Origin of the sequence: Cellulophaga algicola DSM 14237 (genome assembly GCF_000186265.1) — a bacterium.
GTDB lineage: Bacteria > Bacteroidota > Bacteroidia > Flavobacteriales > Flavobacteriaceae > Cellulophaga > Cellulophaga algicola.
On sequence record NC_014934.1, the window covers coordinates 3,746,952 to 3,804,622 of the forward strand.

The following is a 57,671-nucleotide window of genomic DNA, read 5'->3' on the forward strand; positions in this document are numbered from 1 at the left end:
CGCGCCTAAACTTTTTGACCTTACCGGCTTGCAAGTCTATTGTAATACTAAATTTGGATTTTCGGCAGATGAAACCTTAAAAATGGTTCAGAAGTTATACGAACAAAAAGTGGTTACTTATCCTAGGGTTGATACTACATTTTTACCGAATGATGTGTATCCTAAAGTACCAGGAATTTTGAAAAAACTAACAAAATATCAAAACCTTACGACCGCTGTTTTAGCAGGGAAAATAAAAAAGTCATCTAAAGTATTTAATGATAAAAAAGTAACCGATCACCATGCTATTATTCCAACGGGAGTACAAATGAATTTGCAGCTTAACCAACAAAAGGTGTATGATATTATTACCAAACGTTTTATAGGTGTTTTTTATCCGGATTGTTTGGTAGCCAATACTACCGTAGTAGGAAAAACCGATACGGTAACATTTAAAACTACTGGAAAAAAAATTTTAGAAAAGGGGTGGAGGGTTGTTTTTGAAAATCCGGAAGTAAAAACTACGCCTGAGAAAGGGCTATTACCTTCTTTTGTAAAAGGGGAGAAAGGGCCGCATGAGCCTTCATTTTTAGAAAAAGAAACTAAGCCACCAAATCAATTTACGGAAGCTACCTTATTACGCGCCATGGAAACAGCGGGTAAGCAAGTAGATGATGATGAGATGAGAGAATTGATGAAGGAAAACGGTATCGGCAGACCTTCTACTAGGGCAAACATTATGGAAACCCTATTTAGGCGAAAATATATTGAACGTAATAAAAAACAACTATTACCTACGCAAACAGGGATACAACTTATTGGTACCATAAAAAATAAATTGTTAACCTCTGCCGAGCTTACTGGGTTGTGGGAAAAACAACTGAAGGAGATTGAAAATGGTAATTTTCATGCAGGTGTTTTTATCAATAATATGAAACAAATGATAGACGATTTGGTGTATGAGGTGCGTCTTGAAAAAAGACATATTAAAATTTCTCATGCTGCCGCCAATGTAGCAGCACCAAAACCAAAATTAATAAAAGAAAAGAAAACAGCATTAGTAGATGGGAAACCTTGCCCTAAATGCAAACAAGGAACACTTTTAAAAGGAAAATCGGCCTACGGATGCAGCGAATATAAGGTAGGGTGTACCTTAGTGCTTCCCTTTGTTTTTCAAGGAAAAAAAATATCTGACAAACAATATGCACGTTTATTAGAAAAGGGCTGTACGGTAAACCTTAAAGGTTTTAAAACAACGCATGGCACTACAGAAGGTTTATTGCGTTTTAATGAACAGTTTGAAATGTTGTTAGAAGAAAAGAAGGCTGCCAATAAACCAGCACCAAAAACAAACTCTATACCTGAACCAATTCCTTGTCCTTTATGTAAAAAAGGTACAGTCCTAAAAGGAAAAACAGCATATGGGTGTAGTAACTATCAAAACGGGTGCAAGTTTAGGTATCCTTTTTCTATGCTACGAGAAAAAGCCAAGGGTACTCCCTTGACCAAAGCATTGGTTATAGAGTTACTCAACCAACAGGCTAGTTAGTAATCATCTTCACTAAAAAGTAGCGTATTGAAATGGTCTTATTACCTAATACTTCAGTAGATAAGTAAACAGGAACCATTAGGCTTTACTAAGTGCGCAACCTATAACGTACTGCATTTATACCTATGCCTTCGTTTTAGTAGACACCTATTTTAAGGCCGATTTTGCTTACCGAATTTATTCCCAGTTGGTAATTAATTCATTTAACCCAATTTTAATTCCGTCATAAAAGTTGCCGTTCTTAAATTCAGGTACTATGGTATTCGTAATTATTTCATTACAAATTCTATCCGTTAAAACCTCTCGGGTTCCAGATCCCGTTGCAATTCCTATTTGTCGGCAAGGCTTACATATAATTATTACCATACCATTATTTCTATCTGTACTGCCAACTCCCCAAGCTTGTCCTAAATCTGTTCCGTATTCTTGGATATTATCATAGGGTGTTAAGCGTTCTATAGTAACCACTACAATTTGTCGATTAGTTTCACTTTCATAATCATAAAGTAGTGTATACAATTCCGAACGTTGCGATTCCGTAAAAACTTGTCCGTAGTCATTTATAATTCCAATAGGCTCTGGAAAAGGGGATTTTTCTATTTCTGAAAAATCATATTCAGGAGTAGGATTTCCAGTTTCAGTTTCTTGAGCTGCGGCTTTATATGAAAATACATTTAAAGCTAGAAAAAGGAGTAGTAGTTTAGATGCTATTCTTATGTTCTGCATAAAATACAATGGTTTTTTTAATTAGTTAGTTAGTCGTAATATTCATTGCCATCAATAGCTACATAACCTTCATTATTTTTTTTATCTTTAAATCTAGCTAAATTATATGTAAAAGGGTTTATTTCTATATATTTAGTAGGCGTTATATTGTAATATCCATACAATCCGTTTCTCATTGTTTTTATGGGCCTTTTGGTAACGTCTATGGTATCAAAATATGCTATTCCAAATTCTTCAGACAGAATTCCAAAATAGTCCCCAAAATCTATGATAACATAGTCTTCTTTTGGGGCATTATCGTTGAAAGCTATTTTGCGTTTGTTATTTAAAAAATGAATATTCTTGATATTTTTTTTCTTTACAGAATCAATACTTTTGTACGTAGTAAAGTTATAGCTTGTAAACCCTACCGCTTTTTTTAAAATATAGTATTTTTCAGTTTCTTCAATTTTAAGGCCATAGGTTGTTACATTGCCACAATATTCATTGCTTATCATTTCCGCAGTAGGAGCATGCTCAAGTTTATTTAGTGCTGCATCATAATATGCAATGGCGGGAGTATTATTTAATACTTGAAAACCATTATTTATCTGAGCGATATACGTAATATCTCGTAATACGATATCTCCAGCTTCATTTCTAACAATCAATTCATTAATCTCTTTATTCACCTTGTAAGTAATTCCTTCAATAAAAAAATCCCAAGAGTTTTTTACAGGAAAGGAACTATAATAATGGTCTAACGCTTTAATATTTATAGAGGTCAGTAGTTAATTACTTATTAATTCAGCTTGATTGATTTTATCATTATTGACCATTTTAACAATAAGATTATTGAATATTGTAGCTTTACTTTGAGATCTGTTTATTCTAAAACAAAATTCATTGAAATATCTATTTAAATTATTGTCACTAACCCAAGAATAAGTTGTTCTTATCCAAGATTTAACCTGATGTATCATTGTATGAAGCGCTTTAAAATTTAACCCTCCATTACTTTCTATTTGTGTGATGTCGTAAGCCTTTGCAATAGGACTATAGCCTCTCCATTTATCTGTAGTAATCTTTGCGTTTCGGCTGATATGGTTGACAAAAATATATTGTAAGGATTGTGCTGAAAAATCATCTATTTTCATAGCATACATTCTTTTTACCTTTCCATCTTCTGTAAGCTGAACAGCTGTAACCGCCTTCTTTTTCTTAGCATTGTAGCTTCTGCCAACTTTTGTTTCTTCTCTGCCCCCTAAAACAAATTCATCTACATGAACAACTCCGTCCATAGGATTATTCCCACTCGAAGACATAGCTTCTCTGACCTTAAGCATAAAAAGTCTAGCTGTTTTTTCTGTTACTCCGTAACGTACTCCCATATAACTTGCAGATAAGCTTTTCGTGCTTGTAGCCATCTCAAAACAAATAAAAAATGCTTTGCGAACACCAAACTTTACCTTGTGAAATAATGTATCTGCTGTTGCGGATTCTGTATGTCTACAAATATTACATTGCCTAGAGAAATCAGCACGTGTTTGACAGGCTATATGATTGCATCTAGAACATTTAAAAGGGGTTTTAGACTTAATATTTGCTAAATATTCTTTGCAATCATTGTCCGTTTTGAAGCAATCAGAGAACTCTAGAAGATTTTGACCCTTGAAAATATCCATAATTTAATATATTTACTGAGTATCAAGATACGAAGTTAGCTACTGACCTCTAAATATTTATATGTCTAGGTAAGTCTATAGCTTCTCTAGCTTTCATTGATACTTCATCTTCACTCCAATAAAAATCGCCGTCTACATATGAAATCATGTCAATAGAAGAAGAACTAACTTCGCTATTTTCTAATTCGTCATACAAATGTATTTTTCCGCCAGCATCTCCAAACCGTGTGAATGGTAAATTAAAATTAAAATATTTGTTCCTAGAGGCATAGATACTATATTGACCATCAGGACTTCGGCTTCTGTAATATTCTCCCTCTGTAATAGTACTCAACCAGTATAGTACAATCCCTAAACAGACAAGAATTCCTAATATAACTTTATACATATTTTTCATGTTGTATGGTTCTAAGCCTTTAGTATAAAAATAGTTGTATTTAAGCATCTAATTTAGTGAATACTGATCAAATAGAAAATTTGCGATAATTTATGATCATAGGAGGGAAGTACAGTTTCTTTTTTAGGCTACTATTCCATTCTTTTTTCAAGATACTTAAAGGACAAATAATGCTTACAATTTTTTAGAGCATTTAATAATTCAGGAAAATCGTTGTCAGATATTATGGATTTTTATAAAATAACTATGGGGAAATGATATTTCAATTTAAATAAATAGAATACATCTTTTCTTAGGAATACTTTAATAACTTACGATATAGTACGAACTTAAAACCATCGTTTTTTGAAAGAAGAAATTAGTATTTCGCAACTGCAAGAAAAATTTCCTAATGGAACAATTCAAACTTATGAAAAAGGGCACACCATATGTTTTATTCATAAGAAGGTAAGAACGTTTAGGTGGCTTTTAGAAGGCAGCATAGCCTACTATATTTCTATAGACAACCCTGATAAAGATATATTAGTGTGTCAAAATTCTGAGCCGTTTTCTACACTAGGACTCAATGGGTTTACGACCCCGAAAAGATATGTTTATAAGGTATTAGTAGCTTCTCAAAAAGCAATGTTCTTTGAAATTCCTTTTGCAGAAATTGAAGCGTATTTGCAAGAAGGGCATCAAAATATACTTCTTAAAAATATTGGCACAAAATTATACCACCTTTTACACAGAGCACTATTAAAGCAATCTGAATTATTAAACCCGGTGCGGTTTCAACCTTTTGTAGAAGATCGTAAATTTCATATTTCACCTGTAGCAGAAAAAGAGGAGATTATTTCTCTTATGAGACGATCTCCGTTTTTAGATTATTTTGAGGAGAAACAATTGTCTACTATGGCAACATTTGTAGAACGTAGAGAATATGAAGCAGATGAAGTTTTATATGTTCAGGATGGTTCTAGTAATGGATTATTTATTTTGATTGATGGGGAAGTTACTATAAAGCGGATAGAGAATTCGATCGAAATTAAACAACGTTCCATCAAGAATTCAGGATTTGTATTTGGATGGTCTTGCCTCTTAAAACAAAAGGATAGCTGTTCGGCAATTACACGTACCAGAACTTCTGCCTATTTTATTCATGATCATGACTTAATGGAGTTGTTTAAAAAAGACGACCTTTTTGAAGGTCAGTTTTTTCAACGGTTAATCTGGTTTATGGGCAACCAATTAAACGCTGCATTCATAAGATATGTGGGTTTATTGGGTAAACATAATCTTCAGGCGGTATTTCAGCTCATTAAAAATAATGAATCACGCTTATCAGTTTCATCACCCTTACACCAAGTCTCTCATCTTTTAAAAAGTAACAATACAAAACAATTGGCTTATGATGCATTAACATCTTTGTTAGAGGATGGTAGTGCTTTGGAAAGGCATATTGCCTCTTTGAGTTTAGAATTGCTGACAGAGGATCAGAAAGAATGCCATTTTATAAGTGGATTGCAGAAAATATATTCGGATGTAGCAGAAAGGGATGCTACAGACCTTGATCTCAACCGTAAGATTTGTGCAAAATTAACCAATCAGGTTTTTGAAAATGTACCTTATAAGATTGAAGGTTGGGAGAACTTACCCGAGACTACAGGCCATATTTTTACCTATAACCATTTGATAAATGATACGCATTACACCTTAAATAACAGCTTTCAAATTACATTAGACTCCCATTTTATAAGTGCGAAGGTCTTATTTGAAAAATATGGAGAACCAGGCATTAGAACCGTCCGCATTGGCCGTGGGCAAGAATATGGGCACCAAAATTATTATGACAATTTAGGACATATTAATGTGTATACTAAAGATAGTGATCAGACGTCATCTGAAGATGTAGAACAGGCCCGAAATATATTTTATGAAGAAGCATCTAAACATTTAAGCAATAACTATAATCTAATTATTAGCCCTGAAGGAACATCCTATCGCACCGAAGAATCACCTGGTCCTTTTAAAATGGGAGCTTTTAAATTGGCTGCTGGCCAGAAAAAAGAACCGCTTATCGTACCTATTATTCTGGTGAATTTTGATGATAGAATAGGAAGGTCTTTGTTTTATTGCAAAATAGGAGCGCCCTTTTTATTAAGTGAAAAGATAACCTCAAAAAGTAACGATGCTATTTATGCTTTCGTACAAAAGTATCAAGCACAGTATAAAGTCGAGGTTCAAAAAGCTAGAGATAGGGCAGAAGAGTTGTTTATAACTACGGGAGGAACGGTGCATAAGGAAGAACCACCTGCTATGTGGTCTAATGAAATTAAAAGACTAAAAAGAAGGGTATCAAAATTAGAGACCCAAGAAAATCTTATCGCAATTTATGGAAGTTCTTCTGTGCGTTTGTGGGTGCATATGCAGAAAGATTTGCTGCCTTTTAATACCGTTAATCTTGGTTTTGGAGGCTCTACATTTGCATGGTGTATTCATTATTTTGATGAGATATTTGTTGCTGTAAAGCCATCCAAAATAGTACTTTATGCAGGAGAGAATGATTTGAATCAAGGCAGAACTCCGCAAGAAGTATTGGCAGACTGTCACGAATTAGTAGGCATGGTTAAAGCTAAATATCCGGAGGTAGCATTAGCTTTAATAAGTTTAAAGCCAAGTGTTGAGCGAGAGCAGATGATTCCGTTGATAATAGAAACCAATTTGTTGCTTTCAAAATATATAATTTCCGATTTAAATGCGCAGTATATAAATGTATTTAGCCATATGATTAGTAGCGATAACAGACCCATTCCTGAATTATATTTATCAGATGGGTTACATCTTAATAAAGAAGGGTATACCATCTGGAGCAGTGTTATTAAAAATGCTTTGCAGTCTGTATCTTTATTAGAATTGGATAATTAAGAGGAGGCCTTTATCAGTACTGTTTTTGACCCCTATAAAACAAGAGTATTCTTTTAAATTACGATTATTAATTATGCGGTTAATCAGGTTCCGCTTATCCATTGGTGTAATGCGTCCTAAAAGGCCATGAATTCTAATATTATTATAAAACTCAAGTATCTTTTTAATACAATTCCAGTTTCTCCAAAAGTGCTATAATCCACTCTGGTAAACACTTCTTTTTTGTAGTATGCCGTGATAGGCTTCTATATGTGCATTTTCTTCACGTGTAGCTACATGTGTAAACTCTAGTTGAATGCCTATTTCACGTACACTTTTAGCAATAAACAGACTTCCGTTATCACTTCTAATGACAACACTTTCACAGTATTGATAATCTAAAAATACTTCAGAAAGAAATGTTATAAGCTTGTCTTGTTTAATTGAAAAGCAAAATACGCTTTCAATATTTTACGGGTATGAACATCGATTATATATAGTAAATAAGCGTTTTTACCAGCCTTTGGTATCCAAACCATCTTTATGTCCATTTCTAAGCATTCAAAAGGTCTAGAAGTATTTACTTTTCTAAATTTCACGAATTTTTTTTCTGAACCACTTCTATTTATTTGTTTTTCTAGCTTCAATAAACGCTCTTCTTTCATTATTCGATATAGCTTCTTGTGATTAATTAGATAGCCCTCTCATTTCAAATAAGCAGTATCCACAAGCTATACATTCATGGGATAAACTTGCTTAACAGATGCAACTACTATGCTCTGACTTACCTGTCCTTTAGTTTGATGATAGGTAAACGGACTTGGTTTATTCCTTTTCCTCCTAAGACTAAGTCTACGGTAATAACTTCTGTGAACCATGCCTACCATATTGACAATCATAGTTTTGATAATCTTATATTTTTTTAAAAAGAACGGACTAAATTTTTTTGGATCGGACGTTCCAAACTTTTTTTTAGAAGTTCTCGCCAGACTTCTAATTCAATTTCCTTGTGACTAAGAAGCTTGCGAAGTATTCTATTCTCTTCTTCTAATTGTTTTAATTCTTTGCCATAAGTATCATAGGTGGCCTTTAAACCCGTTTTTTTCTTCCAACGGTATTAGCGTTCCTGTATTAACGGCGTATTAACGACAAGCTTCAACACTGCCGATTTCTTCTGAACAAGCTAAGATTCTAATTTTTCTGCTAAACTCTTTTTCTTGTATTTCATATCTCAAAGGTATTATTTGAAATTTAAAAGATCACTCCGAACTTATTACGGGCCAAATTACTATCCTTTTGTCTTTGGTTTAAAACTTATGTTGAAATAGAGCGCGAATGGACGTTTATCTCCTCTTTTAATTTATTTTTTGAATTTTTTAGGGCTATATATTTATGACTTTAGTGTTAAGAAATAGGATATTGAGTGTTAATAGGTTCTTAAATTTTTAAACATCTTAGATTGTGTTTTATGTCGCACGCATCATAATTAATGTCGCATTACCTGCTTTTAGGGCATTGATGCAACATTAATTACACTATGTGCATCATTTTTAGCTCTTATTTGTTTAACCTTTTTTTAACATTGTCTTTCAACTTAGCAGTGCACTAAAATAAATGTTTAACAATGCGTCTTTAAGAGAGCAGTTAATTTAAAGTTATGAAGTAAAAACAATGAAATGATGTATTAGTTAGATTTAAACCATGAGAAGTAGAACATCTTGGGATGAATTTAATAGGTTAAAACAAGTATCACCAAAACTTACAAATCAAGGTGACAAAAAAGATTTAAATGTATGAAAAAACGAATCCTTTACACAAAACAGCTCATTTTCGGTTTTAATTTAGGCAAGGAAATGAGGCTCTTTGTATTACTCATTTTTTTGTCCCATTTTACCGTATGGGCCAATAATAACCCTCAGCAAACCATTGCCGTTAAGGGTTCTGTAACCGAAGCAGAAACAGGTATGCCGGTAGTCGGTGCCAATATTGTAGAACAGGGCAGTGGAAATGGTGTAATGACCGATTTTGATGGTAATTTTACCATAAATGTTCCCGCAAACGCGACTTTAATCGTTAGCTATTTGGGATTAACCACCCAAAAAATTGAAGTTAATAGTAAAACGGAAATTAATGTCGTTATGGATGGCGATGTTCTAGGCTTGGATGAAGTGGTCATAGTCGGCTACGGTAAACAAAAGAAAGAGAGTGTGGTAGGCTCCATTGTACAGGTTTCAGGAGACAAGCTGTTGCAATCTGGTGGAGTAGCCACGGTAGGACAGGCGCTTACAGGACGTTTGCCTGGCGTTACTACTATTTCTTCTACGGGACGTCCTGGAGAAGAGGCTCCTGACATATTTATTCGTGGAAGGAGTAGCTGGAACGGTAGTGGGCAGCCACTTATTTTGGTAGATGGTATTGAGCGGAGTATGAACGATGTCAATTCCAATGATGTGGAGAGTATTTCTGTATTAAAAGATGCCTCAGCTACCGCTGTATTTGGTGTAAAAGGAGCCAATGGGGTTATCCTTATTACTACAAAACGAGGAAAACTTGGTAAGGCACAACTTTCTTTAACGGCTAGTTCAACTTTCAAAACGCCATCGAAATTACCTGAAAAATACGATTCGTATAATGGTATAACGGTTGCTAATGAGTCCATTGAGCGTTCTGTCCCGGCTAATGAGGGAGCCTGGAGCTATTATGTTCCCGAGTCAATTGCAGATAGGTATAGAAATCCTATCAATGATACTGATAAATATGTGTATCCTAATGTAGATTGGATAGACGTTACACAAAAGGATTTTGCCATGGATTACAAGGTGGATCTTTCTGTTAGTGGGGGTACCGAGTATGTAAAATACTTTGGAGCTATTAACTATAACCATGTAGGTGATATCTATGACGGAGAGGCCTTTGATAGTGGCAGAGGGTATACTACCAATTTTGATTATAACCGTTTTAACTTTAGGAGCAATATAGATTTTGACGTAACCAAATCTACCCGTCTTTCTGTAAACCTTTCTGGGTATTACGGAGTTCAAGGTGGTACTACTGTTGATAGATCTTTACTTAATAACAGTATTTATGAATTGGCACCAGATTTATTTTATCCCTTGTATCCTGATGGTTCTTATGGGCGCGCAGTAGTTAATAGATACGATATTCTTAACCCTGCGGTTTCATTAACAGCAAGAAGCGATATCAATGAACATAGAGTACAGGTGAATACCGATTTTGTCTTACAACAAAAATTAGATTTCGTTACAGAAGGTTTAAGTTTTAGAGGTTCATTTTCCTTTGATAACAACTTTAGAGGTAATGAAGGAATTAATGACCCTAAAATTGATGCAGATGACAATGTAGTCTTTAAGATTTATAATGATGATGGAACGTTTTATTACGTAACCCCTCCAGGTGAAAATCAATTTGATTATGTGGTTCAACCATGGTCTAGAGACGGTTTGAATATTAATGACGATAATTCTAGTCGACGTTTGTTCTACCAGCTTTCTTTTAATTATGATCGTATTTTTGGAGAGAAACATACCGTAGGCATGTTGGCTTTAATGAACAGAGAGGAGTATGCTATAGGAAATATGTTCCCAAGATACCGGGAAGATTGGGTGGCTCGAGCTACCTACAACTATGATAGCCGTTATTTTATTGATGTGAACGGAGCCTATAATGGATCTGAGAAATACGGACCTGGTTTTAGGTTTGATCTCTTTCCATCAGTAGCATTAGGCTGGATGGTAACTAATGAAAGTTTTATGAGTGGAACAGACAGTTGGTTGAACAAGCTTAAGATCCGTGGTTCTTACGGTATCGTAGGTGATGATTCCTCAGGTGGTAGATGGGGCTATATCTCCCAGTGGGGCAGTGGCGGAAGTGCTTATTTGAACAACAGTAACAAATGGGATAGATCTCCTTACACCTTTTATAAAGAAGCTACAATTGGAAATCCGAATCTACAATGGGAGACCTCGCAGAAAGCGAATATCGGTTTTGAATTAGCTGTACTTCAAAATATGTTCACCCTGGACGTGGATTTCTTTCAGGAAGATCGTGATAATATTGTTATTCCTGCCACTGATCGAAGTGTTCCTAGTTTTTTTGGTTTTCAACCGCCTGATGCCAACCTAGGTAAAACATCTGTAAAAGGTATGGAGTTAGTATTCAATTATAAGCAACAGCTTACAGAGAATTGGAGTATTAATGGAGATTTTGCCTACACCTTTACCAAGGATGAGATAATTTACAAGGAAGATCCTGAGCTTAGACCAGACTATCAAAAAGAGGCTGGATATGCTATAGGGCAACCACGTGAAATAATAAGAGGAGATTTGATGATGAACTGGGATGATGTATATGGTTCCTATCCTCGCGAAAGTAACCAAGGTGCACGTAGACCTGGTTTCTATGATGAACAGGATTGGAACATGGATGGGTTTGTAAGTGGAGAGTATGATCAAGTACCTTTTGGGTATACAGAACGGCCTCAGAATACTTTTAACTTAACCTTGGGGACTAACTATAAGAAATTTAGTTTCACGGTTCAATTATATGGGGTTAGTAATGCAACCAAACAATATCAAGACAGGACATTTGTTGGAGAATCTCACTTGTATTTTGATTTCCTTTCGGACTACTGGAGCAAAGAGAACCCAGATGGAGAACATGTACTTAGTGGATTTAATAACACACAACACAGTACAGATTCTTACAGACAATGGTATGATGCCTCTTTTGTAAAATTACAAAATATGGAATTTGCATACACTTTTGCTTCCAAAGGAGATAGTAGTTACAGGGTATACCTAAACGGAAACAATTTGGCCTTCTGGTCAAAGCTTCCGGATGATAGGCAGAGCAATGATGACGGTGAGTTTAGAGGAGGTTATCCTTCCTTTAGGAGAATTAATCTAGGGGTAAATATTAACTTTTAAGAGCAATTACTATGAAAAAAATATTTAAACTAATGTGCTGGGTGTTTTTGATAGGAACAATTACTGTTTCCTGTGAAGATTACTTAGATAAAACTATTGAAACTGACCTAAGCATCAATGAGGTATTCCAAGATTTTGACAATTCTCAAGGTTGGGTAGAAGAAATGTACGCTATGATGGTCGATTATGCCGGAGCTTTCTGGCAGTATTATGGCTATTATGGGGAAGAATCTGTAAATAACCGTACTTGGATGTTCGATTTTAGTGTAGACCAGGGCGAATACGGTCAATGGGCAAATCAAAGAGGTATGTTTATGATCAACCAAGGTTCGGGTAACGGTCAACCAAAAGATACTAATTCAGACTATCCTTTTGATAGAAGTTCTGTATGGGTAAGTAGCTGGAATGGTATACGAAAGGCTAACCTGGCCATTGAAAATGTAGAGACCTTAATGGTAAATGCTACGCAACAAGAAAGAGATGCCATTCTGGGTCAGTCCTATTTCTTTAGAGCATTTTTTCATCATGAGATTATGAAATTCTGGGGAGCTATACCGTATATAGACCGGGTTTTAGAGGACGATTGGCAGTTGCCAAGACCAACAGAATGGTCTGAAACGGCATTGAGTATAGATGCAGATTTCGATAAGGCAATTGCGTTGCTTCCTGAAGATTGGGACGATGCAAATTGGGGACCTGGAGAGAAGACTAGAGGGCAAAATATGTTCCGTATAACTAAAGGTGCGGCCATGGCCATGAAAGGAAAGAATCTTTTATATGCAGCTAGTCCATTAATGCAAGGTAGTAATGATACCTATGGATATAATAAGGAATTGAGTATAAAAGCCGCCGAAGCATTGGCCAAGGTAATACAAATGCCAAGATATCAATTGGTACCTTGGGATGACTATGGTTCTGTGTTCTATTCTGAGAACGGACAGTACCCTTATTCTTCTGAATTTATTTTAAGTCAACCAGGAAACGTAGGTTGGTATCCTAAGTATTTACCGTCTATATGGCAGTTAACTGATGTTGCAATGAGTTCAGGTGATACAGGTGCAGCCCCTACCCATAACTATATCCATAACTATTTTGGAATGAATGATGGCTTGTCATGTGATGATAGTCCTTTGTACGATCCTCAAGATCCTTGGAAAAATAGGGATCCCCGTTTTAACAAATGGATTGTGGTAGATGGTGATCAGTTGATCGACAATATAGGAGCCGCTACTGGCGCTGATGAAGTACACCGATATGCACAACTATATAATGATGGAGTACACCGTAATCCCAATCAGTTCAATGGTTCCCTTACAGGATATGGAATGAAAAAATGGTCTCCAAGAAATTTCAATAAGTTCGATAATGTAGAAGCATTTGGATGGAGAGCGCATGTAAGACTTACGGATGTATACCTCATGTATGCCGAGGCTGCTGTAATGGCTTATGGCTTAGACGGAGTTGCACCTGGATTCAATATGTCTGCAGTAGACGCTATCAACGCAATACGTGAACGTGCCGTTCCCGACGGTAGTTTAAATGTTAAACCACAGAATTTAACCAGTGTAAATAAATTTATGGATGAGATCCGTAGAGAACGGGCCGTAGAAATGAGTTACGAAAACCACCGCTGGATGGATGTAAGACGTTGGAAATTGGGTACAGATATGAAATACCGATTGAAAACAGGTATCCGTTTTGACCGAAATTCCGCTGGAAAACCGATCAATTTTAAAGAAGAAGTAATACGTACAAAAGTTTTTGATGAAAAACATTATTGGTTACCATTTCCTCAGAATGATACGGAATTGTACGAAGGATTCCCACAAAACCCGGGATGGTAAAATCAAAACTGTTTTCACTATTTGTTAATATAAATAATCTATGACACACTTTAATAAATATAGAAAATCATTGTTTTTTGGTTGCTTCTCTGTAATGTTTTCCATTACATTAGCCGCTCAAGACAATGATCTAACCACAAACACCGATTCCATAGTAATAAATACCAATAAATTGGTATCCAAGATTAAGGAAGACGTAAACCTAGGATTTCAAAACCGAGAGAATAGAGACGTGGTCGGTGCGGTATCTAGCATCGAGCCCGGAGATTTTCTCAAGAATGACAACACCCAATGGGTCCGTGATGCCTTGTCTGGCAGAATGACCGGACTTAAAGGGAGCGATAATATTCGGGGCCTAGGTACTGCCTTGATCGTCGTGGATGGTATTCCAGGAAGAAGCATCGATTTGCTTAATATGGAAGAAATTCAGGAAATTACCATTCTAAAAGATGCCAGTGCAGTAGCCCTTTATGGTGCTATGGGGAGGAATGGAGTAATCGTTGTAACCACGAAACGTGGTACGGAAAAGCAAGAATTTAATGTTAGTGTTAGTTCGGGAATTAAATTTCCAACAAGCATACCAAATTATCTGGGCACTGCTGAGTATATGACACTTTTTAATGAAGCCAGAGCTAATGATGGGCTGGCTCCGAATCCAGGTTTTACCGATGAGGTAATCGCGAATCATGCTAGTGGTATCAATCCTTATAGGTATCCTAATGTAGATTTATACAGTAGTGACTACATGAAGGATTACGCGTCTTTTTCCAATGTTGTGGCCGATTTCTCGGGAGCTGTAAATGATACCAAATATTATATCAATGTTGGTTTTAAGAGCGATCAAACCATACAGAATGTTACCGATAATGATAGAGGTGCTAACCGATTTAATGTTCGTGGAAATATTGATTTCCGAGTAAATGACTGGATCAAGAGTAGCTTTGATATGATTGCTATTCTTGAACAGAATAAAACCTCTTTGACGAATCTTTATGATGCAGGTAACAGTTTTAGGCCTGATCTATATTCTCCTCTATTACCTATAAGCGCTATAGATGTCACTGGTAATCCAGAATTGGCAGGGGTATTGCAAGCCGCCAAAAAATTTAACGGATTCCTTATTGGTGGAAATCAGAATTTTAAAGACAACGTCCCTTTAGGTGACGCATATGCTGGTGGGAGTAGGACTAACGTAACAAGAATAAGTCAGGTAAGCAATGCCATCGATTTTGATTTGAGTGCTATTACAGAAGGATTATCTGCCAAAACGTATTTAAGTTTTGACTTTTATAATCTATATAATACTAGTAATGTAAATCAGTTTGCTGCCTATGAGCCAACTTGGAATGATGAGGGTAAGATTATAGGATTGGTAAACGTAAGGGAGAATGACCGTGCGGGACTTACAGAAAATATCAATTCCAATGTGTTCACGATTCGTTATGGTTTCTACGGGATGATTAACTATGAGAAGCAGTTAGGCGAAAATCACGCTATCAACGCATCATTAATGGCGCTAGGAAATAGTACGCATGTTATCGACGAAGAACAATCTTCTAAAAATAACCATTTAGGAATGAGTGTTAACTATACGTACAAGAACAAATTGATGTTCGATTTTAATTCGTCCTACGTGCATTCCATAAAATTAGCAGAAGGTAACCGAGGTAAGTTTGCTCCGACCTTAGGGTTTGGCTATGTGCTTACAGAGGAACCGTCTTTAAAGAATTCTTCTTGGTTAAATTATTTAAAACTACGATCTTCTATGGGCGTTGTTTATTCTGATTTTGGTATTGATGGGTATTTTTTATATGATGCTATTTATCAACAGGATGGTGGTTCCTACAATTGGGGAGATGCTTCTGGTTCTGGTTTCAACAATCAATACACCAGCATATCTAGAGGACAGAACGATAATCTTGGCATGGAGAAAAGAATGGACTACAATCTTGGTTTCGAAGCCTTAATTGCAAAAAAGATATGGTTAGAAGCCAATGTTTTCAGATCTGATTTAAGCGACCAAGTAATCAATGCAACCACTCCTTACCCAGAATATTATGGAGGGTTTAGACCCTATTCTAATTTCAACGCTGATAAATATTCTGGTTTTGAATTCGGGGCCAATTATTTGGATCGTTTTGGTAAGTTTGGTATGAATATCGGTGCTAGGGTATTATACACGAATTCTGTTAGGAGAGTCGTAGATGAGGTTTATGCAGACGAGTACCAGAATAGAGAAGGTAAACCTGTAAATGCTATTTTTGGCTTAAAGTCTTTGGGCTTCTTTGGTGAAGATGATTTCAACACTGATGGTTCTCTTAAGGCAGGTATACCTTCGCAGTTCGGAGCATTACAGCCAGGTGATCTTCGCTATAGTGATATAAATAACGATGGAAAGGTAAACGATCAAGATCAAATTTCTATCGGTCGATGGGATTCACCTTGGACCTTTAGTTCTGATATAACCTTAGATTATGGTGCCTTTACTTTCTTTGCGCTCTTAACCGCCGAAGTTGGTGGTGATGGTATAACTGACGGTAATTATTATCGCCCTCAGGGAGATCAGAAGTACTCAGAGGTGGTTCGTGGGCGTTGGACTCCTGAAACAGCTAATACGGCAACTTTTCCAAGATTATCTTCCTTGCCAAATACAAACAACTTAGGTGTAAACTCTACCTTTTGGTTGTATGACAATAGTAATGTTAGGTTGCAACGAGTGCAATTGACCTATGATTTGCCTAGCAATTGGGTAGAGAAGCTGAAAATGGAGGATTTTAGTATATATGCTTCCGGTTCAAACCTTTTGGAGATTTCAAAAAACAAGGATATTCGTGAATTACAATTGACCAATAGTCCAATGTTCCGTTACTATTCCTTGGGACTTAGAATCAAGTTTTAACAAAAAAATAGATTTTAGACATGAATAAAATTTTTAAATATACAGCGATAGCTACCATTCTCTTATCCTTAGGTTCTTGTACTTTGATAGAGCCTTTAGATGAGAACCTACAAGGTGAAGACCGATTGAATAATGATCCTATCTTTGCCGAAGGCTTACTGCTCAACGGCTATGAGGGAATGCCCAATCAATATTCTTTTAGTGATGTGGCTACCGACGATGCTGTCAGTAATGTAGTGAACAATTATAGATTGATGGCCACAGGTGAATGGAATGCTCAAAACGCATTTTCAAGTAGGTGGGGACAGTACGAGCAAATTCTATTTGTGAATAATTTTCTAGAAGTTATTGAGAATGTATCTTGGAAAAGAGATAGTGTTACCAATCAACTTTTCCGGGAAAGGATGCGAGGTGAGGCCATTGCCCTGAGAGGCATAAGACATTTTTGGATTTTGCAAGAACATGGGGGAAAGAGCACTTCAGGGGAATTATTGGGGATACCTTATATTTCGGAGGTTTTGTCTTTTGATGCAGATTTTAATATACCAAGATTAGGCTTCAAAGAGACGGTGGCTCGTATCAATACAGATTTAGAGGAGGCCTTAGAGTATTTGCCAATGGATTGGGATGGAGACCTAGCAAAACGCCCCTCAAGGTATGAGAATATTGATTCTGAAAGATATCAGTTTGTTTTTGGTGCCACCCAAGATGGCCGCGTTAGCGGAAGGATTATCAAAGCTATTCAGGCAAAAATGAATATATTGGCAGCCAGCCCAGCGTTCTTAAACGGATTGGGAGATAATTACCAAAAAGCAGCCAATATCCTGGGTGATCTATTGAATGATAACGGAGGAGTTGCAGGATTGGATCCTGAAGGGCTAACCAATTTTTACGATTTCCCTAACGGTACTCGTGCATTTCCAGAAGTGTTGTGGAGAGAAAATGTATATAGCTCCGCATGGGTGGAAGAAGCCAATTTTCCGCCTTCTTTGAATGGGAATGGAGGTGTAAACCCTACCCAGAATTTAGTAGACGCATTTCCAATGTTGGACGGTACTCCGTTCTCAACTTCCCATCCAGATTATGACGCTGCCAACCCGTACACCAACAGAGATCCTCGTTTAGCCTTGTATGTATTGTACAATGGTAACGATCTTAATGGTAGAATTATCAATACCGGTGTCGGTGGTGGTAGTGACGAGGTTGACAAGGTGCAAGGTAAATCTACACGTTCTGGTTTCTACATGAAGAAATTAGTAGCTCCTGATTTAGTAATTAGCAACGATGGGAGTACAACCACGACAGAAAAAATGAATATTTATCTGCGATATACAGATCTATATCTATTGTTTGCTGAAGCTGCCAATGAATTGGGAGGCCCAGATAATATAGTAGATGGTATGAGTGCCCGGTCTATAATTGGAGCTATCAGAGCCAGAGCTGGAGTAGGGCAAGATAATGGAGATTCTTATTTAATGGGAATAACGTCTAAAGAAGATATGCGCAATCTTATCCGCAACGAACGCAGATTGGAACTTTGTTTTGAGGGGTATCGTTTGTACGACCTAAGACGATGGGGTATTTTGAATACAATACCTAACGTTAAAGGAGCAAAATATAATGGGGCCAATTATACCCTATTAAATGTGGAACCAAGAATTTATGGTGATAACGCCAACTATGGTCCAATACCACAGAACGAGATAGTTAAATTTAACAAATTGGAACAGAACCAAGGGTGGTAACCTATTGGATAACCAGAAAATAAATGAGGTTTGGTTTAGGTTTCCGGTAGGTGCCGAAAATCCAAATTCAAAATATGTTTAATAATTAATTCTTCATTAATGAATATAAAAAATATAGTTTTATTAGTAGGTGCACTGATAACCTTATCATGTAGCAACACCGAACCGGAGTTTGATGATTTTGAGTTTCAGGGAGCTTATTTCCCTTATCAGACGCCAGCTCGTACCCTAATCCTAGGTGATTATGATTTGGCCTTTAACGACAGTGATAATGATTTTAGGTTCGAAATAACAGCCTTGATGACTGGGGTGTATAGTAACGATATAGAGCGAAAAATCTATTTTGAGGTAGACAATAGTCTTCTAGATAACGTAGCCAATGTAAAGGCACTCCCAGCAGAATATTATACTTTTGAAACGGTAAGTCCAGTTTCTATTCCTTCAGGTTCTACCAAGGCACGAATTTTGGTGCAATTGCGCGACGCGTTTTTTCAGGACACCCTGTCTTTTGGAAAAGTAAATACTACTAATTATGTAATTCCGTTGCTAATGACAAAGGTGGAGAACTTGGATACTTTGTCCGTAGGGAGGAGTATTGTAGCTAATCCAGATCGCGTAAACTCGGCCGATTGGGATGTTTTACCTAAGGACTACACTTTGTTCGGAATTAAGTATATGAACAGATTTCACGGTAACTACCTTAGAAGAGGTGAGGATATGATTACAGCTCCCACTGCCTTTATAGGGAGGGAATACCGTGCCGATTACGTCGAAAGGGACGAATTATCACTGTTAGAGACTGCAGGAAAAGACAAGGTAAAATACCAAAATCTTATAGGACGTGGTGAAAACTCTAGCCCAGGCAACGTAATTATGGAACTTTCCTTTAATGAGGATAACACATGTACTATAAGTAGTTATAAGGACGATCCTTATGGAGTTACCGGAACAGGTCAATTTGTGAAGGATGGTGATTCTTTTGGAGGTAAATCAAAAGATGTTATTTATCTGAATTATACCTATGCTGATGCAGTTAATGGCGAAACCCATGTTGTAAAGGACACTTTGGTGATACGGGATAGGACTGCCATTTTTGAAGAGTTTACAGTTGAACTTAAAGACCAATAGATAATGAAAAAAAATATAAATATCGCACTGTTAAAGTTTGTGGCCCTAGCAATTGTTTTGCCTTTGGCGTTGTTTTCTACTTCATGTAGTAACGATGAAGAAAATGACTCGCCCAGAGTAAGTGAGGTTTCGATGAAAACGCAGCCCAAAGTAAAGTATGTACTTGGTGAAATGTTAGATCTTACCGGTATGGTAATTACCTTGGGTAAAGGGGAGAATATAAAAGATGTACCCTATAGTTCTTTTGGCGAAGAAGGGATTACTACAGATCCAGAAAATGGTAAGGTGTTAGATTTTTCTGATGAAGCTGTGATTATCACCATAGGTGATACAGGGAGCGGTATGATTCAAGCTATAGACGTTACCAATGATATAGTAGCGCTTATAGTAAAAACAGAACCAAAGGCGAATTACGTAAGCGGGGAGACATTAGACTTATCTGGCCTTGTAGTAACTACAGTACAAGAGGATGGGACAACTGCAGATGTGGCTTTCGATGATTTTGGAAAAAAGTTTGGAACCACTCCAATGGATGGGGATGTTCTGGCGGTTGATAATACCAATGTTGTTATTTCTTATTTAGAATCAGAAGCAAAGGTTACTCAATCCATCGATGTAATCGCATTTGAACCGGTAAGCGCTACTTTAGTGACGGGACCTACAAAAAATGTATACGATATCGGGGAAAGGTTGAGCCTTGAGGGTACAGTAATTAATTATGTACTTCCAGGTGGGCTAGAAGTTGAGCTTTCTTTTGAGGATTTTGCTGCTTTCAATATTACGACGACGCCAGCCAATGAGGATAAACTGAAGTCTACGGATAACGAAGTTCAAGCAATGACAGCTTCTGGAAATGTGGTAGGAATACCTATAACCGTAAACCAATTGGATGTTACTGGAATGACTATGGAATTTGCACCAGACAAAACACTTTATGATGTTGGAGAATTGATAGACCTTAATGGGCTAAGCGTAAGATTAGCCGTTACAGGAAAAGATGATGTTATAGTTGCTTCAGAAGATTTTGATATCTATGGGATTACTACAAACCCAGTAGAAGGAACAGCTTATGAGGAAGGGACTACGGAAATCGTTGTTAGTTATCCAGGTATTGCAGATACTATTACTATATCCTTGGGGTCGGAGATCTTGTACGAATCTAATTTCACTGACGGTATTGATGGGTGGACCAATCAAGGTAATGATGGTGGTTCTTCCAATGTTTATGCGCAAGATGGAGTTATGATTTCTGATAATATTGTTGTAGGAACTAACACATATTCACTACAATTGTATAAACCAAGTATTACTTTAGAGAAAGATGCAAAATATAAAATTACTATTGAATTAATGGCTGTTCCTGGTGAAGGAGGTTTTGATTTTAGTTTTAGTGTTGGTGATGGTGATGGACGTGATGGTTATCAAAATTACTACGGAAATGAGACTTTATCACTTTTAGGTTCAGAATCCACAATATTTACTGGTGAGTTTACAATGTCGAATAACACTACAGATGCAGCTAGAATCTTATTGAATAATGGGTATCAAACCAACAGTGTTATAGTTAAGTACGTTAAGTTTGAAAAGTTATAACTAAAATAATTACTTAGTTAATTATAAATAGGGTTAAGGCTAAGGAATGATAAAATCATTTAGTCTTGACCCTATTACTTTTACCTAGTATAGGAAAACAGACCAATCGTATTTAAAGTACAAATTTTATAAATTTAATATCAAAAAACATAAAAATGAATAATAACAATTTATTAAAGCATTCCTTAATAGGGTTATGCTTAATTTCTTCACTATTAAGTTTTGCACAAAAATCAAAAATTGATATGCCTAAGGGGCGTATCGCTTTTAGTTCTGATGGAAATTTACATGATTCAGACGATTGGGGAGCAACCGCTTTTTCACTAGCACTTTTGCATTATGCAGATTTAGAAAAACGCTTTGTACATTATGATTATAATAATCATTTAGGAGATTCTAGAGAAAGTTGGGAGAAAATGATGGATGATGCTGCTAAAGGTGGTGCTAAACGATTTGGTCTCGATGTTTCTAAAGTATTTAATGACCAAACAGAAAAGGAAGCTGCAATTGCCAATTTTGTCAAAGAAGCTAAAAAAAGCAGTAAAAATAATCCACTTTGGTTTATCTGCGCTGGTCCAATGCAAATGGCTTATAGTTTAATAGAAGCTACTCCAGAAAATAAACGCCAATTTATTTATGCTATATCTCATAGTACATGGAATGAAGATCATACCCATGGCACTAATGAAAAAACCTGGGCAGATATGAAAAAAGATTTTCCATCTGTAACTTATTATGATATTATTGACCAAAACAATGCAAATGGTGAAGATGATTTTAAATCACATATAAACAACTGGATGTGGTTAAAAAACAGCTCAAATAAAAATTGGCAGTGGTTATACCATATAGATGATACCTACCAAGTGGATGAGTTAGAGACTTGGGATTCTAATACAGAAAAACATTTTGATATTTCTGATACAGGTATAACGTATTGGTTAATTACTGGTGGTCCAAACAATGGAAATGAAAAAGCAGGTTGGAAAGAAGTTAAAGCTCTTTTTGAAAACAAGCCCATTGAAATGACTAGCGCAACACCAGATGTTAAATTAACCTCTAGCGATTATATTTTTATAGAAGCAGAAAACACGACTTCTAATTTACAAGAATGGAACCTTTTAAAAAAGGGAGATGTTCATTACATAGAAAAAGCTTCTGGTTTTGCACATATTGAGTTTGCAGGTAATATGCCGAATACGGGAGAACCAAATTCACCTTTAGAATACACTTTTATTGCGCCTAAAGATGGAAATTTTAGATTATTAATGATGAGCAGTAAGCGATTGGAAGGCGTACAAGGTGATTGGTGTAATGATGGTTTTGTTAAAATGAAAGGTGATTTTACTTCAGAAACAAATTTATCTAAAGAGGAATTAGAAGATTATATTAAATATTTTCAAGAAGGGAGTACAAATACACCAGAATTAGAATGGCATTGGGGACAACGCGCAGAAAAAGGAACACATATGTTTTTTAACTTAATCTATGGACTGAAAAAAGGAGAACAATATACGTTAACCTTAGCAGGCAGATCAAAACGATTTAGTGTTGATTATTTAGTGTTTTATGATGCAGATAAATTTAGTTTAATTGATGCCAAAGCGCATTTTAAAAATCATTAAACACAATATCCGGTGCCATGTAAAAAAGACCTGCTCTTAGTTTTTCGGAATTAAGATTAGGTCTTTTTATTGTTTATCAGTTTTTGGATTTTAACCTGCTCAAAGTTTCTTGTGGTAAATTAATCAAACGTAGAAAAGGCGTACCGCAAGGCTCGTCTTTGAGCCCTCTACTATCCAACATTCTACTCAATGAGTTAGATAAAGAATTGGAGAAACGAGGACACAAATATGTTCGTTATGCCGATAATTTTAGTATCTACGTTCGTCTTAAAAAGTCGGCAAAGCGAGTAGGTAATAGTATCTATACGTATTTGTGAGATAAATTACACTTACCCATTAACCAAGAAAAGAGTTGCATTTGCCGCCCTCAAACTTTTTATTTGTTAGGGTACGGTTTTGTACCCACCTACAAAAAGGGAGAAAAGGGGAAATATCAACTGGTTGCGAAGAAGTCCAAATGGGCAGAATTAAAGCAAAAGCTAAAATACTTGACCAGAAAGACGATTCCAATGAGTTTTGATGAGCGAATGAAACGACTGAACTGGTTGATAAGAGGCTGAGTAAATTATTTCAAATTAGGTAGTATTCAGGGTAAACTGAAAAAGCTTGATCAATGGCTTAGGAATCGGTTACGCTACTGTATTTGGCATCACTGGAAGAAACCAGACTGCAAGCGTAAAAACTTAATACGGTTAGGGATTTCAAAAGAACAGGCATACGCTTGGAGTCGAACAAGAATGGGAGGATGGGCAGTAGCCCAAAGCCCTATACTGGGAACTATAATAAGCGTAAAACGATTAAAAATGCGGGGTTATATAAGTTTAGTCGAATACCACAAAACTGCATCATTACTGAACCGCTAAGTACGAGACCCGTACGCTTAGTGGTGTGAGAGGCGCAGTCCGTCCTAACTAGGGGCGGATCCGTCTAGTCGATGTGTGCTGTGTAATCTATGATAAAGATGGAGGTAGGTCCTCCGATGAGGGTTTTTAGGAAAACTCATCAAACCACTTCTATGACACATCCAAGGCAACAAAGGTGTGTGAAGCGATAGAAGAAAAGGCTATTTAAAATAGTCAGGTAGGGATAGAAGAGATGAGCGAAAGCGAACCTTGCGAAGAAGTGACGAAAAGACCAGTCGTTGTCAAAACCTGATTTATATCGAGGAATCGGGGATAAGTGTAGAGGGCACCTAATTACTGACTATACGGCAACCGTCATAAAGCGGGCATGACTTTTATCCAGGCTTTATCGTGGAACCACAGGAAGCCTATGTGCTATGCCAAAAGGAAAACACAAGCAGGAAATACCTGTGAGTCGATTACTAACGAGCGCATAGGTTGCGGATGAAGTTGTAGTAGTGTTGAAACTCCTGTAATGGGAGCGGAGCGAAGGACTTCAGTTATACAGTTTAAATTTAAGGACAACTTAAAATTGTAAGGATGATTTTTAAAGAACAAACAAAGTCGATTCCCATAACCAAGGAAATGGTGTGGGAGTCCTACAAGAAGGTAAAAAGTAACAGAGGAAGTGCCGGGATAGACCATCAAACCCTATCGGAATTCGATAGTGTACGTTCCAAGGAACTGTACAAGGTTTGGAATAGACTGGCATCAGGAAGTTATTTTGCACCTGCGGTAAAGCGGGTAAATATTCCAAAGGCAGGGGGCAAGACCCGACCTTTGGGTATTCCCACGGTAAGCGATAGGATAGCACAACAAGTGGTGAAGCAGTACCTTGAACCTAGGTTGGAATCCATATTTTCAGAAAACTCTTATGGATACCGTCCCAACAGGAGTGCACATTCGGCTATTGAAGTTGTACGTCGAAACGTACTACGATACAGCTGGGTGATAGATCTGGATATACAGGAATTCTTTGAGAATGTAGACCATGGTCTTCTGCTGAAAGCTTTGGAACGCCATGTTTCGGAGAAGTGGGTGTTGCTCTACATCAAACGGTGGCTGGAAGCTCCAGTAATACTAGAAGATGGAACGGTTAAAATATCCACGGGCAAAGGAACACCTCAAGGAGGGGTGATCAGCCCACTTTTGTCTAATCTATATATGCATTACTGTGTGGACAAATGGTTAGAGCAATACCATCCACAGGTAAAGATGGTGCGTTATGCAGATGACTTGATTGTACATTGTAGAAGTTATGAGGCAGCTGTCCATACACTTGAAGTTCTAAAAGAACGTCTGACAGAGTGCGGTCTGACCGCGCATCCTGAAAAGACTAAAATAGTGTACTGTAAGAAGGATGGCAGAGACCTCAAAGGGTATCCTGTACAATTCGATTTCTTAGGATTCAGCTTTCAACCGATAAGGTTCAGATTGAAAAAGGGAGGAAGCTTCCTTCAATTTGATTGTAAGATGAGCAGAAAATCTAAAGTTCGAATCACGGGAGAACTCCGTAAACTTGCTTTCCATAACAAAACTCAACGTGGGATACAGGATCTGGCAAATCTGCTGAACCCCAAGATCCGTGGTTGGGTTCGGTATTATGGAAAGATAAGTCGTAGGAGTCTGCAACCTCTTTTCTATTACCTACACAATCGTATGCTCGGATGGATATTGAACAAGTATAAACGCTTCAAAGGAAGCAAAATCAAAGCTGTAAAATGGCTTAGGTTTATTACAAAATCATATCCAAATCTGTTCTATCATTGGGAACTGGGGTACAAATTGGTCTAAATTTATTTAGACATTATCGACTGTATAACAAGAGCCGTATGAATCGAGAGGTTCACGTACGGTTCTGTGAGAGGTTTAGGGGTGAAACTCCTCTTTACCTACTCGACTGGCAATAGTGTTTTTCAATACATTAATAAGCGAATATCATTTTTTTCATTAAAAGACATAAATGTTTTGAATCCCTTTTTTAAATATATACCACCTTTATCAGCTTCTAAAAACCCTTTAATTAAATCATTTTCTGTTTGGTCAATAAACTCAAGATTATATTCATTTGAATGAGTCAAAGTTAATTTTCCATTTAATTCAGGAATATTTTTGTTGTCCGATTTTATTTTAAAATCAATTGTTCGTATTTTATTCGATGTTTTTTTTGAGTCAATTTCTGTTACAATAATTTTTCCTTCAATTAATCCAAACCAATTTTCTAGTATATTTTTTAAGGTTTCATTTTTTTGTCTTTCTTCTAGAAGCCATAATAGTTCTTCATAAACATTTTTAAGTAACTTGAAAAAATCCTTAACGAATTTTGAGCTTTTTATTTTTACAAATTGATTTCGTTCATTATAATCAAAACTATCTGAGTGTTTTTTTACTATTTTTAGAATTGAATCATCGGTAATTTGAGACCCAGCGTGTATTATTTTATTTCTTATTAATTGAATTTCTTTTAATTTTGAAATATAACTCTTAAATGGTTCTTTTGGAATGTCAATTACAAGCTCTAAGTAGTTAAATGATGCTTTTAAATAATCCCTTGAGTTGAAATGCGAGATTTTGATTTTTTGATTAAATGTTTGGGAAGATATATCGCAAATTTTGTTCAAAAAATTTTCATTTAAAGAATAGAGAGCAATTAATGTAGACTTACTAAAAAGGTCCAAAAAGTCAGAGTATTTTTCTCCTATTTCTTCAGTTTCCTCAATTTTATTTTCTGATAAATAATCTATTCCTGAAATATGTATCGCATAACTTATATTATTTTGGTCTTCAGGGTTTTCTGCTCCAAGAGTTTCATCATATCTTTTTTGAGCTTCTTTCTCTACTGTTATATATCTTGTATTCAGTGATTTTAACTCTTCTTGCTTATTTTTTAAATAAGAATTGATGGTATTTAAGTGTTGTTTCTCATATAAGTCAAGTTGGTTCTTTATATCCAAAAAGGATTTTTCAAGAATTTCAATTTTCCTTTCATTGTTTATGTAGTGAAATGTAACTTGAAATGTTGTCATTCTATTTTTTTTGCATTATTGCCAACGATAGATGTATAATTTGTGGCCTTTATTCATATCAGTTAGTTTAGGCCATAAATTATACAGCGTGTTGTGTGCCGTTTTATTTTAATTTTTACTTTTCTAAAATTAGCAATAAAAAAGGTAACCGTTTAAAATACCGAACGTAATAGATCCATTTTTTTAAAGATTACCCATACTTATGTTTTTATGTAGAAGCATGAAACGTTAGTATGGGAAACAGAAAAATCGATCTCCTATTTTGTTATAAATCCATAATTATTTGACTTTGTATTTTATTTTAACGTCCTTATAACAAGTATTTTAACGTGATAACGTTTAGAAAGTCTTCTTTCTACGCCATCAAGCGCAATACTTGAGTTATAATTCCATCCTAAAGGCTGTAATTTATAACTAACAAAATAGGAGATCTCCCATTTCTTTATTCATAAACCTTTTCACATAAACTTTAAAAAAATGTCTTAGCGGTATTGCAAATGGCATCACAACGGTTTAGCTATGAGTAGTGCGAAGGCAAGGAAACCTTTTGGTTTCCGTCTGAGCACGTAGCAAAAGCTTTTTGTTTTGTTTTAAATTTTTTTCATCAGAACAAAATCCTAAAGATTTTGCGGACACATAAATATACACAAACCTTTGAATTAAACACCAAAGCCCGCATTACTTATAGGTGTTCTTGTAGGTAGGTTTTTCCAGTTTATTTTTGTGCTTTTCTGCGTATTTAAAATATAAATCCTCCATTGGACCATCTGGATAATTAGAAAATTCACTGTCCAATTTCATCATTATTCTTTCGGAATTTTCGTCTGAACTATCGAAAAACCAACTATCATTTTCTGGAAGTAATTCAATCGCTTGTTTTATGATTTTTGAAGATTTTATCGCCCCAATTTCATTTAGTGATTTTACTATTTGTTCTTTATGTTCTGGAAATCTTTCTTGTAAAAAACTTAAAATACTATCTGCTTGACCTGCATTTTCCATATGCATACTCAGAAATAGATTCAGTTGAATTTGGTTAAGTGAATTTGGATTTTTATCGTGTCTATTTACTAGAATTTCATATAATGCTATTGAAAAATCGGAATTATCTCGTAATGAAAATAGTTTTTCAATATTTTCCTCTTGCACAATTTTTTCTCGATCACGTATTGCATCTTTCATTTCTTCTGTCATCCAAGAAAGTGCACTAAATGATTCCTTTTCCATAGTTTTAATTTTTTTCTTGACGTTTTTTATAGCTTACCTACAACGTTGTTGTATATGGTTTGTTGCGTGTTTCAAGCAACTAATTTAGTAAATAATTACCGACCAAGAAAGTCCGCGAGGACTTTCGTAAGTAGGCAAGAAGCCAGCAATAAATTATATACGGTGTTGCCCACAGTATTTTTAATTCGAAAGTGTTAATTCAATTGCCATTAAACTATACTTTCCGTTATATTTTTTAATTCCTCCATTGTTTTTCCAAACTTTTCTCCATTTTCCTTGGTTAAATATCCAACTATTTTCATCAGTTTCTGCAGGAATTGTTCCTATTGCAGGTTCGTAAGAAATTCCTTCTAATTTTTTTCTTGAACCTTCCATTGTATATTTATATTCGTACTTATTTTCTTCTATTATAAACCACTCAATAGCAATAAAAAAACCACTTTTGGGAAATTCAATATTTAATTTTGAAACGTCAATTTCAGTCGTTTTCTTTCCTTTCTTTGCAATTCCAATTATGTTTTGGTTATAAATATAATTTTTAGGTTCTCCATTTTCCCTTACACCATAAAGTCTAATATTAAACTTTGAGTTTTTTACGTCGCTTTTTGTTAAAACTCGTATTGTTTTTAGAAAGGATGTTTTTTCATAGTCATCTTTATATTCAAAATATCGAGCAGTAATCCAAGGTTTTATTCCGCAACCAAAGTAGTTATTGATTTTAGATTTTTTAAATTCACCAATTGTCAATTCTTGAGTTAATTTTTTAGAACTGATTACTATTTCTTCTAATTCAGTTATTAAAGGTTTTAATTTTACAGTATTTTTTATTGAATCAGATGATATTTTCCTCGTCTCAAACCCGATTGCAGAAAATAGAACTATTTTATTTCCATCAATTTCTAATTCAAATTCTCCATTTTCGTTCGATGTTGTTCCAATGTTTTCATTTTCCACCCAAATATTTACATAAGGTATTTTTCCTTTCGTTTCGCTGTCAATGATTACTGATTTTAATTGACCAAAACAAATGTTTGAAATTAAAAAAAATGTTATTAAAAGTGCTTTTTTCATATTGTGGTAACGTTGCAGCTATGCGTAGTGCGGAGGCAAGGAAACTTTTACTTTCCGTCTATGCACGAAGCTAAAGCTTATTGTTTAGTTTTATTTTTTTGTTTCAAAGCTAAATCCATAAGATTTAGCGACCTTATAAATATACACAAACCTTGCCGTTTAAGCTTTAAAGCCCGCATTACGTATAGGTTGTGTTGTACCACGTTTTATTTTTTTTCAACGCCAATTATTTTACTCAGCTTATTTAGTCCATTTTCGGAAATAATCCGAAATCCAAATTCGATAAAAACAAAACGTAATGCGATTGGAAACATTATTGTCGGAAATATTAATTCTTTTGAGTTTCCAAATCCGTTTATTATTAACGAAATTATAAATCCAATAATTGGGAGTAGGAAGAGTCCAAATAAAACTGTTTTAAAGTTCTTGTTTATTCCAATTTTCAAAACCCCATTTTTATTTTCAAGTTTACCTTTTATCACACAGAAAGCTCCGTAAACTTTTTTGGATAACTTAACTTCAAATTCTGAATCATTTATTTTTCCGATAAAAACTTGCTTATCCCAGTCAGAAACGAATTGCTTTTCCGACAGCGTTTTCTTTTGTAATTCAGATATTGCTATCGAACTATCTTCTGTTAATGTAACCAAATGTATTTTAGTTGGAAAGATTTTCATTCAGGTTACAAGCTTTTCTTAAATGTGGTACAACGGTCTTGTATAAGAATAGTAGGGCGGAAAAAAGCGACTACAATTCGGTTAAACACAAGCCGAATTTTTAAATTTTTCTTATTATCTTTTTTGTTTAATAAGCCAAATTTAAAAATTTGGCGACCTTGCAAAAGTACTTTTATCATTGGTTTAAGCGGCAATTGCCCTATTATTTTTATACGGTATTCTACACAGTTATTCCTCCGACTTTATCCGTTCTTCCTTGAAATCCGCTATTAACCATTCGCTTTTACTAATGTTATATTTAATAATTTTAATATTCGAATTAATAGATTTTTCTTGAAAAAAGAAATAAATTAAACCTTTACTTCTGACCCTAGTTTTTTTTAAGTTACTTCTATCTAAAAACCCTAAATATTTAAAGTTATCATTAATTTTAAGATGGTTATTTTCTATCAAAATCTTTTTGATTAGAGTACCAATTTTTTCTTTATTTTGCTCAAGAACCAATGTCTCAAATAGCTTTTCGTTATTTTCAATTTTTTTTGTAGAATTTTCATTAAAAATAATTCTGGTAAGTTTTTTTGATAAATTATTAAACTTTTGCATTGGAAGCACTCCCGAAGACATTTCAGTTCCACCAGCTAAATATATGAAAAGTTCATTTTCTGTAATGGGCTTAATCTCTGCTAAATATAATGGATGACCATAGTTCACATACGAGCCAGAACGTATAGAACCTCCAAAGTACTCATTTTTTATGAATTTTTTATCATCCGTAAATTCATAGGTGTTTAAATATGTTTTGCCGTGTTTATATAGCATAAGGTATATTGTTTTATGCTCCAAAATAACATCGCCAATAATTATATGTTTTCTTATATCTCCAGAGATATATTCTTGTTCTTTCTCGTATATTTTGGAGTATTCAAAATGGTCGATTAACACACTGTCTTTTTTGCTATTGTAAACGTATATATTCCAAAAGGTTTTCTGTTCTTTTAGATTTGTATCAACAAGCATTTTTATTTCCAAATTATCGATTTTTTTTGTGTATGCTTCCATTGTATTGATTGTTTTATCTGTTATTTGCGCTTTGCAGTTAGATAGACTGATGAGCGTTATGATTAAAAAAAATAGTCTTCGTATCATAGTTCTATGGTTATGGTGTTATCTTCAAAATAATGCAACTCGCTTGTGGTTTTATAAAGCTTAAAGGCTAAATACTTTTCCATATCTACGGTCATTGTTTTATACAAAAAAGGTGTCTTTCCTCCAGATGCAGTTTGTATGTCAAGATATACACCCGAATGCCTTGCATCAAGAAAAGGCTCGCCAAGTGCATCTTTTTTTGCGAAAACCACACCCGTTAGTGAATTGGATGAATATATGTTGAGCAATTCTTTCGGTTTTGCAAAAAATTTACTGCCCTTTGCCCCATACGATGGGTCGTAGTACTTTTGCTCTGTGCCTTTGTCAAAAGTTGCAAAAACGTGGTCCCAAAAAAAGTGCATTGGTTTGTCGTTGCCCTGTGCCTTATTTCCTGTTGGTGGATTCTCAATCGGGGCTTTCGGGTCTTTTATTGTCCACGTTTTTACCAAAAAAATGGAATTTATGAATTTAGGAGGTATTGGTGCCGGTACAAGACCCGCACCAACTGCAGAAGTAAAGGCGAATTGATTTGCTTCTATGCCTTGTGAAAGTGCAACGTAAATGAACAAAGAAGTAAACTCTCCACAACGTGCCTCGCCATCACGTAAAAGCGTTCGTAAGCCTCTTGTAAAACTTCCAGTTAATGAACTTGCATTACGCCAATATCCCAAACCTTGGCTACTCAAATCTTTGTCCAAATAAACTGTTCCCTCTCTCGTTCTCGTAATTTTTTTTGGTTCAAACTCCTTAAAAATAGCATCAAGTATTTGTTCTTGGTTGTCTGCTGTTTTTTTGGTGGTATTACCTAATCCTTTGGCTTGCTTGCAACCAATTGAAAGTAAAGTTTCAGTAATATTTTCTTTTCCTTTATTAAATGTGGCTTCTATTTTTAAATCAATATCTTCAATTGATGGGGAATTACCCTTAAAAGTACCGTATAGAGGCTCTTTCCAAGTAACGTAAAGTGTATTTATACAAGAACCTGCTTTTACCCAATTACTCCCATCTTCCGAGTATTCAAAGACAAGTTCAAAATTTTGGATATGTTGTATGGTATCGTTATAGGGTTTGTTGTTACTTTTAAAGGTTACCTCAAACTCGCCACTTTTCTTTCCCTTTTCAATGCCAAAGGTGTATTTATTGTCCTTGTCGGTTATCCTAATTTCGGGCGGTTTGGTAAATGGGTCGCTCGATGTTACCTTTAAGGTTGCCGTAAGTTTTATTTTGTCGGTGCTTGAAAATGTAATGGGAATGGGTTCAGGCTTTATCGTGCTATAATCATCTGGATTTGTTCGTTTATATAGCCAATGGTAATATTTACCAACATCTTCAAGGATGTAGAATTTTTTGTAGTCGCTGAAATCCGCCACGTCATCGCTACAAATATCGTATGTTGTGTCAAAGGCAACTTTGGTAAGCACCAAAATAGCTTTGGGTGCAGCAGCTTGCCCATACGTTTTTACGCCTGTAATTATTTTTTTTGATGAATCTGACCCTTGTTGCTTTTTGGAAGCTTCAAGTTCAAGGGTATTGTCCATTAGTTTTTTGTGACGGTCAAGTTTTACCCTCTTTTTTTCTTGGATTTCGTTCTCTCTGATTTGGTTTTCTTCCGTCCAGAGTGATTTGAGTTTAGCCTTTAGGTCGGTGATATAGTTTTCTAAATCCACACCGCTGAGTTCTTCCCTGTTTATGGATGGTTCAGCGTTTTCATCGGAGCTGCCAAATAGGTTTGTCCAAAAACTTGAATTTCTATCGCTCATTGCCCCGAATTTAAAAATTGGACTTTGCCACCCATTGCACAATTTATGAATGTTTTGTCAATTAGTGCGTTTTTCCCTTCAATGAATACGTCTTTTTTAAAATCAACCCATTCCAAAAGTGAGATACAGCCTTTGCACGGTTTTTGGGTAATTGAGCAAACCGCAAAATCAATGGTGTTTACAATTGGGTTTTTGTCAATGGTGGAACAAGAATAGACACCGTTGTGTGTCAATACTTTTTTAGTTGCCTTTATTTGGCAAGGCGCACTTCCTTTGTCGCAAATCATTGTTGCGCCATCCTTTATATATTCAAAAGTTCCGCCGTCCTCTGGTTGTATTAGTACTCCCATAATCTTTTTTTTTTCGTTCGAGTTTTTTTTTTAATTGTGTAGAACGTTTAGTATAAGGAACGTAGGGCAGTTGATAGGCACTTTCGTTTCGGTTTATTACTTAGCTAAATATAAATATTTTGCTTTTATCTTTTCTTCTATAAACGCCAAATTTTATATTTAGCGGACTTTGTAAATAAACACAGAACTTTGGAGTTAGCACAAATGCCCTATGTTTTTTATACCTTGTTGGCAATAGTGTTTTTCAATACATTAATAAGCGAATATCATTTTTTTCATTAAAAGACATAAATGTTTTGAATCCCTTTTTTAAATATATACCACCTTTATCAGCTTCTAAAAACCCTTTAATTAAATCATTTTCTGTTTGGTCAATAAACTCAAGATTATATTCATTTGAATGAGTCAAAGTTAATTTTCCATTTAATTCAGGAATATTTTTGTTGTCCGATTTTATTTTAAAATCAATTGTTCGTATTTTATTCGATGTTTTTTTTGAGTCAATTTCTGTTACAATAATTTTTCCTTCAATTAATCCAAACCAATTTTCTAGTATATTTTTTAAGGTTTCATTTTTTTGTCTTTCTTCTAGAAGCCATAATAGTTCTTCATAAACATTTTTAAGTAACTTGAAAAAATCCTTAACGAATTTTGAGCTTTTTATTTTTACAAATTGATTTCGTTCATTATAATCAAAACTATCTGAGTGTTTTTTTACTATTTTTAGAATTGAATCATCGGTAATTTGAGACCCAGCGTGTATTATTTTATTTCTTATTAATTGAATTTCTTTTAATTTTGAAATATAACTCTTAAATGGTTCTTTTGGAATGTCAATTACAAGCTCTAAGTAGTTAAATGATGCTTTTAAATAATCCCTTGAGTTGAAATGCGAGATTTTGATTTTTTGATTAAATGTTTGGGAAGATATATCGCAAATTTTGTTCAAAAAATTTTCATTTAAAGAATAGAGAGCAATTAATGTAGACTTACTAAAAAGGTCCAAAAAGTCAGAGTATTTTTCTCCTATTTCTTCAGTTTCCTCAATTTTATTTTCTGATAAATAATCTATTCCTGAAATATGTATCGCATAACTTATATTATTTTGGTCTTCAGGGTTTTCTGCTCCAAGAGTTTCATCATATCTTTTTTGAGCTTCTTTCTCTACTGTTATATATCTTGTATTCAGTGATTTTAACTCTTCTTGCTTATTTTTTAAATAAGAATTGATGGTATTTAAGTGTTGTTTCTCATATAAGTCAAGTTGGTTCTTTATATCCAAAAAGGATTTTTCAAGAATTTCAATTTTCCTTTCATTGTTTATGTAGTGAAATGTAACTTGAAATGTTGTCATTCTATTTTTTTTGCATTATTGCCAACGGATTTGTATATGAAAAGTAGCGCAGAAAATAAGCGATAACTTTTCGGATGAAACAAAAGCCGAATTTTTAAATTTTGCTATTTATTTTATTTTTGGGAAATCGTCAAATTTAAAAATTTGGCGACTTCCTAAAAATGCCCGAACCTTTGTGTTAGCTACGACTTGCGCTATTTTTTATATACGTTGTTCTAAGCAGTTGTTTTTGCAACAAATATGTTCTTGTTGTTTTTCTAATTGTCTCTTTTGTGAGCATATTTTTCAATGGTTTCAGAAGTAGTTGTTGAAAATTGATGCCCTTGAGATTCCCAATAGGGGATTTGTGATATTAAATAGGTGTGAATGCTAATAGTCCCTTTTCCACGAATAATAATTTCATTTACAGTCCCTTTATACCATAACTCTAAAAAAGTATTCTTTATTCCTCCGTCATACTCAATCTCTTTTTCGGCTAGAATTTTGAAATCGTTTAACTTTATTCCTTCGTCAATCAATAATTTTTTAAAGTCACTAACATTTATTTGTTTTTCTAATCTTTTACCTTCTTTAAAAAGCCATTTTGTCATACCTCTACTAATTCTAATCACTGATTTATTAATAGTATCAATATTAACCGTACTTTCGACTTTGTAATTTTTAACTATTTCATCCCAAGCATCATATTGTTTGGTTTGGCTATCTCGCATATCTCTCAATTTCGTGGGTAAATTTGATAGTCTATAGCCGTGGCCAGCATTTAGGACTCTATGAGGGGTTTGCATTTTTATAGAATCTATATTTTTTAAATATTTACTTGTTACTAAAAGACTTACTTCGGTTTTTGTTGAATTACACGAAGTGACAAATAGTATTATAAAACAGCTTTTAATAATAAATTTTAACATTATCTGACTTTTTATTGCTTTGTTTTTCTTTTTTATAATAGTAGCGTTTACTATTTTGACCAATATCACTTTCATAAATATCAGTTGTGACAGCTGATATTTTCACTGGCCCCCTAAGATCATACAAGTCTGTAGCCGGTAATACTAAACTTGACCCTCCTATTACTTCAGCTATAAAATTTATTGTTGTCGTGGCTAATTTATATGTTTTGCTTACAGGAATAAAATTAGAAAGTATTCCAATTGCGGTTCTTGAGTTATCAAATTTTGCAATTTTCTCATTAATTCTAGCAAAAGGGTAAGTTGTATCTTTTTCTCTTGTGAATTTCGCAATTTCATTAATATGTTCAGAAAAATCAGAACCTAAATCGATAGTTACATTTTTTTCGCAAACTAAAAGATTATCACATATAATATTATCTAAATTTTGAGGCTTTGCGTTATAGGTTTCATCGCTTTTTGTTTTATGTTCAAAATATATTCTAGTATTTAAGGCATCGTCTATAATCCCACCACCTATCATTTTTACTTCATCTATAGTTAACCTATTATGCCAACCACAAATTATAGTTCCATTACCATCTAAACCAACTGAGCTAATATCCACTAATCTATACATAGTGTCATTATCCCTTGGATTAAGAAATTCAAAGTAGCGTTTCATATCAAATTTAGAAACAACTGTCAAAGCATACTTTTCTCCATTAACTACTTTGTCAATAACATGACAAAAATAATAATATTGTTGCTCTTTGAAAGGTTTCATTGGTTCTTCATGAGAGTTATCTCCACCAATAGACATAGATAAGTCATGCGTTTCTCCATTTACTGATGCAGTGGCTGTCATTTCTGATTTTTTGAGAAATATATCTACTAATTTCTTTTTCATCTTTTAAGTATTTTGTGTTGGCTGACATTCATGTTTAATAATGTACTCGATGTAATCGTGAAAGGCATTAGCCAAATTTAGCATTAATTTGTCGTGTTGCGCCTCACTTTCTTTAGATGCTTTTATTATTCTTTCAGTTACTTGAATAATATGTTTTCCTTCTTTAAAACTATAATATACTTCATTTTGCACATATCCTTTGGTCGTTTTTATTAAAGGTTGTTTAATTTTATTATTTCGTCCTTTTTCTTGTAAGATTTTAAATGATTCTTCATCAATTTTATTACCATAAACTAGCTTAAATTGATTTATAAAAACTTTCGATTCATTGTCTTTGCAGTAGTCTATAAGTTGCTTAATAGCCACTCTGCTAGAAATCGAAATATCATCATTATCATTATAAGCTTCTGCTTTTAATTTTTCTTGATTAGCAGTTGCCTCCTTAATGTATTTAGATGATAATACTTTGTCTATAATATTAATTTTTGGAAATGGTATATCTGTTATTGGCATTGTAACTGTTAGAGGTTTTGGGGTATTACTACCAATGATTACATTGCTTTCTCCTGATATAATAATCCCACCGTGTGCAGTCATACTACCTACTGTTGCAATTGGAACTCCATTGATTAAAACTGTTGGATTACCTTGAGCAATTACATCGGGAGGGCCAACGCAAGTACACATATCTCCCATTCGAGCAGCAGGCTTACCATTTATAAAAACATTTGGAGAGCCTTGGGTTATTGGTCCGCCTACGTGTGGTGTTGTGCCACTACACATTGGACATGTATGGTTACTCCCTACCGTTGCCGCTGGTTTTCCTGCCATAATTCTTTTTCTTTTTTTTAGTTTTCGTTATGCTCAGCCGTTTGAGTGAGCAATTGCTTAGAACGGTCTTGTGTATGATTAGTGGCGTGTTTAAGTAACTAATTTAGTAAATAAAAACCGAATAGAAAATCCGCGAGGATTTTCGTAAGTAAGCGAGAACAAGCCATTAATTATACACGTTGTGTGTGCCCAGTATGGGCATCTTTACCTTATAGCAATATAAGGATTTATTTAGAGGGTGTAAGTCCCTTATGCGCTGGAGTAACGTCTGGAAGCATTAGTAAGTCGCAAGGGTGGTAACTGCGAAGTTACATCTGAAGAAAGCGAGACTACAAAACTCGGTACTGACGAACAGGAACCGTATACAGAGGCATATTCATCTGGGTAAGCAAGCACATCATTGTAACGCCCCAAGATTACAAAAAGGTAAGTATGTAGATACGGCAGGGATGGAGTGAAACCTGCCTGCCGGCAGGCAGGGAAGATGTTTTTACCTGGGGAGATCTCTATAATCACGAGTTGGTATAGTAGAGAAGTCAGCCGAGGTCATAGTACTTACAGGAAACGAGCTAGGGAAAAACCCTAGAGGTCTCATGAGTAAGGAAGGACTGAACGTTAAATCACGTCTAGATTCGTATAGGAATCCGTTAATTGGATAGCCTATACCTAGAAGGACAAGAACAGTACGAAATGATAGCAAAAGTAGTAGCAGCTAGAAACTTGAGTGACGCCTGTAAAAAGGTGGTCGGCAATAAAGGTTCAGCAGGAATAGATGGAATGACTGTACAAGAGCTAAAGGCATTTATAGATGCCCACCGCTCAAAAGTGGTACACCAACTTATTTCCAAAAGCTACAGGTCACAAGCTATCAAAGGGGTAGCGATACCCAAGGCGAATGGTAAGACCAGATTACTGGGAGTACCAACGGTAGTAGATAGATGGCTTCAACAAGCGGTAAGCCAACAACTAGTGATTCATTTCGAACTCGATTTCGAATCAGAAAGTTACGGTTTCCGCCCAAGGAAGAACCTTCAACAGGCAGTATTAAAAAGTCAAGAGTACATCAATGATGGCTACCAAGACTTAGTAGATATCGACCTTAAAAGTTTCTTTGATGAAGTCCAACACTATAAACTACTTCAGCTTATTTATAACAAGGTTAAATGTCCGACCACCTTATGGTTAATCCGCAAATGGTTACGAGCGCCTATTTTAAAGAATGGGCAACTGTGTAAGCGCAGAAAAGGATTACCACAAGGCAGCCCATTAAGTCCGTTATTGTCTAACATCATGTTAGACCAATTGGACAAACATCTAAAAGTACGAGAGTTCAGGTTCATTCGCTATGCTGATGATTTCAGTATTTACACAAAATCAAAAGCAGCGGCACGAGCGATAGGGAATGAGGTTTATCTGTTTTTAAAGGAGAAACTGGATTTACCTGTAAACCGAGCAAAGAGTGGTATTCGTAGACCCTCTACGTTCAAGGTGTTGGGTTATAGGTTTACGCCAGTCTATAAGAAAGGCGTAAAGGGGAAGTATCAGTTAATAGTAAGTGAATCGGCTTGGCAAACACTCAAACGCAAGCTCAGGTACCTTACCAAGAAAACGCTACCATTTTCATTAGCAGAAAGGCTACAACGCTTAAAACTCATCTATAGAGGGTGGTTGAACAATTTCCGATTGGGAAATATAGAGACCAAACTTAAAAAGCTGGATGAATGGTTACGTAACCGACTACGCTACTGCATATGGCACGATTGGAAGAAACCAGAGCGTAAGCGCAAGAATCTTATTGGCTTAGGCATAAAACAGGGACAAGCGTATGCTTGGAGTAGAACAAGAATGGGAGGCTGGGCAGTAGCCCAAAGCCCTATACTCAGAACTACTATTACTGAAAAGCGCTTAAGAAAAAGAGGTTATGAAAGTATGCTAACGTACTACCACGTTGTAAAGTTCTGATATAACGAACCGCCGTATACGAGACCCGTACGTACGGTGGTGTGAGGGGTGCACTCCGTCATTTGATGGCGGAGCCATCCACTCGATTCTACACAGTTATTCTTCCGACTTTATCCGTTCTTCCTTGTAGTTGCCTATAAGCCATTCATTTTCATAGTTATCGTAACGAATTATTTTGATGCCTTCCATTTTATTTATTTGGTAGAAAAAATAAATTATTCCCCCTTTAATTTTGTTGATTTGCTCTAAATCTATTTTAACGCTCCTATCATAAATATAATCTACATAGTTAAAATTATCTTCTTTTTTCATTAATTTACTTTCAAACAGAATTTTCTTGATTTCAATACCAATTTTTTCTTTATTATTTATATTCAAAGTTTCAAATAGCTTATCATTATCTTTTACAACTATTTTAGAAGATTTGTTAAAAATAACTTTTGTAAGTTTCTTTTTAAGATTATCGAATTTTAATAAAGTAATGCTTCCATTTCCCGAGAATACTTCTGTACCTCCGTCAAATTTTATATAAATTTCATCTTCTGGAAAAATCTTAATTTCTGCATCATAAAATGGATGCCCAAAATTTAAATATGTTCCAGTTGCTAATTTAGCAGCGAAATATTCGTTTTTGATGAATTTTTTATCATCTGTAAATTCATACGTATTTAAGTATGTTTTACCGTGTTTGTATAGCATAAGGTATATTGTTTTATGCTCCAAAATAACATCCCCGATAATTATGTGTTTTCTTATATCTCCAGAGATATATTCCTGTTCTTTCTCGTATATTCTTGGATATTCAAAATGGTCGATTAAAACGCTGTCTTTTTTGCTGTTGTAAACATAGATGTCCCAAGAGGTTTTTCTGTCTTTAATGTTGGTTTCAACAAACATTTTCACTTCCAGATTATCGAGCTTTTTTGAGTATGATTCCATTGTTGTTGCTGTTTTATGTGTTGTTTGCGCTTTACAACTGCTTAAACTAATAAACAGTAATGTTACTAATAATAGTTTCTGTATCATAATTCCGTGATTATAGCGGTGTCTGTAAAATATGGTAAATCGGTGGTGGTTTTATATAAGTTAAATGCTAAATATTTTTCCATATCAAGGCTGATAGTTTTATACAAAAATGGAATTTTACCACCGCCAGCAGTCTGTAAGTCAAGATATGCGCCTGAATGTCGTGCATCAAAAAAAGGCTCGCCCATTATATCTTCTTTTGCGAAAAGTACACCCGTTAGGGAATTGGATGAATAGGTGTTGAGCAATTCTTTTGGTTTTGTAAAAAATTTACTGCCCTTTGCCCCATACGATGGGTCGTAGTACTTTTGCTCTGTGCCTTTGTCAAAAGTTGCAAAAACGTGATCCCAAAAAAAGTGCATTGGTTTGTCGTTGCCTTGTGCCTTATTGCCTGTTGGTGGATTCTCAATCGGGGCTTTCGGGTCTTTTATTGTCCACGTTTTTACCAAAAAAATGGAATTTATATATTTTGGTGGTATTAAAGCAGGAATTAGACCTGCACCAACGGCAGAGGTAAATGCAAATTTGTTAGCTTCTATACCTTGAGAAAGAGCAATATGAATAAAGAAAGAAGTAAACTCGCCACAACGTGCCTCGCCATCACGTAACAACGTTCGCAAGCCTCTTGTAAAACTTCCCGTAAGAGAACTGGCTTTTCTCCAATAGCCCAAACCTTCGCTACTTAAATCTTTGTCCAAATAAGCCGTTCCCTCTCTTGTTCTCGTGATTTTTAAGGGTTCAAATTCCTTAAAAATAGCATCCAGTATTTGCTCTGCGTTATCCTCTGTTTTTTTTGTGGCGTTGCCCAGACCTTTTGCCTGTTTGCAACCAATACTCAGTAAAGTTTCTTGTATGTTTTCCTTGCTATTAAAAGATGCTTTGATTTTCAACGTCTCTTTTTGGCTACTTTCTATTCTATATGAGCTATATTTGGGTTCTTTCCAGGTAAGATAGAGTGTGTTTATGCAAGACCCTGCTTTTGTCCAAGCGCGACCGTCCTCTGAATATTCAAAAATCAGTTCAAAATTCGGGATATGTTGTACGGTATCTTCATACGGTTTGTTATCACTTTTAAAGCTTACCTCAAATTCGCCACTTGTCTTTCCTTTTTCAATACCGAAAGTATATTTACTGTCCTTGTCCGTTATCCTTATTTCGGGCGGTTTGGTAAATGGGTCGGTAGTGGTAACTTTTAGGGTTGCCGTAAGCTTTATTTTATCGGTGCTTGAAAATGTGATTGGAATTGGTTCGGGTTTTATTGTGCTGTAATCATCGGGGTTTGTCCGTTTGTATAGCCAATGGTAATAGTTGCCGCCATCTTCAAGGATGTAGAATTTTTTGTAATCGCTGAAATCTGCCACGTCGTCGCTACAAATATCGTATTTTGTGTCAAATGCCACTTTGGTAAGTACCAAAATTGCTTTTGGTGCAGCAGCTTGTCCATACGTTTTTACGCCTGTTATTATTTTTTTTGATGAATCTGACCCTTGTTGCTTTCTGGAAGCTTCAAGTTCAAGGGTATTGTCCATTAGTTTTTTATGGCGGTCAAGTTTAACTTGTTTTTTTTCCGTGATGTTGTTATCTCTGATGTGATTTTCTTCCTTCCAGAGTGATTTGAGTTTATCCTTTAGGTCGGTTATGTAGTTTTCCAAATTCACACCGTTGAGTTCTTCCCTATTTATGGCAGGTTCAGCGTTTTCATCTGAACTGCCAAAAAGGTTTGACCAAAAATTTGAATTTCTATCGCTCATTGCCCCGAATTTAAAAATTGGACTTTGCCACCCATTGCACAATTTATGAATGTTTTGTCAATTAGTGCGTTTTTCCCTTCAATGGATACGTCTTTTTTAAAATCAACCCATTCCAAAAGTGAGATACAGCCTTTGCATGGTTTTTGGGTAATTGAGCAAACCGCAAAATCAATGGTGTTTACAATTGGGTTTTTGTCAATGGTGGAACAAGAATAAACACCGTTGTGTGTCAATACTTTTTTAGTTGCCTTTATTTGGCAAGGCGCACTTCCTTTGTCGCAAATCATTGTTGCGCCATCCTTTATATATTCAAAAGTTCCGCCGTCCTCTGGTTGTATTAGTACTCCCATAATCTTTTTTTTTCGTTCGAGTTTTTTTTTAATTGTGTAGAACGTTCGGTATATGGCTCGTAGCGAACAAAATACACAATTACTTTCGGATGAACAATAAGGCAGATTTTTAAATTTTACTATTTATCTTTTTCTTGTAAATCGTCAAATTTAAAAATTTGCCGACCTAGCAAATAGACCTACACTTCGATTAAACTGCGACCTCGCTATGAGCTATATACTTTGTTAGGCAACGTTATTTTTTTAATTCAATAACATCTAAAATTATCGTATTCGATTTTATATTATAATTCCTAATATCTATTGTATCAGAGATATAACCTTTTTTACTAATAACTAAAGTGTAAGAATAGTAAGGTCTAGAATATTTATTAGGTTTAATAAGAAAGTATTTTTTAATTTCTTTTTTTATATAAAAATCCCCTTGTTCGTTAGTGAAAGTTGGAATTTCTCCATTACAATCACTATTTAAACAATCGATAAAAAGGACCTTAGCGTTATTAATTGGTTTTTTAGTTGAATGATTAAAAACCTTTCCTTCAAGATTTGCTCTTAATATAAAATCTTTCTTACAAGACGACATTGTTAATAATATGATTAATATAAAAAGTCTCATTTTAACTCTAATTTAGTTAACCATAATAAACTTAATACATCTTTTTCAGACGCTACAACTTTATTAAAATCAGCAACGTATTCTTCATCATAGTATTTCATTAAATCAATTTCATCTTTTGGATATTTTAATCCTCCATTTTCTGATTGTAAAAGTGTTGATGTTCCTTTGTGTTTTTTCGAATATGAATGCCCACCGTAAGCTAATAAAATCTCGTGACCTATCTCGTGTGCTGAAGTTTCTTGAAATATAGGTACAGCAAATGACTCATTCCGCCATCTCCAGTCCGATTTAATGTTATACCAATCAGAAAAATCTAAATAACCTATGTTATAGTAGAGTATTCTTGAAAACTCCCAGTTTCTTGACCTACCTGGTTTTCCATTAGTTATATATTCTATTTCTGGTGTTTTCATTCCGTTTTCATCTTGTATAGCATTCACAATTATTTCCCAATTTTTATCACTAATTATTGTTCCAAAAGTATTTGTATATCTTCTACTCCAATGAGTATTAATTCCGTCTAAGGCCATTTCTTTTAATATTTCAAAACTTTTAACTCTAGACATAATTGGGGTTTTACCATATTTTTTTATTTCCTTTTCAGGTATTTTATCCCAAGGACAAATTTTAACAATTGGTGCATTACGTGATTTACCTAATTCATAACATTCTTTATCAGTTCCTTTTTCTCCACCATCTTTTAAGTTTACACGTAGAGTAACATCAATTCTTGAAGCAGTTTTATCTATCTTAACATCTACCCATTCTACTTTATCATAATTGGCTTCAAAATCGGTAGAACTTCTGTCTATGTTTCCATCAGTGTCTTTTCCTGTAGCATAAAAGTTTAAACTTTTTGCTTGGGTTAGTTTTGCAGTATCTAAAATACCATTGTTATCAAAACCATCCCATTGCCAAATATGTTCTCCTTGTGTTAGTTTTGAAACATTTGAAATAGTTTCTTCGTATATAACGTTCTTTCCGTCACGTATTTGTATTAATAATTCAATAGCATCATTATCTTCTATATTATAAGTAAACTGAAAAAAATCTCTTTCTTTTTTCCCGTTGAAGTCTGGTATTCCTAATGGTATAAAAAATGGCATTTTAAGATATTTTAGTTTTTACTTTTAATATATTCTCTTTATTGACTGTTTGAGTTTCATTTGTACTGTCTTTGAAAGTTTCTCTCCAATATGCAGAATATACTCCATTAGAATTAGAATCTTCAACACCAGCACAAGTGATTTCTAAAGTTTCGGACATTGGATTTGAACCTGTGGCAGAGAAATCGTTTTTCCAACCAACAAGATGGCAATCATAAAAATATAGTTTACGAGTTTTTCCTCCCATAATAATAGGATAAATATGTAATTCTGGAGTGTCTACCTTTGATGTGACGATTTTCTTGAGCTTATAAATTATATATTTGATTTATGGCAAAAAAGTATGACAATGAATTTAAAGTGATGATAGTAGAACTATTAAATTCAGGAATTAAGACGAAACAAATTAGTGAGGACTATGACTTAAGTTTAAGTATGATTGGTCGTTGGAGACGAGAATACAAGCTAAAATCTGGAGATTTTTCAAAGAAGAAGGAACTCTCTATTGAAGCTCAAGAACTTAAAGCTTTAAAGAAGGAATTGAAGAATGTAACTATGGAACGTGACATCTTAAAAAAGGCGGTAAGCATCTTCTCCAAGAACGACTTGTAATATATCAATTCATTTTAAAAAATGTTGATATCTATCCAGTTGAGAAGGTGTGTAAATCAATGAAAGTTAGTAAAAATTCTTATTATCATTGGCTTAAAAACAAAGATGTTGTAGTTTCCAAAACTGCTACAGCGTTTCTAAAAGAAAGAATCAAAATTATTTTTGAGCAAAGTAGAGAGATTTATGGCAGCTATAGGATTAAAAAAAAGTTAGAACGAGAAGGTCTATTTTATTCCCGTTCTTACATCGGATTATTAATGAAAGAACTGGGAGTAAGAAGTGTTTTAAAGAGAAAATTTGTAGTCACAACAGATGCTAATCACAGTTATTTAGTTGCTAAAAATGAGCTAAATAGAGACTTTTGTAGTTTTAAATTAGGTGAGAAATGGGTGTCTGATATTACTTATATTCGAGTTAATGATGATTGGAACTATTTAACAACCATCATAGATCTTGCTGACCGAAAAGTTGTTGGTTGGTCTTTAAGTGAAGATATGACCACTCAAAATACCGTAATGAAAGCTTGGATTGATGCCAGAAAAGCAAGAAATATTAGCAATAATCTTATTTTTCACTCTGATAGAGGTGTCCAGTATGCATCAAACAAAATAACCAGTATTTGCGATTATAATCTTAAAATAACTCAAAGTATGAGTAGAAAAGGTAATTGCTGGGACAATGCGGTAGCTGAAAGTTTTTTTAAAACAATTAAATACGAGTGGCTGTATCGTTTTAAGTATACATCGTATAAACAGTTATATGAGTCTCTTGAGAACTATATTTACTGGTATAATACTGAAAGATTACATTCTAGTTTAGGATATCTCTCACCTCTAGAAATGGAACTAAAAATGAGAGGGTTTATTAAAAATGTAGCTTAAGAAAATAGTACCAAATTTACTAGGTAGTCCATTCTATTTGTTTTTTTTGATTTGAAGCAAAAGACCAATCGGCAAGATTTAAGTCTTTTCGAGTTTCTACAATTAATTTTAGTCCAACAAAAACAGGTCTTTGTGAAGGTCGTCCGCTTCGATCTGCACCTTGATTAAACCCGAAAGTAAACCACAAAACGTTTATTTCTTTTCCGTCTATTATTAATTTTGCTTTTACCATAATATATTCATTTTCGGTTTTTTCCGTTCGAGTGAGTAATGTTGCCTAACGTTTTGGCTATGAACAGTACGGGAGCAAATTAGCGTTTACTTTCCGTCATGCACGTAGCGAAATCTTTTGGTTTTGTTTTTTCTTTTTTTGTGTCAAAGCGAAATCCCAAAGATTTCGCGACCTTATAAAAATACGCAAACCCTAGCGTTTATAACCTAAGCCCGTATTGTTTATAGGTTTTGTTATCTGCAGTTATTTTTTCAGATAGAACGGGTCCGTAACATTTCCACCATCATGAACGTCAAACATAAAAAGACCGCCAGGTCTCAGTTTTAACCAATCAAAAAGTCCCTGATTATCAAATTCAGCGAAAACATCATTTAAAATTAGTTTAGATATTCTCCTAGCCATTTCATTAATAATCTGAATGTCGTTTTGGGTGGCTGCGTCGTCATAAATTATGTCCCACTCATCAGAACCTATTTCTGAAATATGATAAGGTTTGCAAATTTCAAATGGATTTAAATTAATTCCTACTCCTGCATCCCAGTAGCCTAGCTCATAGGTTTGAAAATAATAAGGTTCAATAGATATTTTAAAATCTTGCAATTCAGAAAGTGCATGGGAGTAAGCCTCGAAAGGAGGAGTTTCTTGGTCACTATATTCAAATAAAATACAATCAAACAACTCTCTTTCATCATTAGATTGATGGTCTTTCCAATGAGTCAAAGAATTCTCTTTTATCGATTGAGTTATTGACGCTTTGTATTTATTCATATCATATTCTGAATAAATATTTAGAGCTTTTTGAATATAAACTTTATCGCTGCTTATGTTTTCGATTTTAGCCTTGGTCTTCTCATATTCGTTTTTAATTCGTGATGATAATTCTGAATTGAGTTTGTCGACCATATTTCGATAGGTTTTTTATAATTGCAGATAACGCCTAAGCTATGAGTAGTGCGGGAGCAGAGAAGCAATCCCATTCCGCCCTAACCCGAAGCAAAAGCTTTTTGTTTTAATTTATATTTTTTGTCTAAAGTAAAATCCTAAAGATTTTGCGACCTCATAAAAATACGCGAACCTTTCGATTAAGCCCGAAGCCCGCATTACTTATAGGTTCTGTTGTAAAACGTACTTTTTTCAGACCTCGATTGAGATAGTAACTTTTCCACCCAGTCCCTTTTCTACAATTTCATACAACGTTTTTAAGGTCAAATTACTTCCGTTGTTTTCAACTCTTGAAATGTAGGTGCGTTTTTTGTCCACCAGCTCGCCAAGTTGCTCTTGCGTCAAATTTTTCTCTTCCCGGGCGTTTCGTAAAAGCAGACCAATTTTAAAAGATTCGAAATCTCTTTCGAGTCCATCTCTGCGTTCCGTTCCTTTTTTTCCGTAAACGTTGTCCTTTATATCTTTCCAGCTTTTCGTGTCCATCTTATCTTTTTTTGTCTTCATAGTACAAATTCATTAGTCCGACTGCTTTGTCGATTTCTTTTTTCGGAGTCTTTTGCGTTTTCTTGCCAAATCCATTCAACAGGATTACGAGTTTACCCTTGTCGAAAAAGCAGAATACTCTCCAAATGTTTGAGCCCAATTTTATACGAGCTTCATAAAGTCCTTTTGTTCCAACAATTGCTTTAAGATAAGTCGAGGGAACTCTTTCATACGTTTCGATTATTTCGATGACCTTGAATATCTTGTCCTGAACCTTTTTCGGCTGTTTGAGTAAGAATTCTTCGAAATAGTTTTTGTACTGGATTACCTCCCTAACTTTCTCCATTACTCAAAGGTAACTTAAAAGTTACTATTTTCAAAGCTATAACGTTGAATGTAGATGAAATGTTGTAATTGAGCAGTATGTTTTACAACGTCTAGTATAAGAAACGTAGGGCAGTAAATAAGCACTATCGTTTCAGTTTATTACTTAGCTAAATATAAATATTTTGCTTTTATTTTTTCTTCTATAAACGCCAAATTTTATATTTAGCGGACTTCATTAATATTCACAGAACTTTCGGGCTTACCACAAACGCCCTATGTTTTTTATACATTGTTAGGTGTCTGGCTTTTCTTTCCGCAAACTTGCTAGCGTTGGCGTGAAAGCTCTTTTAAATTTGTGAGGCACGAGCAAACTTTAAATGTGCTTGAACTTGCGTTGGCTTATTCAGTACTTCCAGTCTGTATGTCTAAACGGTAATTTATTCAATTCGTCTCTATGAAATCTCCATTTCGGCATAAATTCATTCATATACTTTACAAAGACTGCATTATGGCTTCTTTCTAATAAATGTATCAATTCGTGAACAACTATATATTCTAAACAGTCAAGAGGTTTTTTTGCTAATTCAAGATTTAACCAAATTCGTTTTGCTTCTATATTACAAGTTCCCCATTTGGTACGCATTATTTTAACTCCAAAGTCATTCGTTTTCACGCCAATTTTCTTTTCCCATTTTTCTAACATAGTTGGGATTACCTTTTTCATTTCTTCACGATACCATTCGTCTATTATTTCTTTTCTTTTTTTGGTAGAAGTATTAGGTCTAATGTATAATTCAATTTCGCTATGCTTTACGACTACTTTGGGCTTTGCGTCTTGTTCTATTACTGTAAGCAAGTATCTTTTTCCTTGAAAATAATGACTTTCTCTATCAACAAACTCTCTTCTTGTTTCTCTTTCTTGATTTTTAAATACTTCTTGCTGTTTTTTAATCCATTTTAATTTATTGATAGCAAACACACGAATAGTATCCATTTCCATACGTTCAGGTGCTGCAATTTTCACCTTACCGTGTGGAGGATATACGCTTAAATGAATATTTTTAATATCCTTTTTTTCTACGTCAATTCTAATATTTCCTAATTCAATTTTTGGCATTAGTATTCTTGTTGTTCTTTAATTATATCAAAAAGACGTTCCACTTTATTCTCCATACCATATGGTGCTGGATCTTCATTTGCAATGTCAATACCTGTATCTACTACATAAGAAGAAAGTTGCTTATAAATTTCCGCTTTCACCTCTCTTTCTTTAGCCAAGTTTCCTCTCCAACTATCTCTTTTTGTATTTTTTACAGCAGTATCAATTCTTAACGCCAAAGTTTCATCTTTTCCTAAGTTATTGTATAAAGCTCTTTGTGCAACCGTTACTAAGACATCAGGTGTTTCTTCATTTTTCCCATCACTAACTTGTTTTGCTAATTCAGCAATTTTTTGAAGGTATTCTTCATAGCTAATGGCTTTCTCTTTTCGCTCTTTTATTAGTGCTGCCAATAATTTAGACATCTGCTCAAAAAATGCAGGGTCAATCAAATGTTCTTTAATTATCTTTTTTCTAACATTGTTTTCAATAGTTTCGGCAACTGCTTCATTGCTACTTCTTAAATCTTTTGGCAAGTTTTCAATGGCTTCTGTAATTCCTTCACTATTAATAATATCTAATAAAGACATATCTGTAAAAGGCGATATCTTTTCAGGGTCTTCTGATTGGATATACGTATCTATCAAGTGTCGCATATCTGCTTCATAGGTTTTTAAATCCAAGACTTCACCACTTGCAATTCTTATATCTTCACGTAATTTAAGATAGTGGTCTAATTCTTTTTTGATTTTAACGGTTTCAGAAACGGTATAACCTGCTTCTTCCATTTCGTCAGCTATATTAGCATAAGCACGAATTAAGGCAACTGCTTTTTTGTATAAAGCCGTTCGTTGGGTTTCTCTTGCTTTTAGCTCTTCTTTTATCTCTGTATTTCCACAGAAATAGCGAATGTATGCCATTCTATCTTTTGGAGCTTCTACGGGTTCGCAAAGCAAAGATATTTCCTCTAAGGCATTATCTAAGCGTTCTTTTCCTTTCTCTAATCTATCTTGAAGCATTATATCAATATCGGTTGCTTCAAAATTGTCATAATCCAATTCGTTGGTATATACCTGTAATGCTCCTGAACCTTCTTCATTGACCAGTTTCTTAAATAAATCTTTATAATCGACTATATACCCAAATTCTTTATCTGGACTGTCTAAACGATTTACACGTGTTATGGCTTGAAATAAACCGTGGTCTTGCATTGACTTATCAATATATAAATAGGTGCAACTTGGTGCATCAAAACCTGTTAATAGTTTTGAAACTACCACCAATATTTTCATATTGGCAGGTTCTTTTTTAAACTTGTTTTTTGCCCAATCTTCATATTGTTCAGTAGATTTTGTACCTAACAAATCTTTGTACAGATTGTACATAAATTCTTTTTCGGTTTCGGTACTTGCTCCTGTATCTTCTGTTGTTATATCACTTGTATGTGGGCTGTATGAAGTTACTATGGCACACTTGTTTTTTAAAAGTGTTTTTAAGAATAACTCATAATACCTACACGCTTCATAAATAGAACTTGCCACCAAAATAGCGTTTCCTGTCTCTGTATTTAATCTTGCTTTTGTGCTAAAGTCAAATATAATATCGGTTACAACTTTGCTCATTCGAGAACTACTGCTCAAGACTTTTTGCATTGTTCCCCATTTCTTTTTGATTTCCATTTTCTGAAAATCATTCAAGCCTTTAGTTTTGGCTGCAAACCATTCATCTATTCGTTTTGGAGAACTTAGTTTTTGGTCTATATCTCTTGCTTCATAAATCAAATCTAAAATCACTTTATCTTCTACACCTTCATTAAATTTGTAGGTATGAATATATTTCCCGAAAATTTCTAAACTTGTTTGTTTGTCTTTTTTAAGTAATGGAGTACCTGTAAAACCTATAAATACCGCAGTTGGCATCATTGCTTTCATTGTTCTGTGCAATTTCCCGCTTTGCGTACGGTGACATTCATCTACAAATACAAATATTTCGCCTACGGTATGTGGTGGCTCGCTTTCTAATTCTTTTATAAATTTATTGAAGTTACCAACATCTTTTTTGCCGAATTTATGAACCAAAGAACAGAGTAACCTTGGGTTTGCTTGTCCCAATTGGCTCATTAAATCTTTACCACTACTGGTACGGTATATGGTTTCGTCTGCATCTGTAAAAACAGCTTCTATTTGCTTATCCAGTTCATCTCTATCGGTTAATATTACTACTCTTGCCTTTGGTTTGTTTTCTAATATCCATTTGGCAAGCCACACCATTACAATACTTTTACCGCTACCTTGTGTATGCCAAATGATACCACCTTCATAATTATTTACATATTTTTGAGCTTCTTTTATTCCAAAATATTGGTGTACTCTTGGTAGTTTTTTTACACCACCATCAAACAATACAAAATCGTATAATAATTCTATAAAACGTTTTTTATCACACATTTTTAGAATGTACTTATCTAATAGATTTCTACTATTATCTGCTACATCTTCTTTCCACTTTAGATAATACTTTTCTGCTGTATTAATTGTTCCATAACGTAAACCTTCTGTGTCGTTTCCTGCAAAAAGGTATTGTGTGGTGGCAAAAAATGATTGTATAAATTGGTCTTGTTGGTTGGTAATGTTTTGGCGAATACCATCATTGATAGTTACACTACTTCTTTTAAGTTCTATAATACCCAAAGCAATACCATTTATGTAAATTACAATATCTGGTCGTTTGGTTTTATTGCCTTTTATGGTTACTTCTTCTGCAATAGCAAAATCATTGTCAGCAAATTTATCCCAATCTATTAATTGTACGGTTTCAAAATGGCTACTTGCATCTGCCTTTACTTTAATACCATAACGCAATTGTTTATATACATTTTTGTTAGTAGTGTATAGGCTATCATTAAAATTATTGGCAGTATCTTTTAATTCAAAAATGGCTCTGCTTATCTGAACCGTAGAATACTCTTTACGAGTAAGATAATTGGTTAAGAGTTCTTCTTCAATATTGCTATTGTTCTCTCTGTCTTGCCAATCACCTAAATAGGTATAGCCTAATTCTTCTTGAAATAGTTTTACTACACGGTTTTGTGTGACTCTTTCTATACTGCCTACTTTTGTCATACCAATCTTATTTTACCAGTTAACAAGTTTTGCATAAGCCCCTGTTTTACTTGTTTGTATTTTGATAATTGCTTTTCTAAACTTTCTATTTCGGTATCCATATCGGATAGGATAGTAGCAATTTTTGTTTGTTCTGATTTTAACAGTGGAATGTTAATTTTAACTTCACTAAATTCAGATTTATTTATCATAGGAACAGCTTGTTCACTTGCCATCAATCTTATTTTTTTTGCATTCAAACTTAAATGATAATATACAAACTCGGAATCAAAATTTTCATTTGGAAAGATTGCATTTATTTGTTGATTTGAAGTTAGTACTTTTGAGGCTATTCCAATTTTTCCAATTGTTGACCCAATACAGGTAACCATAATACTATTCTTTGGGAAAATTCTTGAGACTGAAAAACCTTTTTTTGATAAGTTCTTAACTGTTTTTGTTATATATTTTTCTTTTCCTAAGTCTGCTGGACTTACAAAACAAAATTGGTTGCCATAATTCTCTAAATCTCTTGTTGGAGGAGTAGTGCCAGTAGCAATATCAGCAACCTTCCCCAAACTCTTCACCACCCAACCCTCTTTAGGCTTTAGCAACTCTTGCATAGCCCCTTGTTTAATAAGACGTTTTTTTGCTATCTTTTTTTCAAGGGTTTGTAGTAGGTTGTCTGTGTCGGATAGTACGTTGGCTATTGCGGTTTGTTCTGGTAGTGGTGGAACAGAAATTAAATAATTCTCCATAAAACCTTTAGTTAAATGAAGCATAGTTGAACCACTTGTTCCTTTTTTTAATTCTTCAGTTATTTCAAGTAATTTAAAATAATAGAAGTCCTTAACTGCTTTTCCTTTTTTACATTCCAATTTCCAAATATGGTAATGAAAGATTGCTTTGTTTCCCCACCAAATATAAGGACCAAAGGAAGCAGACCACATAAATATTAAATCACCCTTATTCATATATTGATAATCGGGAAGATTTAAATTGGAATAATAAAAGTTTCCACCTTTCTTAGTTAGGTTTTGAAGTCTAACAACAGGAATACCTTTCTTTTCCCATTCGTGTAATGAATATGCACGTCCATTTATATATCGCACAATTTCTTTTTGCTTTTTCACTTCCCATTCATCAGGAATAATGCCAATTTCAGTATTTTTATAACCTGCTATTAATTCCATACAAATCCCATTTTAGTAAGGTGAGCATTTACTTTAGTCTCCAAGTCTGTTAGGTCTTGGTCTATTTGTGGTAAAGGCGTAGCATAGCGTTCTTCCAGTTCTTTTATGCGGTTGGTAAGGCGTTGGCTAATGTGGTCTATTTCTCCTTTTATACTTGATTCTATGGTCTGCGTCCATTTATCATCTACTACCAATTGTTTTACTTCTGTTTCGGTAAGTGTTGGGTATTTGGCGTAGAGTTTTTCGTCCAGTTCTTTTTCAGCAATTTTTATTTTTGCTTTTAAGGCTGTTTCATCTTCTAACAGTTGTAAATATTGGTTTATTATGCCAATCTCTGCAATATATTCTTGTTTTGGATCTTCTTTTGTTTTGGTAGCAATATTCTTGTCAAGAGTGTCTACAATAGTTTTAAGTTCCTTTTTCTTACTTGCTATTTTCTTAGTAAGATTTAACCATTTGTTCAGTATTTTCTCTTCTTCAGAATTTGGGTCTGCTAAGGCAAGTTGGTTAGTAATTGCTTTCTTGGTAATAGCACCTTTACTGTTTTTTAAGTGATCTATGACATCATTGGCATTTAGTTCTGAAAGCTGGTTGCTTATTTGCTCTAACTCTTCTTTGAAACCTTCATTTTTAGTATAAATGGAAGGGAAATATTTTTCTAAAGCAAGCTCCATAAATTCAGATAGATTTTCTAATGCTTCTGCTTTTTTACTTACTTCAAATAAGGCATTGCCTTCTGCATTGTATTCTTCTTCTAATGCAGTTCTTGTACTTATGGCATTTTCTTTTTCAGTTTCTAAGATTTCTAGCCCTTTTTTCTCTGTTTCAAAATACTTGTTTATGACTAATTCTTTTGGTACCAAGTCGCAAGTCCAACCTTTGTCTACCATTTTTTTCTTGGCGTTTTCTTTATAAATACGATAGGTTTCTGCTACCCAGCCATCTGCCGAAACAATATAGCAATCGTCTTGCATAGTTTCGTTCCAGTAAGACAGTAGTAGTTGATACACATTGTATTTGTCTATTAATGCTTTTTTGTGATAAGTTTGTAAAAGGTCTTCTGCTAGATTAGCAATTACTTGTTTGGGTTTATTGCCTTTGTCAAGTGCTTTTAATACGGTAGTGTTTTTCTGTTTCCAACCATTAAAAAGACTATCCATTTGGGTTATAAACCTTTCAAACTCTGGGTGCGAATATATTTCGTCTTTTATCTGTTCGTTTTCAATAGTAAGATTTGAGTATTTATCGTTTATTTTTTCAAACAATGATTTTCTAAGTGTTGGGTACACTTCCCAAAAGTTAGATAAGTCGTCAATGTCCGCTATTGGAATTCCGCCTTTTAAATGGGCTTCAATATCTTGTATATCTTCTTTTTCTTGGTTGTCTATATATCTTGGAATATTAAGATTGTATTCGTTTTTGGAAATGTCTTCAATAGAAACCATACGGCTAAACCCTTTTACCTCTTTTTGTGCAGCAAACACATCTGTAATTCTACGAATGTCTTGTTCACGTAATCGATTTTTATTTCCGTCTTTTATAAAACCTTTACCTGCATCAATCATAAAAATTCCTTTACGATTGGCAGCATTTTCTTTGTCTATAAAAATAATAGCAGCAGGTATTCCAGTACCATAAAACAAATTGGCAGGCAAGCCAATAATACCTTTTATAAAACCTTTTTTAATTAAATTGGTTCTTATTTCGGATTCTGCATTCCCTCTAAACAAAACTCCGTGTGGTAGTATAATTGCTCCTTTTCCGTTCCGTTTTAAAGAACGAACAATGTGCAGTAAAAAAGCATAATCTCCATTTTTTGAAGGAGGAATACCATAATCTGCAAAACGATTGTACTTATCGTCTGGCAAGGTTAATCCGTTACTCCATCTTTTATCACTAAAAGGAGGATTGGCAACTACAAAATCGAATGTTTTTAAGTTTGCTTCCAATTTTGGGTCTTCAAAAAGTGGTTTAGATAGCGTGTTTCCTTGTTTTATTTCAGCAGTGGGATTGTCGTGTAAAATCATATTCATACGAGCCAAACCTGCCGTAGTAGCATCTTTTTCTTGTCCGTAAAGTGTTACCTTAGATTTTGCTTCTGTTCCCACTTTTAGCAATAAAGAACCTGAACCACAAGTAGGGTCATAAACGGTAATATCTGAATTGGTATCTACATTATTTATTCCAATGATACTTGCCATTGTTCTACTTACTTCAGAAGGTGTATAAAATTGACCTTTACTTTTTCCACTTTGCGTAGCAAAATGACGCATTAAAAATTCGTAGGCATCTCCTAAAATATCATCACCATCTGCTTTGTTTTTACTAAAGTCCAAAGCAGGATTTTCAAAAATGCCTATCAATGCATCTAAGGTGTCAATCATTTCCTTATCACTCCCTAATTTTGTAGGGTCATTGAAATCAGGGAATTTCGCCAAATTATTGGCTGCTGCAATTGGTGCTAATATTTTTTTATTGATTTGGTCGCCAATATCAGTTGATCCTTTTAAAGCCGTCATATCGGCAAAACTTGAACCTTTAGGAATTGTAATTGGTGCGTAGGGTTGTCCTGCCCATTTATCGCTAATGTATTTTATAAATAGCATTACCAATACGTAATCTTTGTATTGACTTGCGTCCATACTTCCTCTTAGTGCATCACAACTTTCCCAAAGGCTGCTGTATAATTCCGATTTTTTTATTGCCATTTATTATTTTTTTATATCTCGTTTTTCAATTAATTCTTTTGCTTCCATATTTAATATTTCAGCTATCTTAAAAAGTACTTCAATACTCGGTTGTCTTTTGTTACGAGCATATTCATTAATCGTATTATAGCTTTTGCCCATTTTGTCGGCAAGCCAAGTTTGACTAATTCCTTTGTCTTTAAGAACTTCCTTTATTCGGTTCATTTAAACCATTTTTTAATTAAGCCACTAATCTAATAAAATCCATTGAAATATAGTGAGTTTTATCCCTGTATATTATTGGGTGGCGGTGGGGAAGGGCAAGCTCTTTTTATTTTGTGAGGCACGAGCAAAATGAAATGTGCTTGACCGTGCGGTGGGTTTTTCTTTTTTTTCAGCTTGCACCTAACGATATAGCTATGAGCAGTGCGGAAGCAAACTTGCGCTTAACTTCCCTTTAATCACTTAGCCAAAGCATTTTATTTGCGTTTAATTTTATTTCGTTCTAAATGTCGAATCAAACTGATTTGGCGACATAGTAAATATACACAAACGATTTAATTAAACACCATACCTCCGCATTGCTTATAGGTTTTGTTACCACACGTTTTTATGCTAACGTACGACTACATAACGCTTTTCCGCTTTTATTTAGGGTAAAGATTGGCGATTGCTATTTAGTTTTGAGTGTAAAATCTTTTGCGCATAAACAAGCTAAAATCCGCCCGTAAGAGTTGCGTTTGAGTAAGAGTTTCGGATTCGTTAAACTAGCTAAATTCCTTTTGAAGTATAGGCTTAAATTCCGTAGAAATCTGCTAAAAATAGATGTTCAAATTAAGGGGTAGGGAGTAACTTGTTCATTCTGTGCTTAAACGCTTCTCGCTTGCACGACTTTCTCAAGTTACTCCTTTCCAAGGTAATATGAAAATAAATTTGTTGTAGTGTATTGATTATTAGTTTATTGCAATTTTTGGTAAGATTTGAATACTTGTTTATTCATTTTTTTCTTGATAAAAAAACGAACCAAAAAAATCAAGGCTTGACCCTTCGGATATATTTCACATCCTTATTCGCTAAATCAAATGAACTCGCTATCGCTCAAACAGCATTTGATTCTTAACGCTCTTTTCGGTGGAAATATGAATCCTGCCAGGGATCTAGGCCACAAAACGTCAACAGTATAATTTTTATACAGCTCACTTAGCATAAGCACTGTAAAACAATTATAGGTAATGTGTGGTAACGTTTATGTATAAGAATAGTTGCGGGTTTGTATGCGAGGATTTTCCGCAGGAAAATCAGACGTTACAAACACGCAACGACCTTTGGTTAAGCACTAAACCGCAATTATTTTTATACGGTGTTAGCATTAGTTACTTCGGTATGTTTTTCAGTTTATACAATCTTCTAACATTCTTAAATGTTCTTATTGGTAACATAAAAACTCCTATCATACTTGAAAGCCATAACTTTATACCAAAGTAAATTAACCAACCAATAATTGGTAAAAATAAAAAGACACTTGGTGTAATTCCGGTCAATGTTTTCCAACCTGCAATTAAACTCGAAAAACCATATATTAACATTATTGCCATAAGTATTTGTTCTAAAGTTCCCATTTGCATTTCGGGACTTGTCGAATTAACAAAGTTTTTCATAATGAAAAATGTCGCAATTATGCTGAAACCAAATGTCATAAATAGTTCCTTATAAATTTTACTTTTCTCACTTCCTTTTCTACCTGTATTGCATTGGCTACAAATCGGAATACTATATTTCGAAGCGCATACAGAGCACAATCCCTTTTGACAGTCTTGACAAACTCCAACTGCAATTAATTCGTGATGATTAAAACAATTCATTCTTTTCCTAAATTCTTTTTTTATTCAATATCAACTTCCGCAATATTGGTTTTTAATTAATGCTAACGTCTCAGTATATGAAAAGTAGTGCTGAAAATAAGCTGTTACTTTTCGGAATATACACAAGCCGAATTTTTAAATTTTACTAATTATTTTATTTTTGGGGATTTGTCAAATTTAAAAATTTGGCGACTTTCCAAAAATGCATAAACCATTGTTTTAGCAACCACTTGCGCTATTTTTTATATACATTGTTGTACACAGTACTTATTCCCAGAGTTCAATCAATTCTGATAATCCTATTTTTATTCCGTCA

Annotated in this window: 45 protein-coding genes and 1 pseudogene (2 of these 46 cut by a window edge); 14 read left to right on the top strand and 32 right to left on the bottom strand. The window is 34.5% G+C overall.

What is annotated here, in order from left to right; translation table 11 throughout:
• Positions 1-1,528 carry the 3' portion of a DNA topoisomerase 3 gene (locus CELAL_RS16305; RefSeq protein ID WP_013551991.1) on the top strand. The gene continues 794 nt to the left of window position 1, outside the view, so only the last 1,528 of its 2,322 coding nucleotides appear in the window; its start codon lies off the left edge, out of view; the stop codon is at positions 1,526-1,528.
• 177 nt (positions 1,529-1,705) lie between these two features.
• Here CELAL_RS16305 and CELAL_RS16310 read toward each other — a convergent pair whose 3' ends face one another.
• From CELAL_RS16310 to CELAL_RS16325, 4 genes are all read right to left on the bottom strand, one after another.
• A complete protein-coding gene (locus CELAL_RS16310) occupies positions 1,706-2,254 on the bottom strand; it encodes a TPM domain-containing protein (protein WP_013551992.1) in 549 nt (182 codons plus the stop codon).
• A 29-nt stretch (positions 2,255-2,283) separates the two neighbouring features.
• Complete coding sequence (locus CELAL_RS16315; protein WP_041557778.1) at positions 2,284-2,925, bottom strand: hypothetical protein; 642 nt, start codon at positions 2,923-2,925, stop codon at positions 2,284-2,286.
• Positions 2,926-3,024: 99 nt separating this feature from the next.
• Positions 3,025-3,918, bottom strand: a complete 894-nt coding sequence (locus tag CELAL_RS16320) for an IS1595-like element ISCal1 family transposase (protein WP_013548995.1) — start codon at positions 3,916-3,918, stop codon at positions 3,025-3,027.
• A 49-nt stretch (positions 3,919-3,967) separates the two neighbouring features.
• Positions 3,968-4,315 (bottom strand): hypothetical protein, encoded by a 348-nt coding sequence (locus CELAL_RS16325; RefSeq protein ID WP_169311407.1) that lies wholly within the window; start codon positions 4,313-4,315, stop codon positions 3,968-3,970.
• 345 nt (positions 4,316-4,660) lie between these two features.
• On the opposite strand from CELAL_RS16325, the gene CELAL_RS16330 reads away from it, so the two are divergent.
• The 11 genes and pseudogenes from CELAL_RS16330 to ltrA (CELAL_RS16380) all read left to right on the top strand — a co-directional run bounded on the left by CELAL_RS16330 (position 4,661) and on the right by ltrA (CELAL_RS16380) (position 25,677).
• Positions 4,661-7,222: a cyclic nucleotide-binding domain-containing protein gene (locus tag CELAL_RS16330; RefSeq protein ID WP_013551995.1), complete on the top strand. Its 2,562-nt coding sequence runs from the start codon at positions 4,661-4,663 to the stop codon at positions 7,220-7,222.
• A gap of 1,859 nt (positions 7,223-9,081) precedes the next feature.
• The gene (locus tag CELAL_RS16340; RefSeq protein WP_169311408.1) at positions 9,082-12,147 is read left to right on the top strand and encodes a SusC/RagA family TonB-linked outer membrane protein; all 3,066 of its coding nucleotides are present in this window, start codon (positions 9,082-9,084) and stop codon (positions 12,145-12,147) included.
• 11 nt (positions 12,148-12,158) lie between these two features.
• Positions 12,159-13,991 carry a RagB/SusD family nutrient uptake outer membrane protein gene (locus CELAL_RS21625; RefSeq protein ID WP_013551998.1) on the top strand — a complete coding sequence of 611 codons (1,833 nt, stop codon included), beginning with the start codon at positions 12,159-12,161 and terminating at the stop codon, positions 13,989-13,991.
• Between the two features lie 40 nt (positions 13,992-14,031).
• Positions 14,032-16,890 carry a SusC/RagA family TonB-linked outer membrane protein gene (locus CELAL_RS16350; RefSeq protein WP_013551999.1) on the top strand — a complete coding sequence of 953 codons (2,859 nt, stop codon included), beginning with the start codon at positions 14,032-14,034 and terminating at the stop codon, positions 16,888-16,890.
• Between the two features lie 20 nt (positions 16,891-16,910).
• On the top strand, positions 16,911-18,635 hold the full coding sequence (locus tag CELAL_RS16355) for a RagB/SusD family nutrient uptake outer membrane protein (RefSeq protein WP_013552000.1): 1,725 nt from the start codon (positions 16,911-16,913) through the stop codon (positions 18,633-18,635).
• A 99-nt stretch (positions 18,636-18,734) separates the two neighbouring features.
• Entirely contained in the window at positions 18,735-19,763 is a 1,029-nt protein-coding gene (locus CELAL_RS16360; protein WP_013552001.1) for a DUF5627 domain-containing protein, read from the top strand.
• A 3-nt stretch (positions 19,764-19,766) separates the two neighbouring features.
• Positions 19,767-21,356 (top strand): carbohydrate binding domain-containing protein, encoded by a 1,590-nt coding sequence (locus tag CELAL_RS16365; protein WP_013552002.1) that lies wholly within the window; start codon positions 19,767-19,769, stop codon positions 21,354-21,356.
• A 155-nt stretch (positions 21,357-21,511) separates the two neighbouring features.
• Positions 21,512-22,981, top strand: coding sequence for a hypothetical protein (locus CELAL_RS16370; RefSeq protein ID WP_013552003.1), 1,470 nt, complete (start codon positions 21,512-21,514; stop codon positions 22,979-22,981).
• Positions 22,982-23,064: 83 nt separating this feature from the next.
• Complete coding sequence (locus CELAL_RS22955) at positions 23,065-23,298, top strand: reverse transcriptase domain-containing protein (protein WP_456151071.1); 234 nt, start codon at positions 23,065-23,067, stop codon at positions 23,296-23,298.
• 255 nt (positions 23,299-23,553) lie between these two features.
• Positions 23,554-23,844 (top strand): annotated as a pseudogene (locus CELAL_RS22960) (group II intron reverse transcriptase/maturase); the annotation flags it as partial.
• Positions 23,845-24,423: 579 nt separating this feature from the next.
• Entirely contained in the window at positions 24,424-25,677 is a 1,254-nt protein-coding gene (ltrA, locus tag CELAL_RS16380; RefSeq protein ID WP_013549079.1) for a group II intron reverse transcriptase/maturase, read from the top strand.
• Between the two features lie 122 nt (positions 25,678-25,799).
• On the opposite strand, the gene CELAL_RS16385 is transcribed toward ltrA (CELAL_RS16380), so the two are convergent.
• From CELAL_RS16385 to CELAL_RS22790, 11 genes are all read right to left on the bottom strand, one after another.
• Positions 25,800-26,909 (bottom strand): hypothetical protein, encoded by a 1,110-nt coding sequence (locus CELAL_RS16385; protein ID WP_013552004.1) that lies wholly within the window; start codon positions 26,907-26,909, stop codon positions 25,800-25,802.
• Positions 26,910-27,587: 678 nt separating this feature from the next.
• A complete protein-coding gene (locus tag CELAL_RS16390; protein ID WP_013552005.1) occupies positions 27,588-28,136 on the bottom strand; it encodes a DMP19 family protein in 549 nt (182 codons plus the stop codon).
• 180 nt (positions 28,137-28,316) lie between these two features.
• Positions 28,317-29,207, bottom strand: coding sequence for a carboxypeptidase-like regulatory domain-containing protein (locus tag CELAL_RS16395; RefSeq protein ID WP_013552006.1), 891 nt, complete (start codon positions 29,205-29,207; stop codon positions 28,317-28,319).
• 206 nt (positions 29,208-29,413) lie between these two features.
• The gene (locus CELAL_RS16400; protein WP_013552007.1) at positions 29,414-29,884 is read right to left on the bottom strand and encodes a hypothetical protein; all 471 of its coding nucleotides are present in this window, start codon (positions 29,882-29,884) and stop codon (positions 29,414-29,416) included.
• A gap of 228 nt (positions 29,885-30,112) precedes the next feature.
• Complete coding sequence (locus CELAL_RS16405; RefSeq protein WP_013552009.1) at positions 30,113-30,943, bottom strand: hypothetical protein; 831 nt, start codon at positions 30,941-30,943, stop codon at positions 30,113-30,115.
• An 83-nt stretch (positions 30,944-31,026) separates the two neighbouring features.
• A complete protein-coding gene (locus tag CELAL_RS16410; RefSeq protein WP_013552010.1) occupies positions 31,027-32,790 on the bottom strand; it encodes a hypothetical protein in 1,764 nt (587 codons plus the stop codon).
• Positions 32,787-33,140, bottom strand: a complete 354-nt coding sequence (locus CELAL_RS16415) for a DUF4280 domain-containing protein (protein WP_013552011.1) — start codon at positions 33,138-33,140, stop codon at positions 32,787-32,789. The genes CELAL_RS16410 and CELAL_RS16415 overlap by 4 nt, the downstream gene beginning before the upstream one ends.
• A 244-nt stretch (positions 33,141-33,384) precedes the next feature.
• Positions 33,385-34,494: a hypothetical protein gene (locus CELAL_RS16420; protein ID WP_013552004.1), complete on the bottom strand. Its 1,110-nt coding sequence runs from the start codon at positions 34,492-34,494 to the stop codon at positions 33,385-33,387.
• 257 nt (positions 34,495-34,751) lie between these two features.
• Complete coding sequence (locus tag CELAL_RS16425) at positions 34,752-35,204, bottom strand: hypothetical protein (protein WP_148229699.1); 453 nt, start codon at positions 35,202-35,204, stop codon at positions 34,752-34,754.
• Between the two features lie 178 nt (positions 35,205-35,382).
• Positions 35,383-36,291, bottom strand: coding sequence for a hypothetical protein (locus tag CELAL_RS16430; RefSeq protein ID WP_013552013.1), 909 nt, complete (start codon positions 36,289-36,291; stop codon positions 35,383-35,385).
• 3 nt (positions 36,292-36,294) lie between these two features.
• Complete coding sequence (locus CELAL_RS22790) at positions 36,295-37,122, bottom strand: PAAR domain-containing protein (RefSeq protein WP_013552014.1); 828 nt, start codon at positions 37,120-37,122, stop codon at positions 36,295-36,297.
• A 651-nt stretch (positions 37,123-37,773) separates the two neighbouring features.
• On the opposite strand from CELAL_RS22790, the gene ltrA (CELAL_RS16440) reads away from it, so the two are divergent.
• Positions 37,774-39,084: a group II intron reverse transcriptase/maturase gene (ltrA, locus tag CELAL_RS16440; RefSeq protein WP_013552015.1), complete on the top strand. Its 1,311-nt coding sequence runs from the start codon at positions 37,774-37,776 to the stop codon at positions 39,082-39,084.
• A gap of 96 nt (positions 39,085-39,180) precedes the next feature.
• Here ltrA (CELAL_RS16440) and CELAL_RS16445 read toward each other — a convergent pair whose 3' ends face one another.
• From CELAL_RS16445 to tssD (CELAL_RS16470), 6 genes are all read right to left on the bottom strand, one after another.
• Positions 39,181-40,110, bottom strand: coding sequence for a hypothetical protein (locus CELAL_RS16445; RefSeq protein ID WP_013552016.1), 930 nt, complete (start codon positions 40,108-40,110; stop codon positions 39,181-39,183).
• Positions 40,107-41,861 carry a hypothetical protein gene (locus CELAL_RS16450; protein ID WP_013552017.1) on the bottom strand — a complete coding sequence of 585 codons (1,755 nt, stop codon included), beginning with the start codon at positions 41,859-41,861 and terminating at the stop codon, positions 40,107-40,109. Before CELAL_RS16450 ends, CELAL_RS16445 begins: the two co-directional genes overlap by 4 nt.
• The gene (locus CELAL_RS16455; protein ID WP_013552018.1) at positions 41,858-42,211 is read right to left on the bottom strand and encodes a DUF4280 domain-containing protein; all 354 of its coding nucleotides are present in this window, start codon (positions 42,209-42,211) and stop codon (positions 41,858-41,860) included. Before CELAL_RS16455 ends, CELAL_RS16450 begins: the two co-directional genes overlap by 4 nt.
• A 235-nt stretch (positions 42,212-42,446) precedes the next feature.
• A complete protein-coding gene (locus CELAL_RS16460; RefSeq protein ID WP_013552019.1) occupies positions 42,447-42,827 on the bottom strand; it encodes a hypothetical protein in 381 nt (126 codons plus the stop codon).
• Complete coding sequence (locus CELAL_RS16465) at positions 42,824-43,936, bottom strand: hypothetical protein (protein WP_013552020.1); 1,113 nt, start codon at positions 43,934-43,936, stop codon at positions 42,824-42,826. Before CELAL_RS16465 ends, CELAL_RS16460 begins: the two co-directional genes overlap by 4 nt.
• Position 43,937: 1 nt before the next feature.
• Positions 43,938-44,183: a type VI secretion system tube protein TssD gene (gene tssD / locus CELAL_RS16470; protein ID WP_013552021.1), complete on the bottom strand. Its 246-nt coding sequence runs from the start codon at positions 44,181-44,183 to the stop codon at positions 43,938-43,940.
• Between the two features lie 83 nt (positions 44,184-44,266).
• On the opposite strand from tssD (CELAL_RS16470), the gene CELAL_RS16480 reads away from it, so the two are divergent.
• Positions 44,267-45,429 (top strand): IS3 family transposase gene (locus CELAL_RS16480; protein ID WP_085951520.1). Its coding sequence is split into 2 segments (ribosomal slippage): positions 44,267-44,504 and positions 44,504-45,429, totalling 1,164 coding nucleotides; the frame shifts between segments, so codons are not numbered across the junction.
• 19 nt (positions 45,430-45,448) lie between these two features.
• Here the strand turns inward: CELAL_RS16480 and tssD (CELAL_RS16485) are convergent.
• From tssD (CELAL_RS16485) to CELAL_RS16535, 11 genes are all read right to left on the bottom strand, one after another.
• Entirely contained in the window at positions 45,449-45,661 is a 213-nt protein-coding gene (gene tssD, locus CELAL_RS16485; RefSeq protein WP_013552024.1) for a type VI secretion system tube protein TssD, read from the bottom strand.
• Between the two features lie 243 nt (positions 45,662-45,904).
• A complete protein-coding gene (locus tag CELAL_RS16490; protein WP_013552025.1) occupies positions 45,905-46,564 on the bottom strand; it encodes a hypothetical protein in 660 nt (219 codons plus the stop codon).
• A gap of 231 nt (positions 46,565-46,795) precedes the next feature.
• Positions 46,796-47,086: a helix-turn-helix domain-containing protein gene (locus tag CELAL_RS16495; protein WP_041558267.1), complete on the bottom strand. Its 291-nt coding sequence runs from the start codon at positions 47,084-47,086 to the stop codon at positions 46,796-46,798.
• Between the two features lies 1 nt (position 47,087).
• Entirely contained in the window at positions 47,088-47,432 is a 345-nt protein-coding gene (locus CELAL_RS16500; protein WP_013552027.1) for a type II toxin-antitoxin system RelE/ParE family toxin, read from the bottom strand.
• Positions 47,433-47,816: 384 nt separating this feature from the next.
• Complete coding sequence (locus CELAL_RS16505) at positions 47,817-48,530, bottom strand: M48 family metallopeptidase (RefSeq protein WP_013552028.1); 714 nt, start codon at positions 48,528-48,530, stop codon at positions 47,817-47,819.
• Positions 48,530-51,634, bottom strand: a complete 3,105-nt coding sequence (locus tag CELAL_RS16510) for a type I restriction endonuclease subunit R (protein ID WP_013552029.1) — start codon at positions 51,632-51,634, stop codon at positions 48,530-48,532. The genes CELAL_RS16505 and CELAL_RS16510 overlap by 1 nt, the downstream gene beginning before the upstream one ends.
• Positions 51,631-52,806, bottom strand: coding sequence for a restriction endonuclease subunit S (locus tag CELAL_RS16515; RefSeq protein WP_013552030.1), 1,176 nt, complete (start codon positions 52,804-52,806; stop codon positions 51,631-51,633). Before CELAL_RS16515 ends, CELAL_RS16510 begins: the two co-directional genes overlap by 4 nt.
• Entirely contained in the window at positions 52,797-55,514 is a 2,718-nt protein-coding gene (locus CELAL_RS16520) for a type I restriction-modification system subunit M (RefSeq protein ID WP_013552031.1), read from the bottom strand. Before CELAL_RS16520 ends, CELAL_RS16515 begins: the two co-directional genes overlap by 10 nt.
• A 3-nt stretch (positions 55,515-55,517) precedes the next feature.
• Complete coding sequence (locus CELAL_RS16525; RefSeq protein ID WP_013552032.1) at positions 55,518-55,718, bottom strand: helix-turn-helix domain-containing protein; 201 nt, start codon at positions 55,716-55,718, stop codon at positions 55,518-55,520.
• 1,148 nt (positions 55,719-56,866) lie between these two features.
• On the bottom strand, positions 56,867-57,355 hold the full coding sequence (locus CELAL_RS16530; protein ID WP_013552033.1) for a hypothetical protein: 489 nt from the start codon (positions 57,353-57,355) through the stop codon (positions 56,867-56,869).
• A gap of 267 nt (positions 57,356-57,622) precedes the next feature.
• Positions 57,623-57,671: the final stretch of a TPM domain-containing protein gene (locus CELAL_RS16535; RefSeq protein WP_013552034.1), read on the bottom strand. It continues 542 nt past the right edge of the window; the window shows 49 of its 591 coding nt (coding positions 543-591); its start codon lies beyond the right edge, outside the window — the gene reads right to left on this strand; the stop codon is at positions 57,623-57,625.

What these genes read in the sequence shown, in the direction of transcription:
- CELAL_RS21625 (WP_013551998.1), top strand. Translation starts at nt 12,159, where the DNA reads ATGAAAAAAATATTTAAACTAATGTGCTGGGTGTTTTTGATAGGAACA.
- CELAL_RS16320 (WP_013548995.1), bottom strand. Translation starts at nt 3,918, where the DNA reads ATGGATATTTTCAAGGGTCAAAATCTTCTAGAGTTCTCTGATTGCTTC.
- CELAL_RS16490 (WP_013552025.1), bottom strand. Translation starts at nt 46,564, where the DNA reads ATGGTCGACAAACTCAATTCAGAATTATCATCACGAATTAAAAACGAA.
- CELAL_RS16385 (WP_013552004.1), bottom strand. Translation starts at nt 26,909, where the DNA reads ATGACAACATTTCAAGTTACATTTCACTACATAAACAATGAAAGGAAA.
- CELAL_RS22790 (WP_013552014.1), bottom strand. Translation starts at nt 37,122, where the DNA reads ATGGCAGGAAAACCAGCGGCAACGGTAGGGAGTAACCATACATGTCCA.
- CELAL_RS16460 (WP_013552019.1), bottom strand. Translation starts at nt 42,827, where the DNA reads ATGAGACTTTTTATATTAATCATATTATTAACAATGTCGTCTTGTAAG.
- CELAL_RS16500 (WP_013552027.1), bottom strand. Translation starts at nt 47,432, where the DNA reads ATGGAGAAAGTTAGGGAGGTAATCCAGTACAAAAACTATTTCGAAGAA.
- CELAL_RS16450 (WP_013552017.1), bottom strand. Translation starts at nt 41,861, where the DNA reads ATGAGCGATAGAAATTCAAATTTTTGGTCAAACCTTTTTGGCAGTTCA.
- CELAL_RS16390 (WP_013552005.1), bottom strand. Translation starts at nt 28,136, where the DNA reads ATGGAAAAGGAATCATTTAGTGCACTTTCTTGGATGACAGAAGAAATG.
- CELAL_RS16395 (WP_013552006.1), bottom strand. Translation starts at nt 29,207, where the DNA reads ATGAAAAAAGCACTTTTAATAACATTTTTTTTAATTTCAAACATTTGT.
- CELAL_RS16525 (WP_013552032.1), bottom strand. Translation starts at nt 55,718, where the DNA reads ATGAACCGAATAAAGGAAGTTCTTAAAGACAAAGGAATTAGTCAAACT.
- CELAL_RS16410 (WP_013552010.1), bottom strand. Translation starts at nt 32,790, where the DNA reads ATGAGCGATAGAAATTCAAGTTTTTGGACAAACCTATTTGGCAGCTCC.
- CELAL_RS16425 (WP_148229699.1), bottom strand. Translation starts at nt 35,204, where the DNA reads ATGCGAGATAGCCAAACCAAACAATATGATGCTTGGGATGAAATAGTT.
- CELAL_RS16505 (WP_013552028.1), bottom strand. Translation starts at nt 48,530, where the DNA reads ATGCCAAAAATTGAATTAGGAAATATTAGAATTGACGTAGAAAAAAAG.
- CELAL_RS16370 (WP_013552003.1), top strand. Translation starts at nt 21,512, where the DNA reads ATGAATAATAACAATTTATTAAAGCATTCCTTAATAGGGTTATGCTTA.
- CELAL_RS16405 (WP_013552009.1), bottom strand. Translation starts at nt 30,943, where the DNA reads ATGGAAGCATACACAAAAAAAATCGATAATTTGGAAATAAAAATGCTT.
- CELAL_RS16400 (WP_013552007.1), bottom strand. Translation starts at nt 29,884, where the DNA reads ATGAAAATCTTTCCAACTAAAATACATTTGGTTACATTAACAGAAGAT.
- CELAL_RS16515 (WP_013552030.1), bottom strand. Translation starts at nt 52,806, where the DNA reads ATGGAATTAATAGCAGGTTATAAAAATACTGAAATTGGCATTATTCCT.
- CELAL_RS16520 (WP_013552031.1), bottom strand. Translation starts at nt 55,514, where the DNA reads ATGGCAATAAAAAAATCGGAATTATACAGCAGCCTTTGGGAAAGTTGT.
- ltrA (WP_013549079.1), top strand. Translation starts at nt 24,424, where the DNA reads ATGATTTTTAAAGAACAAACAAAGTCGATTCCCATAACCAAGGAAATG.
- CELAL_RS16510 (WP_013552029.1), bottom strand. Translation starts at nt 51,634, where the DNA reads ATGACAAAAGTAGGCAGTATAGAAAGAGTCACACAAAACCGTGTAGTA.
- CELAL_RS16430 (WP_013552013.1), bottom strand. Translation starts at nt 36,291, where the DNA reads ATGAAAAAGAAATTAGTAGATATATTTCTCAAAAAATCAGAAATGACA.
- CELAL_RS16310 (WP_013551992.1), bottom strand. Translation starts at nt 2,254, where the DNA reads ATGCAGAACATAAGAATAGCATCTAAACTACTACTCCTTTTTCTAGCT.
- CELAL_RS16350 (WP_013551999.1), top strand. Translation starts at nt 14,032, where the DNA reads ATGACACACTTTAATAAATATAGAAAATCATTGTTTTTTGGTTGCTTC.
- CELAL_RS16360 (WP_013552001.1), top strand. Translation starts at nt 18,735, where the DNA reads ATGAATATAAAAAATATAGTTTTATTAGTAGGTGCACTGATAACCTTA.
- tssD (WP_013552021.1), bottom strand. Translation starts at nt 44,183, where the DNA reads ATGGGAGGAAAAACTCGTAAACTATATTTTTATGATTGCCATCTTGTT.
- CELAL_RS16530 (WP_013552033.1), bottom strand. Translation starts at nt 57,355, where the DNA reads ATGAATTGTTTTAATCATCACGAATTAATTGCAGTTGGAGTTTGTCAA.
- CELAL_RS16415 (WP_013552011.1), bottom strand. Translation starts at nt 33,140, where the DNA reads ATGGGAGTACTAATACAACCAGAGGACGGCGGAACTTTTGAATATATA.
- CELAL_RS16465 (WP_013552020.1), bottom strand. Translation starts at nt 43,936, where the DNA reads ATGCCATTTTTTATACCATTAGGAATACCAGACTTCAACGGGAAAAAA.
- tssD (WP_013552024.1), bottom strand. Translation starts at nt 45,661, where the DNA reads ATGGTAAAAGCAAAATTAATAATAGACGGAAAAGAAATAAACGTTTTG.
- CELAL_RS16325 (WP_169311407.1), bottom strand. Translation starts at nt 4,315, where the DNA reads ATGAAAAATATGTATAAAGTTATATTAGGAATTCTTGTCTGTTTAGGG.
- CELAL_RS16495 (WP_041558267.1), bottom strand. Translation starts at nt 47,086, where the DNA reads ATGGACACGAAAAGCTGGAAAGATATAAAGGACAACGTTTACGGAAAA.
- CELAL_RS16455 (WP_013552018.1), bottom strand. Translation starts at nt 42,211, where the DNA reads ATGGGAGTACTAATACAACCAGAGGACGGCGGAACTTTTGAATATATA.
- CELAL_RS16365 (WP_013552002.1), top strand. Translation starts at nt 19,767, where the DNA reads ATGAAAAAAAATATAAATATCGCACTGTTAAAGTTTGTGGCCCTAGCA.
- CELAL_RS16355 (WP_013552000.1), top strand. Translation starts at nt 16,911, where the DNA reads ATGAATAAAATTTTTAAATATACAGCGATAGCTACCATTCTCTTATCC.
- CELAL_RS16420 (WP_013552004.1), bottom strand. Translation starts at nt 34,494, where the DNA reads ATGACAACATTTCAAGTTACATTTCACTACATAAACAATGAAAGGAAA.
- CELAL_RS16445 (WP_013552016.1), bottom strand. Translation starts at nt 40,110, where the DNA reads ATGATACAGAAACTATTATTAGTAACATTACTGTTTATTAGTTTAAGC.